Origin of the sequence: Cyanobium sp. HWJ4-Hawea, assembly GCF_024345815.1 — a bacterium.
Classification (GTDB): domain Bacteria; phylum Cyanobacteriota; class Cyanobacteriia; order PCC-6307; family Cyanobiaceae; genus Cyanobium_A.
In genome coordinates this window covers 1-46,248 of record NZ_JAGQBV010000014.1, presented here as the reverse complement: position 1 = coordinate 46,248, position 46,248 = coordinate 1, and the positions used below count along the sequence as shown (strand labels likewise).

The window sequence follows — 46,248 nt, the reverse complement described above, 5'->3', positions numbered from 1 at the left end:
CACCTCAGCTTGATTTGCTTCTCACCCACTTAATCTTGATATAATCAAAAATTGTTTATACTGGCGTATAAACAGTAGTTGGAGCCCCTTCCTCTGACAGAAGGTTTCAAAGAGTGCATTCAGAAATTTCTTTCCTCTTGACTTTCCCGAATCTCAGATCCGGTCGCGGTCCCGTTCGCATCAGCACACCATTACCCAAAACCCCGTGAAAGGCTTCAAGCAACAACTGATGCAGGGTTCCCGCTTTTTTTCTTTTTGACGGGACCTCACACCCTCACTGCATATCTGCCAAGCACCTAAGCTCCAACACCTTTAGAACCCTTTAAAAAAAGGTTCAAGCGCAGGCTCCCTAGGTACCTGACGCAGTGAAAGCGTCAGTTCCTAAACTTTTTAGTTGTCCAGGTTCAGCCTCCTCCACTTCCCCTTTCAAGAAAGCTCTCGGTGGCCGTCGCTTCTCAGCGACTTAGAAAACCTACAGCATCGGCGGCTCGCGCCTCCTCAACTGTCTGCTTCAGCCAAAAATCCGTTTTACCGGTTTCCGACCAGTCCAAAATCATAACACCACAACCTCCCCTTAAGCAAGCAGGCAGGGCTGTGGTGCCATACCTGCTGGTGCAGGGGCCCAGGGGCACAAGATCTCTGCATAAAAAAATCCCCTCACCGACCCCAGCTTGAGGGGTCAGTAAGGGGATGCAGTGAATCAGAAAAGGCCCCAACTCAGAACAGACCCAACTCAGAACAGACCCAGGGTCAGGGACTTGTCGATGGGCATGGCAGCACCGATGCCGAGGTAGATGGTGAAGAAGGTGCCAAAGAGGAAGGCAGCCATCGCCACGGGGCGGCGGAAGGGGTTTTGGAACTTGTTGAAGCTCTCAATGAAGGGAATCAACATCAGGCCCAGGGGAACCATGGTCTGCAGGGCAATTCCCAAAAGCTTGTTGGGAACTACGCGCAGGATCTGGAACACCGGGTAGAGGTACCACTCAGGGAGGATCTCCAGGGGGGTGGCGAAGGGATCTGCCTTGTCACCAAGCATGGCTGGATCAAGCACGGCCAAGCCAACTAGGCAACCGATGGTCCCGAGGATCACCACCGGGAACATGTAGAGGAGGTCGTTGGGCCAGGCGGGCTCACCGTAATAGTTGTGACCCATGCCCTTGGCCAGTTTGGCGCGCAGGGCGGGGTCGGTGAGGTCGGGCTTTTTAAGGATGTGCATGGCAGCAGGCCGAAAGCGGGGAACTCAGGGTTTAAGGGATGGAGCTGGTCTGTAGCTAAGGGTAGGCGCGAATCCTGATCAGGAAAGGCCAGAGATCACAAGGGACCGGAAATGCCCTGCTTACGGATCATCAGGAAGTGCATGAGCATGAACACCGCCAGTAGCCAGGGCATCACGAAGGTATGCAGGCTATAGAAGCGGGTCAGGGTGGACTGGCCAACGCTTTCGCCACCACGGAGCAGCTCAACCATGAAGTTGCCCACTACGGGCACAGCTGCGGGCACGCCGCTGACGATCTTCACGGCCCAGTAGCCGACCTGGTCCCAGGGGAGGGAGTAGCCGGTAACGCCGAAGGAGACCGTGATCACGGCCATGGTCACGCCGGTGATCCAGGTGAGCTCCCGGGGGCGCTTGAAGCCACCGGTGAGGTACACGCGGAAAACGTGCAGGATCAGCATCAGCACCATCATCGAGGCACTCCAGCGGTGCACCGAGCGGATCAGCCAGCCAAAGCTGACGTCGGTCATGAGGTACTGCACTGAGGTGTAGGCCTCAGCCACGGTGGGCTTGTAATAGAAGGTCATCGCAAACCCAGTGGCGAACTGGATCAGGAAGCAGACCAGGGTGATGCCACCAAGGCAATAGAAGATGTTGACGTGCGGGGGCACGTATTTGGCGGAAATATCGTCTGCGATCGCGCCGATCTCCAGACGTTCATTGAACCAGTCGTAAACAGGAGACGACTGGCCTGCCGAAGAATTTGCGGCAGGTGAGGAATTCGCCATGCAGCGGGGGGGTTTGGTTGCCAAAGTCTACTAATCATCAAGGAGCCCACGTGAGCGCAGTGCGCCTTCGTCTGCCAACCGCTCAACTGTTTGCAACACGGGGCCTGGCCCAGCTGCTGGCCCCCGCCCTGGCGGCAGTACTTGCCCTAGTGGTTTGGGCCTCACCTGCAACAGCCCTCAACGACGAACAGCAGTTGGTGGTGGAGGCCTGGCGGCTCGTAAACCAGAGCTACGTGGATCCAGACCGCTTCGAGCAGGTGAATTGGAAGCAGCTGCGTCAAAAAGCCCTGGAAAAGCAGATCACCACGGCCAACCAGGCCTACGAAGCGATTGAAGCGATGCTCGCCCCCCTGGGGGATCCCTACACCCGCTTGCTCCGGCCTGGGGAGTACGCCACCCTGCGCTCTAACACCCAGGGAACGGTCAGTGGCGTGGGCCTGCAACTGGGGCTGCGGCCCGGCGACCAACAGATCGTGGTGATCGCCCCCCTCGATGGCTCACCGGCTGCGGCCGCCGAGATCCAAAGCGGCAGTGAAGTGCTGCGGGTAAACGGGGAGGTTGTGGAGGAGCTGGGGCTGGAGAAAACGGCCGGGGCCCTGCGCGGACCCGCCGGCAGCTCGGTGCTGCTGGTGCTGCGCTCGCCCCAGGGGAAGGAAAGGGAAGTGGAGCTCACAAGAAAAGAGGTGAACCTCCAGCCGGTGCGCAGCAGGGTTCTTAAGCGAGATGGCCACAGCCTGGGCTACCTACGCATCACGCAATTCGCCGAGCTGGTGCCCAGCCAGACCGCCGAGGCCCTTGAAAGCTTGAAGGGCCAGGGCATCGAGGGGCTGATCCTTGATCTGCGCAACAACTCCGGGGGGCTGGTGAGTGCGGGGGTCGACATTGCCAATTCCTTCCTCGATGGCCAAGCCATCGTGGAAACCCAGGACAGGGGAGGGATTAGCGCCACCCAGGTCGCCCAGACGGGTCAGCTCTACGAAGGGCCGATGGTCACCCTGGTGAATGGGGGCACAGCCAGCGCCAGTGAAATCCTGGCCGGCGCCCTCCAAGACGATGGCCGCAGCGCCCTGATGGGCAGCCGCACCTTTGGTAAGGGTCTGATCCAAACCCTGATCAACCTGGGAGATCGCAGCGGCCTGGCGGTAACGGTGGCCCGCTACCTGACCCCCAGCGGCCGCGACATCCAAAACCAGGGGATCGTGCCCGACCTACCGCTCAGCCAGGCAGAGCCCCTCAACCCCGGCGGCGAAGGCGACACCTGGCTGGAGCAGGCCGGCGAATGGCTGATCGCATCGCTGCCAGAAAAGCGATGAGCCAGCGCACCTACCACGATCCCCTGCACGGGGCGATCCGGCTCGATCGCAGTGATCCGGCTGAGGCCCTGGCCATCGACCTGATCGACTCGGCGCCCTTCCAAAGGCTGCGGCGCATTCGCCAACTGGGCACGGCATTTCTGACCTTCCACGGCGCCGAAGCCAGCCGCTTCACCCATTCCCTTGGAGTGCTGCACCTGGCCCGACTGGCCCTGAACAACCTGGTGGCTCTGCATCCGGAATTGGAAGGGCACCGGGGCGTGCTGCTGGCGGCGGCCCTCCTGCACGATGTGGGCCACGGCCCCCTTAGCCACTCCGGCGAGGAGATGTATGGGATGCGCCATGAGGGCTGGTCTGGAAGGCTGGTGCGGGAACATCCAGCACTGCGCGATCGGCTCGAGGCCTATGGCAGCGGCACCGCCAACGCGGTGGCAGACCTGCTGGAGCATGGCAACTACGGCTGCAGTGCGATCAAGGCCCTGGTGAGCAGCCAGCTCGACTGCGACCGCCTCGACTACCTGCTGCGCGACAGCTACACCACGGGCACCAGCTTTGGCCAGCTGGATCTGGAGCGCATCCTGGCGGCCTTCACCCTGGCCCCAGACGGCAACTTGGCCGTGCACCCGAAGGGCTTGATGGCCGTCGAGCACTACCTGGTGGTGAGGAATTTGATGTATCGCAGCGTCTACAACCACCGCCTGAATGTGGTGTGTAACTGGCTGCTCAACCAGGCGATCGCCACGGCCCGCCGGCTGGGGCCCGGCCAGGTGTGGGCTGATGGGGTGATGGCCCGCTGGCTCTGGCAGGCCGAGCAGCTCGACCTAGAAGACTTCCTTGCCAACGACGATCTACGCACCGGCTACCACCTGCAGCGCTGGATGGAGGAGGGTCCGGAGGAACTGGCGGAGCCCTGCCGCCGCCTGCTGGAGAGGCGCTTACTTAAGGCCACCGATGTGAGCAACCAGAGCCAGGAGAGGAGGCTGGAGTTGCTGGCGGAGGCGGGTCAATTGGCCGAAGAAGCGGGAATTTCAGCCGAGCGCAGTTGCGGCCTGCAGCAGCGGGAAAGCCGGGGCTACCACCCCTACAAGGGGGGCCTAAGGCTCTGGGATGGCCAAAACCTGGCCGCCCTAGAGCAACGCTCCGCCCTGGTGCGAAGCCTCTCTGAAAACGTGCAGATGGCCTGGTTGATCCATCCGGCGGAGGTGGCACCTAGGTTGCGGCGATTGCTAAGGGATTGATGGATCGAGGGGCCATCGCCGCCAAGCTGATTCCAGCTGCAGGGCCAGGGCGCCCGGAGCAGCTGCTGCTGCCAGCGGTGCCAAGGGAGCAGGCGCTGAGGGCTGAAAAAAGTGTGGTGGAGCTGGCGGAAGCGGCCCTAAACCAAGCCAGCCTGCTGGCCCCGGCAGGGGAAACCCATTTGGCGCAAGGGCTGGAGATTCACGCCGGCGATTGGCCCCTAACCGTGCGGGAGCTGCGGGCCCTGGTGGATGGCCTCAACAACCATCAACGCCGACTTAGCGGCCTGAGCAGCAGCAATCCCCTCACCCTGGTGGCTGCAGCCAGCCTGGGCCTTAACGCCTGGCCCGCCGCCATCACCCAGGAACCAGTAGAAGGCGCCGAAAAGCAATTGACCCTGCACCAGGGCACCCTGCGGGCGGGGGATCACCTCCAGGTGGGGGGCTCCCTACTGCTGCTGGGCGATGTGAACCCGGGGGCGCGGGTGAGTGCCGGCGGCGATGTGCGGGTGTGGGGACGCCTGCGGGGCGTGGCCCATGCGGGCTGCCAGGGCGACCAAAAGGCAAGGATCGTGGCCCTACAGCTGCGGCCGTTGCAGCTGCGAATTGCGGATGCGGTGGCCCGGGGCCCGGATGGCCTGCCCCCCGATGGCCTGGCCGAGGAGGCACGGCTGGTCGATGGGGTGATCCGCATTGATCCAGCCCCACCTAGCTGGCCGCTGGAAATGGCAGAGCCCTAGCGCGATAGCAGAGCCCTAGCGCTGAATCCAGCCGAGACCACCCAGCAGGCCGGCAATTGCCATGAACCAGAGGGGGGAAATTTTTGTGCGCACCATCAAAAAGCAGACCAGGATTGACACCCCATAGGCAAGGGCTGAATGGTCGGAGATGTGGAGGATTTTGAAGCCAACTGCAAACAGGATGCCCAGGGTTATGGGACCCATGGCCCGTTCAAAGGCGATCCGCCAAGGGGAATCCTTAAAGCGCCCCCAGCCCAGGGATGCCACAACCATCAACAGGGTGGATGGCAGCAGGATTGAGATTTCTGCAACAACGCCACTGAGCAGTCCCCAGCCGGGGCCCTCCCGCCAGGCTGCGCCCATGCCAAGCAAGCCAACGATCATCGAACTCGGACCGGGGGCAGCTTCAGCGAGGGCATAAATATCGGCAAACTGCTCGGAAGTGATCCAGCAGTATTTATCAACACTGAGGTAGTGGTATTCGGTGAGGAGCGTGTTGCCACCTCCCAGGGAAAACAGGGAAAGGCTGAGAAAATCCCAGATCACCGACACTAAATTGCCGAGATCAGTGAGATGCCTGGGCTCGCAAACTGCCGCAGCAAACATTATCTGCATCAGCTTTTATGCTCCCTGGGCCAATACCAGAGCATCGCCAAGGTGCCAGAAATTAACACCACTGGAATCAGGCGAAGATGGAAAAAGTACATGGCCACAAAAACACCTACTGCAAGCACCATGGCGACCTTATCGCGCAGATAGTGGCCGGCAATTTTGAAACCCATTGACAGGGCCATCCCGGCTGCAGCTGCCACCACTCCGGCGAGCACGGCCGTAAAAGAGGCCAGCTCATGCAGATAGAAATAGGCCAGACCCAGCAACATCAAAAAACTGAAGGGCACCAGCAACATGCCGGCCAGGGCGGCCATCGCGCCCGATAGCCCCCTAAAACTGGCACCTATGTAGACGGCCATATTGATCTGGTTGGGCCCCGGGAAAAGGCGAGCCACGGTAAGGCCGGCCAAAAACTGTTCATCATTCATCCAACGCTTTTGTTCCACAACAATGCGCTGGCTCCAGGCCGAAAGACCGCCACCAAAGGCGGAAAGTGCCACCTGCAGCATGCCCCAAAAAAGCTCCCTGAGGCTGGGGGCTTTTACCAATTCATCACTCATGCACAAAATGGGGATCTGGCGTCAGCTCGCCCTCCTCATGGAGAGTGGGATCCAGGGGATCGGGCGCCTGGTATTTCTTGGACTGATCCCAATCGGCCTCAAAGATTTCCCGCAGCCGTTGCAACACTTCGGGGGCATCGGATTCAATGCCCAGCTCCCGGCGCACATCAAAGGCACTGCGATCAATGTTCATCGAACCTGTTTGGGCATAAATACCATCCACCAAAATTAATTTGGCATGGTGCTTGAGGTGCTTCATGCGCTTAATTTTCACCCCAAAACGCTCCATTATCCGGTAGGCGGAGAAGGTGTCGTAGATATCCCAATCGGAGATGCCGTGCTTGCCACCACAGAGCAGGCGCACCTTCACCCCCCTTTCCCTGGCTGAAATAATGCGCTCCAGAATCACCGCATCCACAAATTTGGGATGCTGGATCCATAGGCTTTTGTTGGCCATATCAATCACCCGGGCCATTTGACCCCGGCTATGGACGCTGCTCCACAGCAGACCCACGTTGAGATCAGGATGGAAAAACTGGCGATCCCAATCGGCCTCGAAGCCGGCGATCACCTGCTCCACCACGGCTGGTGAATGGGAGACAACGCCGTAATCACGGGTAAGGGTGAAATATTTATCGGAGAGGTTGAATGTGGCCACCAGGGCACAGCTGCGGTCTACCACCAACGATTTTTCGTGGGTTACGGGGAAGGCTTCGCTGGTCCAGCTGACCTGGATGCCCCAGCCCTGCAGCAGGGCAAAGGCCTCGTCGTTCCAGCGATCGCCGCCGGAGGTGTGGGGATTGAGCATCACCCGCACGGTCACGCCGCGCTGGTGGGCCCGCAGCAGGGCCTGCTCAATTTGCTCGGATTGCAGCTTGAACTGCTTGAGCCGCAACTCCTGCTGGGCCTGGTCGATCAGGTCAACCACCGATTGGGCGCCGTCATCGGGCATCACCAAAAGAGACTTATGCTGGTTCAAAAGGGGTTCAGCCATACCTGCTCCAGGTGGGCCTTGAGCCCGGTTAACCACCCTTTTTAGCCCCATTGGCAATTGCGGCAATGCCAACAGGAACACTGTTCCAAGCGGTTTTGGCCTTAATCTTTGCCCAGTACAGCCCGTGCCGTGTCCGCCGCGACTGCCCGCTTCATTCTGATCTGTTCCGGCAAGGGGGGCGTGGGCAAAACCACGCTGACCGCCAACCTGGGCATTGCGCTCGCCAAGCAAGGCGCCAAAACAGCGGTTCTAGACGCCGACTTTGGCCTCAGGAACCTGGATTTGCTGCTTGGCTTAGAAAATCGCATCGTCTATACGGCCCAGGAGGTGCTTTCTGGCAGCTGCCGGCTGGAGCAGGCGCTGGTGAAGCACAAACAGGAGCCAAACCTGGCCCTGCTGCCGGCGGGCAACCCGCGGATGCTCGAGTGGCTCAAGCCCGAGGACATGCAAAAGATCGCCAAATTGCTGGGCGAGCACTTTGATTACGTATTGATTGATTGCCCGGCGGGCATCGAAGACGGATTCAAGAACGCCGTGGCGGCAGCCAAGGAGGCGATCATCGTGACCACCCCTGAGGTGTCGGCGGTGCGCGATGCCGACCGGGTGATCGGCCTGCTCAACACCGAGGGGGTGAAACCGATTCAGCTGGTGCTGAACCGGGTGCGACCAAAGATGATGGCAAACCAAGAAATGCTGACGGTGAGCGATGTCACCGACATCCTGGCCCTACCCCTTTTGGGATTGGTGCTCGAGGACGAGCAGGTGATTGTGAGCACCAACCGGGGCGAACCGCTCACCCTCAACAACGGCAATTCCCCCGCCGCCCGGGCCTACGCCAATGTGGCGAGAAGGCTGTTGGGCGAGGAAGTGCCCCTGCTGGATCCAAGTAAGGAGCGCCAGGGCCTGAGGGCAAAGCTCGGCCGCCTGATGCAAACCAAGATCTTCTGAGCCGATGACCCTGCGCGACGCAATCAATAAGCTGCTGGGCCGTCAGCCGGCCAGCGCTAACACCGCCAAACAGCGGCTGCAACTGGTGCTAGCCCACGACCGCAGCGACCTAAACCCGGAGCTGCTGCAACAGATGCGGCGGGAGATCCTGGAGGTGGTGAGCCGCTACGTGGAAATCGACTTAGAGGAGGGCGATGTGACCCTGGAAACCGAGGACCGGGTGACGGCCCTGGTGGCCAACCTGCCAATCCGCAGGGCCAAGGTGATTGCCACTGCTCCAGAGGCGGAGCAGCCAATCAGTGGGGCTGAGATCAGCCCCTAGTGAGTGGGAACCCTGGGGGTGCCAATGCAGCCCATTTATGGCCTTTACGCCTGTTGTCCATACCCCATTCACCCCAGCTGAGGAAAGGGTTCTGGCGGAGCTGCGCCGGGGCTACAGCAATAAGGGGATTGCGGCCCTGCTGGTGGTGAGTCCGCGCACGGTAGAAAGCCACATCTCCCAACTGCTGGCCAAAACCAGCTGCAACAGCCGCACCCAACTGCTTTTGTGGGCCCTAGGGGAAAGGTAAGATTGGCCCTGGACATCAGTCCAGGCCGGCTTAGCTCAGTGGTAGAGCAGCGCTTTTGTAAAGCGAAGGCCATCGGTTCAAATCCGTTAGCCGGCTTTTTGATCTAGATCACTTGCAGGCAGTTGCTGCAGGGGTTTGAGGTGTTGGAGGCTCGGTTCGAGAGCGGGGCGGGTTGATTGAGGGGTTGATTGAGGAGCGGGCAAGGAGCTCCCTGCGTTATCAGCCTCCTAAAACAATCGACAGATCGGGGACAAGGAGCTGCTGCAAAACTATCCCTCCCATTGCCCCTTAAGGAGTAAGGGGCATCATGTCACGTCCGATGAAGCAACCGACATTCACCCGTGCTGCGATGCCAAACAGCAAGCCGCCGAACTGCACCGAAGGGCTGGGGTGGTTAGGAGGGCATGATTTCTCTTCCATGCCATTGGGCGATGGCCAGCAAGCTAAGGACAATCAAGAAACTCAGGCTAACCAGGCAGCAATCTGGATAGATCGCAGTAGCGGACCCGAGCACACTGCGCACCAAACAGAACTCTCACAAAACCGGGTCAACCCCACCATCAAAATGGCAGCACAGGTAGAGACTCAAATTAACAAAGAATCCATCGGCTCAGTCGCAGAGCATGCTTAGATGCAATCACTCTAAGGAATGGGTTCGCAGGGCATCCCTAATTCAATAGGGTATGGAATACCCGGTAATATTGTTGCTTTTTGCCAGTCCAGACAAGCAGCCACTACGATGAAGATCAGAAATGAATTGATTGAGATAGGGGATTGACTGTCTATGCTTATTAGGGGTAGCAATGGCTTGCTTAATTATCATGAAGTGCCCATCCAAAACGCGTAAATTTTTGTATTTTGAAGCATCACTCTCCAATTGGTTTCGGATGCCTGCCCCAATCATATATTCGTGCCTGAGAAGGTAGGGCGACACCAGCGGGGAGGTGGGAGCCTGAACGATCGAGGCGTATCGGATATGCCGATCAAGCCAGAGATTGTAAACGCTATTTTTGCCCACAACGATCACATTCCCTGGCTGATCTACCTGTGAATTTTTGGTAATGGGAGAGTTCTTCTTAACCACATACGATCCCAGAATTGAAATATATGGGTTACTAAAGCTAACGCCATCCTCGGCGCCCGCTTGTTTTGAACCGTCTGCTCTTTGTGGGGCAATGCCGAAGAAACCAATATCGGCCCTTCCGCTGGCGACGATCTGGTAGGCAAGACCTGCAGACGGAACAAGGTAGCTTTGAATGGATGCTCCAAGTTGCTTGGCAAGCAGGTTGGTGATTTGGAGTGAAATTCCTGAAATCTTGCCCTTGGATTTATTTGTTAAAACATAATTTCCAGAATTGATCACTACCCGCAGTTTTCCTGTTGGAGCCAGTTGACGTTTCGCTATAGGTCCTGCTGTTATTGTGATGAGGGATTGGCAGGAAGCGGGAAATGGAGAAGTGAACACCAACGAGTCTGATCCAGCCGGATGCTTGAGAGCAGGATGTTCAATAGCCGGTGGTAGGGGAAGCGACATGGCGAGGACTAAATTAAGGGACATAGATTAAGCTAACACAGTTCACATCTGAAGCGAACAGGCGTCACTGATTATGAATATTGCAGTGATCAGATTCTGGGGCTATCGGAGATTACCATGGCCTGGGCACCAAAGTGCCAGGACATGTAAGTTTGTAAAAGCCAAGCCGTTAGCAGTAACAGATCAAACTCGTGCTGACCCCAGTCTCTGAGTAAAGGGAGCCTGGAGCATGGCGGGATCACCAATTCGGGTGCCCCCATCGGTTGAGAGGGGTGATCCGTCTTCACCAATAACAACTCGATACAAGTACCAATCAGTGCCCAATACTGCTCGATAACGTAGCAAATGTGGTCCTCTGCACCCTGGCCCAAGAGCACGGCATCAATGAGTATTGGTGGTTGAAAGAGTCTTTGCCCCAGCCGAGGAAAAAAGATGACTTAATGCATAAACAATGGAAAACAATAAGGGTTCAGCAAAATGGCGAAACCATAGAACTATTAAAAGGTTCGCAGGGGAAAGCGATTAGAATAGGACAGCAGACAGCAGCAAACGCCTGGCAAACAATAAGAAAAGTAACACATAGTGCAGAGCAAAAGATCGAGGCGTAGAATAATACGTAACATAGATACAGATTTATGGGAATCAACTTAAAATGGAAAGTTACAAATCAAGGCATAAGCAATATTTTAGCCACAACGCTGATCGGAGTGGTGGCACCTAGCATGGCCGCAGCCAACTGCTCACCCTTAAAACCTCAGGTCTCCCAAGGAACTGGCTACAAAATTCAAGAAACCATAGCGCCAACACTAGGAGAGAAATCCCATGGAAATACATTTTTCCTTGTAGGAAGCCCAATAAAGTCAATCACAATAACGCTAACACCACTGACAACTGATAGCGCAAGCTATCCAACGCAGCTCGTCTCTCGCTATAACGACGATTCAATCTATGAAAGTGGAGCGCCAATCTTTACGCCAGATACAACGAGGCCAATTACCTGGGGCCCGCTTAAGGTGAACAACGACGGAAAAACACTGGTCGCCTTTAACGTAAAAATTCTAGAAAACTTTCATCTCTATCCAAAATCCAAGGGATTTTCGTACAGGTTAAGCGCAATTGGGTGCAACTAACGCCAACACAATCAATCGAAACAAAACAAACCTCAAATACAAAATGGACAAGAAAGCAAACGCACAAATAAAAAGTGAAGGAGGTTTGAAAGGAGGCAAAAAATTCACCTGGAAAAAATACATGATCTCTATTGGCGTTGGAGCCCTCACATGCCTTGGAAATGCGGGACAGGCTTGGGCAACACCTGTTCAGGGGAAGACATACCCAAGCATCCAACTTAATTCATCAGCAGCTATTGGTAACGATGCTGATAATTACAAAGTCAGCATATTTACGACTCCCGCAGGAATCGGAACACGAGATGTAGCACCTGATCCAGATGGTTCTGTATGGTTCAACGGGCAGTGGTCAGGAACTGTTGGCCATCTAAATCCAGTAAGCAAAACCGTAACCCTCTATCCTCTAGGCGAGGGGTCCCATCCTCACGGTATTGTTCTTGGACCGGATGGAGGGCTTTGGATTTGTGACGAGTCAAATGCAATTCGTAGATTTGATAGAAATACTCATGAAATCAAGACATACAAGCTACCAAAATTCCCTGAATCAATGGGCTATGGGAATCTAAACACACCAACTTTTGACAAGGATGGAATCCTATGGTTCACGGCCCAAAACGGGTATCATGGAAGGCTCGACCCCAAAACAGGTCAAATTAAAATATATAAATCACCAGGAGGATTTGGCCCCTACGGTATTACGACTACACCCAACGGAGAGGTCTGGTATACTAATTTAGCTGGCAACCACATTGCAAAGATTGATCTACAAAGCGGGATAGCCAAAGTGGTTCCAATCCCTGACTCGAAAGCTAATGGTTCGCGTCGAATTTGGTCAGATAGCCATGGAAATTTGTGGGTAACGACCTGGGGGGATGGTGTACTGAGGAAGTATTCACCGGGTACAAACAAATGGAGTACCTACAAACTACCAGGCCTAGGCCCAAGAGGCTACTCAACATTTGTGGACAATAAGGGAAAAGTCTGGAGCTCCGATTTTGGAACAAATTCAATCCTACAGTTTAATCCAATTACCGAATCATTTACGATATTTCCTGGCAACAAACAAAATATACAGACTCTACAAATGAATGGAATCGAAAATAAAATCTGGGCCGGCCAACAGGGAGTTGACCAAGTTGTACTGTTTGAAAGAATTGCAAACTGAGAAAGATGAATATCGGCAAAAACAAGCGAGAGAAACCGAGAAATGATACTCAACAAATCGCCTTCCTGTTGGGCTCCTGCTTCCTACTTGCAGGCCTTCCCAAAGCTGCGCAGGCGAAAATCACGCTGATCAGGGAATGGAAAGCGGCACCAGTACTGCTTCAAAATGTGGAATTTTCGCCAAATGGCGAACAACTTCTCACAGCAAGTGGTGGTGGCGTCGCCCAACTATGGTCACTAGAGGGGAAACCAGGAGCAATCATGGAAGGGGAACGCCCACCGATGTTCAACGCCCATTTCAACAAATTAGGGAGCAAGTTTATAACCACAAGCTACAACGGAACAATAAGTATATGGAACAAATACGGAATCCTAGTGAAAACACTAGCCATTCATAAAGCCGCAGTTGCAGATGCCAGGTTCGTTGGGAACGATGGCAGTTTTGTAAGCAGCTCTGATGATGGACAAATTGTCATGCGAAATGGAAATGGTTCGCCGATCTGGAGTGATATTTACCCAGGTACTGCGCGGCAACTAGCAGTTTCTGGGCAAAACAACCTGATTGCAGGAGCCTCTGATAGTGGCACGCTACACCTAGTAGCGCTAGGAAACTATGCCAGGCCAAAAATGGTCAAGACCGTTCAAACGCCGCACGGACGGATAAACCAACTATCAATAAGTGGTGATGGAGAAAAGATAGCTGCTGCTGGCATTGATGGCACGGTTACCATATGGAGCAAAGATGGAAGTCAGCTGTCACGAGTCAAGGCCTCAAGCAAAGGATGGGCTAATGGAGGAATATTTTGCAAAAATAAAAATGGACCATTGCTTACCGTCGGAGATGATGGCGTGATCAAAGAGTGGTCAGAAAAGGGAAAGGAATTGGCTGTACTGAAACTCAGTGACAGTTCGCGACTAACAAAGGTTGACTGCTCAGCATCAGGAAAATTTGCCGCCGTTGTTGGAAGTCAGGGAGAACTGTGGCTACTAGGAATAACGCCTAATCCCTAAACACCATAAAAAAATAATGAACAAATTTCCAAAGAGGTTTATGTTGCTGGTCCTATCCATAGCAACCAGCAGCGATGTTTGCCTAGCCCAGCAAAATTCCACTCTGACACAAAGGCAAAGTTTTCAAGCCCATAGCCTCAAGGGAGAGTCCCTGATTCAAGTTCAATACTCTCCAACCAGCGAAGTATTCATTACAACAGCCTCCGATGGCACTGCCAAAGTATGGGCTAAGCCTGGCCTACAAATTAAACAATTCAATCAAGATCCTCCAGCAATGCTGTTTAACGGACGACTAGAGCCTGATAAAAGCACCATACTAACGGCGGCCTACAACGGGCAAGCAACACGTTGGTCAATCAAAGGGGCAGAACCGAAGATCTATCAACCGCATTTATCGGGAGTGACCGATGTAGAGCTTCTTCCTGAAAGAGAGGGCTTGGTCACAACCTCGGATGATGGATGGATACGGTTCTGGAGCAATGGAGGCCAACTCAAAAAGCGCATTGCACAACCTGGAGTTTCACGTCACCTTGCGATAGCGAATGGTAGAAAAATCGTTGCGTCAACGCAAGATATCAGCACCGTCACTCTCATGTCGACGTCAGGTGAAGTACTACAAATATTTGAAACTAATCAAGGTCGCTTAAATGATGTCATATTTAGCCCAAATGAGCAGCTTGTCATAACAACTGGATTCGACGGAACAATTAAAGTTTGGGAACTACAGGATTCACGCAATGCACCAATTCTGAAAACAATAATCAAAGCCAGCCAAACTGGCTGGATCAATGGAATAGCACTCAATAAAGCGGGAGTTCTTGCTTCAGTTGGGGACGACGGTACTGTTCGCCTATGGTCACTAGAGGGAAAAGAACTAGCGAAAATAAAACTTACACAGAAACATATTCTGAGTTGCAGCTTCTCCCCAGACGGCAAGAAGCTACTTGTAGCGATTCAAGACGGTACGATAACAGAGTTTGAAATTTAGCAGGTAAGAAAATTAGGTCAATATCGATAGAAGCTTAATACAGAACTGGCAAAAGAAGATTAAATGCTTGTGGCGGCTAATTCATACTTGAATTTGTCAATCATAAAAAAGAAAACTAGAGCAGCAGCTAGCCACCAAAGAGAGTGAACCGAGAAACACATTCTACCCCAAAGGGGTAAATAGTATCACGCAATCAAGTATACAGGCCTGGGATCGTGGGATATACAACACCTATAGGCTCACGGATTGCATTTGGCGCTTTAAAAATATAATCAGCAATGTCGACCTTCTTCATGTAACTTACCCCTGGCTTTTTAAGCGTATAGAGAAGGAGTTCTTCGATTGTCTCTACATGCTCAGGGCGCAACAGCCGATCGTGCATTGTAATCGCTAACATACGTCGCTGGGCTGAAGACTCTTTATAAAGACGATCAAAGGAACGCTTCATCACATCGAGAAAATCAGCATCGGCAAAGCTTCGGGCCTCATAAGCTCTGATGTCGTTAAGATAAACAGCATAAGGGACGACTGCTATCTCTCGCCTAGCGTCTATATCAACAATAAACGGCTCGTCACGACTGACGTCATCAATATAGTATTTAAAGCCTAAAGAATGAAGGTTTTGAAGAATATTCTTAGAGCCTCTTAACCCAGGTGCATTATAACCAACAGCCCTTTGTCCAGTAACCTTTTGAATGATATCAACATTCTTCTGAATAAATGCCCTTTCCTGCTCATCATTCATTGTTGATTCAGTTGACCAATCCCAGCCATGGGCAGCGGCTTCATGGCCTCTCTGGACGATCTCCTTTGCAGTAGCTGGATACAGCTCAACGGATAAACCAGACATGTGTGAGGTCATCTTGAGACCAAGACGATCAAACATGTCAAGAGCTCTAGGAATTCCTTCCGTTACGCCATAGCGATACCAAGAAATTGTGGGCATATCATAAATACCCTCTGGAGGAACAAAATTATTAAAGGGTGTTGGAGGATTGAAACGCGGCTGGCTGCCAGATTCAAACATCACTGATAAGGATACAGGCATACGTATGCCATCTGGCCAAAAAGAACCCTTACCACCGATGAAGGACGGCTTGGCCTTCTGAGAAACTGGTGCTTGCGCGTTGGCCTGTTGTCCAGTGACACCAACAGCTAAACCAGCTGCCAAACCAGCTCTCAGCAAATCGCGACGTTGCATTTTGAAAGAATGGTGAGGAGTGATTAAAAAAAGGTAGAGCCCAATCAAATCAACAATTTAAAAGGGCAAGAAACCTGGTTGTTAAAATCTAAGAACCAACAAAGAGCCTAAAGTTGGCCGCTCATGGCATCACGAGCCTTCAATGCGCAACCTTCATCAAGCTTTCCATTGGGAGTGCCTGAAACACCAAGAGCACCGACAATTTCGCCATTGGATCTCAGATTTACGCCACCAGCAAAAAGGGTAATATTGGTACTTGGAGCGGGTGGCATGGGCCAAGCCCCAACACCAACAGCGCCCTTGGCCTGCATCGATGCAAGAATACCTGATGTGAGATCAAGGTTATGATTAGCAGCTAATGTCACGGCTGAGTAAGCTTTATTGCGAGCAGTCTCCACAGTCTGAACGCGCGCTCCATCGCCCCGAATTTGAACGATCACATTACCTTCGGTATTCACCACAACGGCAGTGACACCGTAGCCTTCAGCTCGGCATGCCTGAATAGCCGCCTCAGCAAATTTAACCGCAATAGCCGATGGAATGTATTTCTGAGCCGGAAGGTCAGCCGCAGGAGCAGGGGATACAGATGCTGCTGAAGCCATCAAGACTCCAAAAACTCCACCCATCGCAATGCGATGAAAAGCTAAAGGAAAGCGGCTCATGATTCTACAAAAAAACTGACTCAGTTAAAATTTAACGAAAAAAAATCTCTGGCACACACGCTTCACACATTGACACCAGATTGGTCAGGGCCTGATGACATTTGCATCTCGGCGGCGAGCAGAACCCAGCACCAAAGGGATTTCATAGCCAAAGGTCTTCCCACCTTGCAAAGATCAAACATGGTCACCGCCATGAAAATGGAACGTCGCAGAAATCACACTCGACAAGTGCGCAAGGGGAGGTCCATCAATGCCCCAATAATCAGGCAATCGGGCAGATCGGCAGAAAGCTGATGGCAGGCTAGTCTTAAGAGATTGATTGCTAATGAGATAGTGACAGATCACTTCAAAAATGTAGCTCAATACTATGGCGAATTTCGCCCCAAATACCCTCAGCGACTTTTTGAACTGATCACCGAGGCAACCTCGGAACACCAGCATGCTTGGGATTGCGCGACCGGGAGTGGTCAGGCGGCCGTTGCACTCGCTGGGTTCTTTGAAAGGGTGACCGCAACTGATGCCAGTGCCGCCCAACTCGAACAGAGTGAACCACATTGGAAGGTTGCCTATCGTGTGGCTCCTGCAGAAGCCAGTGGTCTAGCCAGTCGTAGCGTGGATGCTATCACAGTGGCCCAAGCCCTTCACTGGTTTCCGTTAGATGCTTTTTTTCAGGAATGTGAACGGGTTTTAAAGCCTGGTGGCATCCTGGCAATATGGACATACAGCCTGCTAATGAGCCAAAAAAACTCCATCAACCAAATAATTCAACACTATTATCGCAATATCGTCGGTCCATACTGGCCACCACAACGGGCCCTTGTGGACGACTGCTATCGCTCGATACAGCTACCATTTAAGGAGCTTAATCTAGCCGAATTGAGAGCAACACCTCTCGCCATTCAAGAGAATTGGACACTGGCTCACCTGAAAGGCTACCTTCGCAGCTGGTCGGCCAGTGGCTATTTGCAGCAGGCTCAATATCAGGATCCCCTGGAAAGTATTCGTGAGGAGCTTGACACAGCCTGGGGAGAGGCAAGCCAAGAGAAAACAATCACCTGGCCTCTCACCTTACGCATCACCAAAAAGCCATAGTGCAGACAACCTTCTGCCTAATAAAAACCTTGCGGGTCATTTTCGAATAAAAGTTGCAAAATCCATTGTTTTCGGCGAGAATTAATTCATGAGATTTGAACCCGCATGAGACACGGCATGGTCCGATCGAGCTTAGCAGCCATACTTCTAGGGTTGGGCAGCTTTGTGGGATTAAGCATGAGCCCTCTCCAGGCAGCGGCGCCCATTCCAGCCAGCCTGTCAGCACGCGCGGCCTTACGCGCCGTGGATGTCGCCGTCGAAACCTGTAGACAAAAGGGGTACGGCGTTACCGCCACAGTCGTCAATCAAGAGGGTTCCATTGTCGCCGTACTCCGCGGGGATCGTGCAACACCGCACACAGTTGAACACAGCTTTAACAAAGCCTACACAACAATTACACTTGGTCCCATCTTAAAAACGTATTCGACAGCCGATATAATTGAGGTTTTTGAAAAGCAACACCGTCAGGGAATTGGAGACTGGGCACTTCCGCCAATACCCATTAAGGGGATCACTTTCAACATCGGTGGAGTCGGTCTTTTTGCCAACACACTCTTAATTGGAAGTATTGGTGTTTCCGGTGCTCCCGATGGACATATTGATCAAGAATGTGCTTTTAAAGGCCGTGATGCCGCAAATGCTGTGCGAGAATGATGCTAGCAATTGCTAAACCATGAATTGGATTTTCGCCGTTTGCGTTAGCGTCTTGGTTGCCGCTCTGACATGGATGCCGAGCGAGGCCCATGCCGAGACACTTCATTACAAACTTCCAGCGTTTCAGCAACTTTCCGATCCGCCAAAAATATTAGGCCCAGCAGGTGAGCACTTTACCTTTTTGAGGACTGGGAAAGATACTAACGGGCGCTTTACCGTCTCCAAAGCAATTATCCCACCTGGAGCGGGCCCCATTCCTCACATTCACACACTCACTGATGAATGGTTCTATTTTCCTAAAGGCGGAATTACTATCTTCTGCGATCCCAACAAGGCTTATTCAACAATCAAAGAAATCCCCAATTCTTCATCCTTCCCCGGAGCCAAAGCGCAGACCATAAACAGCAAGGATAACAGCCTCTATTATGGCCCCCATTATTACTTGCATGGTTTCTACAACAACACGAATAAGAATCTTGAGCTTTACTTTATCTGGGCAGCCAAGCCAGGAGAGCAGCGCAACCCAGCCGCAGATATCAGCGGCTATTTTCTGAGCGTAGGCAGACGCGTGGGAAACTTTACCCCAGGCATGCATCCCACTGATCAGGAGAAAAATGCTTTTGTTGTGGATGCTCCAAAATGGGGAATCAACCAAAGCTCATCTTTTATGCAGTACCTTACTTCCATAGGTCCAGCCCCGGCACACTCGCACTTCCTTCATGAAAATGATCAAGTCAAACGGCTAGAAACACTGCTTCGCACCCCTTTACCCAAGGTCCAGAAAGCATAGCTTGCTATGATATCAGCACAACCATCAGTTACTTAACATAGCGAGAATTGATTTCTCGCCTTAGATGTTAATTGATAGAGACAACTCAGGCTAAAATAAATTTCAGAAACTCCAGATTAATTATTCGTTAGCCTTTCAGTGATGTGGGCAGACCTATCCTTAAACCACCAATTTTCTGGGAGGGGCATTCTCCTTCCTCAACCGGGATTTTGTGCTTGACCTTGACTGATCGACTACCGAACAGTGGAAATCCCGATAAAATGCTCTATGGTAATTATCGAATCCTAAACATGGTGGGTCATGCGGCGCGTTTGATTAGAGGTCATCGCAGCTGCAGGCGCATGCGATGACTTAACGCTGTGATCCATCCAAGTCAACCAATCAACGTGAAAGCCCTGTTCCGACTGCTCGTGCTGCCTGCAGTGCTAGCCATTCCACCCCTTTCAGCCCAAGGGCAAAGCAGTTTTACGCAGCCATCGCGCTCTATCCCGATGGTCCCGATCAGCGATCAGCTCCAAGCATTGGAGAAGCGCTGGCGAAGTGTTTGCAGCGATCTAGATGGAAAACAAAAAATTTCGCTGCAGGAAGCCCTTCGCCTTGGCCTAACAAATAACCCTATTTTATCCCAGAACTACGCCGAGATAGCCGCCTCCCAATCGAGCACCACAGCAATTCGGCGCGAGTGGTATCCATCGTTATTTTTTACACAGCCGAATAATGCACCCTGGGATTTAGCAATCGGCACACAAACCAACAATCAATCTGGGTCGAATTCTGCCACCACCCATCAAACACTGCAGCAGCTATATTCCAGCCCGCGCTTAACCATGCAGTGGAGCTTTCTCGACCCCACCCGCACTCCCCGGTTAAAATCACAACTCTTAGAATACCGCTCTAAACAATTGCTATTTGACATCAGCACCCGGAATCTAGTCCTTGATATTCAGCAATCATATTATGCACTGCAAGAGGCAAGTGAGCTCCACAATCTTTACGGTGAAATTTATCAGCTCACCAAAGATCAACTAACACGTGCTGAGCGCATGCGACCTGAGGTTATCGATACATCAGGGGAGATTAGTCAGCTGAAAACACAATTACTGCAGCAGCTCATTGAAGTAATCCAGATTTTCCAACAAGAGCTTATCGCAGCCAATTCTCTGGCGCGGGTGCTCAGCCTGGCCCCCGGTGAATTGCGCCTCCCATCCGATCCACTCAAGCCAGTTGACCCATGGACTCCCTCTCTTCAAAGCACAATCAGTAACGCATTGCTAACCAGGGAAGAAATTCAGAACAACCTCGCTAATTCCAGCAGCCTTTCATGGTCTTCCAAGGCTCTCGCTCAAAGCTACTTACCCTCCATGGCATTGATGGGTCAGAGCCAACTCACCACCAACAATCAATCTCAAACCTCAAGTGGTTCTGAGAGCAGCTCCGGTAGTAGCAACAACCAGACGTTCTCCAACAGTGTGGGTCTGAAATTTAACTGGTTAATCGTAGATGGTGGTGTTGTGGCATCCCAAGCTACATCCCTAAGCCAGCGCGCCCAGGCTGCTGATTATCAAGCAGCTGATACCCGCTATCTGGTAACCCAGCAGGTGCAGGACAGCTATGCCAATTTCATCACAACTCGCATGGTGATTGACACGGCACTTCAACAATTACGTACCGCCAAGCAAGCAGTGCTTCTCACGTCCCGTAATTACAATGGTACGTCAGTGAATGCAACAACCTTTAACCAGACCATTCGTAATTTCCTTTCGGCAGCTAAAAGCTTCAAAGCTTCTGTGCGCGGCTTTAACATCGCGGTTGCCTCGCTCTATCGCTATTCATCGAGCCTGCCTCCTTCTGTACAGGACTCTTTGGATAAAGCCAAGATGAACCTCATCAGTCCCTGAGATGCCATTCAAGTGGAGGTTTCCCAGCCGACATCCACCCCAACTGCACTCATCATGGCGTACGCCGCCCCTATCCGGTAGGCTCACCCTAAGCGGGGAATTGCGCGCAAGATTGAAGATCTCAATCCCAATAATCCTTAAACCTCAGTTGCCTATTCTCGCCTGCAGTTTGCTGGCCTTGCAACTCAAAGGGATTGCTTTTGCATCTGATCTAGACAACTCCGACCAAACTGGAGAACATCCAGCAGTCAACTGCGGCAAGAATCTCCCACAAAATAGCCCCAGGATCAGCCGCTTGAACTCAGCCGATGTAACCTATCTCGGTCTGAAGAAAACTCATCTGTTTATTGCAAATTCACAGAAAAATCTCCTTAAGCAGAGCACTCAAGACACGCAATTTGATGTGCGAACCCAGGCGCTTGCCAATAGGCTATTAAGCCTCGAATACCAAAACTTTAGCGGATCAACCACGCTCACAGGTGAAGCCAACATGGTAATAGGCGGTGCCCCTAACTACCACCAAACCAATGGGACATCCAACAACGCCACCACCTTTAATTACGACCTTCGCCTTTTCCTCGACAGCAGCTACACAGGCCAGGACCTTCTGAGGATAAGGCTAAGAAGCGACAATTTCAACAAGTTTCCCTTCGGCTCTAGCAACAGCAACATCTTCAAATTAGTGAAGGCAAGCAACAATGATACCGGCCTTCGGGCTGATCGTATCTATTATAGATTTCCTCTCGGCGAGCAGTGGAAGCTCACCATCGCCGCCAAAATCCAGATCAGTGATGCGTACGATTTCAAGCCCACTGTCTATGATTCGCAGATCCTAGATTTATTTAATTTAGCTGGCGCCGCCGGTCTATACAACAAAACCATAGGCCCTGGGATTGCTGCCTCCTGGAAGCAGCATGTCACACAAGGGAGACCCTATTGGACAGCATCTGCCAGCTTCATTGCCGGCGATAACGCCACCGACTCTGACTACGGCCTGTTCAATCAACAAAGTGCCCTCAATGGCAATCTTCAAGTTGGGTTGCAATCGGAAAACTGGGGCCTTGCTGTGGGCTATCGCAGGGGCACCGATGGCACGCGGGTAGCCGATGGCAATGGTACAGCCGGAGCTACCCTGGGCTATGGCGAGTATGCCAACAACCTCGGCATCAGTGGCTACTGGCAGCCCCTCAAATCGAATTGGACGCCCTCCATCAGCCTTGGGTACGGCTACACACAAATAGACAGTAATGATGGCTCTCCACCCGACTCTCAGTCGTGGGCACTTGGCGTCCAGTGGAATGACGTATTCGCATCAGGCAATGCAGCAGGATTTGGGATTGGTCAACCTCCGAATGCCACTGGTGAAGGCAAAAAAGCCTGGCTCTTTGAACTCTTCTACCGCCAACGCCTCAGCGACAACATCTCCACCACAGCCGCCCTCTTTATGGGCACCAACGCTGCCCAAACAGCTGAAAGCTCTAACTGGGGGGGTGTTATCCAAACCCAATTTCGCTTCTAGGATGGCTCAATAGTAAATACCATAGTTGCGAACAAGCCACCAAATATTTAACTAGGGATCAGATGGTGTAGGAAGATTCACAAAAAGGTGATAACGATTGCGATTGGCAATCCAGGCGTAATCTACATGGTCTACAGATTGCTGTACAAGGAACAACCCCAGTCCACCAATCTGACGTTCATCTATGGGGAGATGGCTTTCGATCTGGCGGGGTTGGTCGATACCTGGATCGAAATAGGGACCGTTATCCTCAATCTCGAGGACAAACTGAGGCTGGGAACCAGGGGAACGGAAGGACCGAATCCAAACATGAGCCTGATCTGCTGCTGAATCAGCAGAAGGCCCAGCATCAAGCTCGCCGGAATAGCGAATAATGTTTGACAGCAGCTCCTCAAAGGCAAGTCTGAGCCGATAATTGGCGGAGCCCTCCCCCAACAGGAGAGCCGCCTGGGTCTCTACGAACGAGATGAACTGATCCCAGCTCTCCATTGAGGCGGGACCATCACAACTGGCGATGGGTTCTAGGGGGAGCTCGGGGGCCATGGCTGGGGCTGCTAGTTAGGCCTAGACCTCATCGTGGCTGGCCACCAAGCTCATGGCCTGGGAAAGCCCAGTTTTATTAATCACATCGGCAATTTCGTCGCTTGTGCCCACCAGGATCAAACGGGATGCATGGGGCATTTTCTGTTTGGCGAAGAGCAGGGCCCTCAGGCCAGCACTACTCAGGAAACCAACAGAGGCCATCTCGATACGCAATTCTGAGAGACCTGCCAACTCAAGACCAGTGAGGGCCTCCATTAAGGAAGGGGCTGTTTTGGTGTCGACATCACCAGTCAGGCTGATCAGGTGATAGTCGTCCTTGCTGATCGATTCAATGGTTAACTGCATGGCTGAAAATTTTAATAAGGATAGGAATGGCTTGATCGGATCAGACGGGCTTGGCCGTCAACACCAAAACGGAGCGGTCCCCCACGAGGATGCCCCCATCTCCCTGGGCTGGCTGGGAGAGATCAAAGGGTTGGTCTCCGTTACCGGTGTTGAAGCAGAGGTGCCAACGCAAACCAGCCGGCAAATCTGGGAAGCTAAACCAACTGGCGTAATGGGCCATATTACTGGCCACATAGACCGTATCCACATCATCAGTGTCCACATCGACAGTGTCCCCGCTAGCTGGCTGGGAATCGCTGTTGGTGGAAAACATCCAAGCCAGTTGGCGTGAATCAGCAGACCAATCTGGCTGCCAAGCATTGACGCCGTGGAAGCTGCAATCGGGGAAAAGATTAGATGGGGGTGCATCGAACCGATTAACACGCAGGGCCTGATGGGCATGGCGGAAGTGGATTAGGCCCCGCACAAAGTCATGCAGTTGTGCATTTTCCTGCAATAGCGTCCAATCAACCCAGGATATAGCCGAATCGAGGCAATAGGCATTGTTATTGCCATGCTGGGAGCGGCCAAATTCGTCACCCATCAACAACATCGGCGTTCCACGACTGGTGAGCAGCATCACCATCGCATTCATCGATTGCCGCAGCCTTAGGGCCTGGATGCCGGGGTTATCAGTCCAACCCTCTGCACCACAATTCCAGCTGTAGTTGTCATCACCGCCATCGCGGTTTCCCTCACCGTTGGCCTCGTTGTGCTTGTCGTTGTAAGAGACAAGATCGGCAAGGGTGAAACCGTCATGACAGGTGATGAAATTGACTGACGTAGCCGGCGAACGACCGCTTGGTTGATAAAGATCGGGAGATCCCTGCACCCGTTGGGCCAGCTGGCCAACTTGAGCCCCATCGCCCTTGAGATAACGCCTTAGGCAGTCTCGGTACTTGCCGTTCCACTCTCCCCAACGGCCGAAGGCAGGAAAGGTACCCACCTGATAAAGACCACCTGCATCCCAGGCCTCAGCAATCAATTTGCAAGAAGAAAGGATTGGATCAAAGGCCAGGGATTCCAGCAACGGTGGATTGGCCAGGGGAGCTCCCCAGGGATCACGGCCAAGAATCGTGGCAAGATCAAAACGGAAGCCATCGATGTGATACTCGGCAGCCCAATAACGCAGACAATCAAGCACCAGGTTGCGAACAATCGGATTGTTGCAGTTCAGGGTGTTGCCGGTTCCGCTGAAGTTGAAGTAATAGCCCTCAGGGGTGAGCATGTAATAGGTCTTGTTATCTAGCCCCTTGAAGGAAAGGGTAGGACCATGCTCATTACCTTCCGCGGTGTGGTTGAAAACCACATCAAGAATTACCTCAATTCCAGCACGGTGAAAACTCTTGACAAGCTGCTTAAATTCATCTACCTGCATGCCAAAGCGGCCAGTGGCGGCAAAATTGGCCTTAGGGGCAAAGAAACCAACGGTGCTATAGCCCCAGAAGTTATAGAGCCGCTCCCCGGTATCGGGATGGAGCCGAGAATTTTCAAATTCATCAAACTCATAGATCGGCATCAGCTCGATCGCGTTGACACCAAGATCCTTGAGGTAGGGAATCTTCTCTACAAGGCCGGCATAGGTGCCGGGATGCTTAACTCCAGAACTGACGGATTGGGTATAGGCGCGCACATGGGCCTCATAGACAACCAGATCCTGGCTGGGGATTTCCAGGGGCCGCTCTGCCTCCCAATCAAAATCATCCAGACTTACGCAAGCTCGATAGGGATAAAGGGCCTGCCAATTTGGTGCCTCTCCCCACTGATCCCGGCCAGAAATGGATCGGGCATAGGGATCCATCAACACCTTACTGGCATCAAAGCGATGGCCAGCTACTGGATCCTGGGGACCATCGATACGAAAACCGTATTCGATTCCTTCGTAATCGAGGTCGAACACCACCATGCAAAACACATCACCAATCCGGTAATAGGCAGGGAAAGGAAGTTCGGCAAAGGGTTGTTCCTCTCCGCGACGAAACAGCACCAGGGTGCAGGCGGTGCCAGCTGAGGTGTAAATCGAGAAATTAAGACCATTGGGTGCATGGGAAACACCGAACGGCAGGGGCTTACCAGGGCGCACTCTGAGACCAGAGATCTCATCGGTGGGCAAACTGTCGATCCTTTCAAGCTGCATGTCAGGAGCGCCCGGGAAGTGCGGCAAGATCTGGGTAGATCACAAAATAGTCGTAGAAACCAGTGACACGCATGGTTTCGGCAATGCCCTCAACCAAACCCACTAGGGCAAGATCGGTGGAGAGTTGTTGGGTGCGGCGATGCAGGGTCAGGAGGGTACGCAAGCCAGCACTCGACATGAAAGGCACCTTGGTTAGGTCTAAGACAACGGGCTGTTGTTCGGTGATCTGCTCATCAATGAAGTCACGCAGGCTTGTTACGGTTTTGGAATCCACCTGCCCATCAACATGGATGGCAAACCAACCATTCACCGTACTAGAAGTGAGATTCATGGTGCTCAATTAGGGGTAAGGGTGACCTTCACCTGAAGACGGGTCTCTGAATCGGGTAGCTGAACGGTGAGCCGTTCAGCATCAAAGTTGGAGTAGGACTGACCATCAATCAGACAGGAAGTAATCCTTACACTACCTGCGGGCAGCATGTCGGGAGAAACGCGCAAGATCCTGTCAGCGAAACCATTGGGCAGGGGCTTGAAGAAAAGGTCCAAGGGCCTCTTCTCAATCATCAGATCTAGATACACCGTAGAAAGGAAGCAAAGTTCGGTGGAGTGATAAGCACTCATCGAATGGCTGCCTTTGAAGCGCTCCGTACCCATCAAATAGGGAATACCACTGGCCAGCACGTTGAAGTAAACGCCGCCGTCGTTATTATCGAGGAAAAAAGCATTGTAGAAGGCTGCCGACTCGTCGGCATACTTCTTGTAGCTGCTGGTTTCAGGTAGGTGCCCCTGCAAGATTAGGTAGGCAAGGATGCCCTGCTCCTGTTGCCACCAGGCCTTGCGATCGTGCCAGGCATAGCGATGAAAACGCTGGCCAGGTTGTAGCACCCGATCCACCACGTCGTACCAACCGAAACGCTGCTTGTCGTAACCCACATCGGGCATTAATTGGGCAATCTTTTCAGCCAAGGCCACATAGGAGTCCTTGGGTTGCACTGCCTGGAAACGCATGAGGTTCCAAGCAATCTTGAGGTTATGGCCCACCACGGCACGGTTCTGCTGCCAACCCCAGGTCTGATCCTTCGACCAATCATCGAAGAACTTCTCCTGCACAAAGGGGCTTTCATCGTAGTCGGGGAAGTGGGCACAGATGGTGTCGAAGGTGTCTTCAAGCATCACCTTGTAGCGATCCTGTTCGGTGGCCAGCCAAAGGTTAATTAGGTAGGCGGGAGCATGATCACCCACGGAGTTCCAGTTTTTCTTAGCCCTATTGCGGCCAAGGGATTCCTCATGGGCGCTAAGGGTTACCGCATGGATATGGGAGTAGTAGCCGCCCTTCTCATCGTCACGGAAATATTGATCAAACAGATCTATGGTTTTTTCGGCGTCGTCAAGGATGCGGGGATCACCACTGAGGCGATAGGTCTGAATGGGTCCTGCCAAGGCGTAGATCTGCTCATAGGCAGGAATTGAGTCGTAGTCGTCTCCAAACTCAGAAACAAGCAACTTCTGCTCCTGGCCGCCGGAACTCACCTTTTGGCCGTGGTACCAATAGATCAAGCCAGTATCGGTATCAACAAAACGCATCTTGTCGCGCAGATATTCGGTACCCTTCTCAGCAGCCTCAAGAAATTCGTCTTTGCCAGTGAGCATGTAGGCCGAGGCCATGCCGTACACCATACGCGAAATGGTGTCGGTCTCCTGCAGATAATCCTTCTCCTTCTTGCCTCCGGTGAGGCTGATCAGAGTACGGTAGTTGCTGTAATCAATCGGATCGGTAGGGGCATTGAATTGCCACTTGATGTAGGAGGTGGCAATTGAATCAATTTGGCGAATCCACCAACCGGGCTCGGCATAGCGATGATCATCTTTGCTGTCGCCAGCAAAAACGATGAAATTCACCTCAAAACTGGTCTGCTGCTCAGGGAAGAAGGTGCCATAGAGAAACAGCATTTGACCAGGCACCAGCAACTGCTCCAGCTGGCCACCTCGATCTTGCCAACCCTCCTCCAAATTTTGGGTCTGCTTTGCATAGGTGTTGGCGGTAAGAATGGCGCTATATAAGCGGCCATCGGATGTTTCCAGCTCGATCACACGAGCGGCGGAATCGTAAGAGCAGACGTATCCGGAGATGAGATCTGAAAAGCTAAAATTGAGGCTGTTCATTGTGCTGGGGAAACTGGAAAATCCGGTTAAAAAATCGAGACGCTCTAGAGGGAAGACAACAAACCATTGCTGGCTAGAGAGCCTGGATTGTGCTCAAGAACAATTCGTCAAAGGCATCCACACTGCCCGGGTGGCGGCCGGTAATCAACAGGCCATCAGAATGGGTATCTACAGTTTCACCATTGGCCACCACCAGCTCACCACCAGCGTTCTCCACATCACAGGCAATGTTGTGGGCACAGGTGACCTTGCGGCCCTTAATTAAGGACGGATCAGCACAGAACAACCAGAGCGAGTGGCAGATTGTGCCAATCGCCAGCTGACCCGCATCCATGCGCTGTACAGCAGTGCGCAACAACTCCACCGCCGGTGCAGTGTTGCGGGAGCCACTAAGGGTGGGCTGGTAACGCAGGCGATCCATGGCATAGCCACCAATCAGGATCAAACCCTTGTAATCAGAAAGGTTCACCTCACTCACACAGAGATCAACCTTTACCTTGCTGGTTTTGTCGTTGCCCTCAAATTCCAGACTTTCATTGCCCCACAGGTAGGAGGCGTAATCCACTGCAACCCCATGGGTCGGGAAGAAGCTGTTGAACACATTAAATTCAGTTTCGTCGTAATGCTCTTCAACCAGGACGAGAATTTTAGAAGATGCCATAACAGAGGGGAATCAAAAATGTTGGCTAAGTGTTGAAGTCAGAAAAGATCAACCGTTTGAGTTTGAGCGCAAAAGCAAGCCGTGGATTGATTGATAGGCCGCAGATCCACCTAGGCAGGCACCCGCCGCAATCAGGCCCGCCAAGGGAGGTACTGGCAGGGGCAATTTAAAGATCGAGAAAACAAAACCGACCAGGAAACCTCCAATCAGGGTGGTAGCAAGAACGGAAAAGGTCATGGGTTGCTTTTATCGGGGAGTAGGCAGATGCAGGCGGGCAACTGAGGTGTCAAACCGCAGTGATTAGCTCAGGGGAGCAGCCAGTAGCTCCTTGAGATCATCAAGGTGATCGTCGGCGGCCAGGGTGGCCTTGCTAGCGGGGCTAATCGAATGGAGATACTGCATAAAATATTGGCTCTGGTTAATGCCGTATTTAGGGGCATCCTTCACGAAGGGCTCAAGCCGAGTGGCATCCACCTTGAAATCTGAGGGAAAGCTCGTAACGCTCTCACCGGTGTCGCGGAAGTACTGGGTGATTCGTTCCGGTGCCCATACAAAGGTCATTTCCACCGGATGGTCGGTGCTGTTGTAAAAGCCATGGACGTGACCACGGGGCACGTAGTAAAGACTTTGGGGCTTGGTCTCGATCAACTGAATATCCGCCCCGGGGGCATTGCCGTTGGGCACCTTGCTCAGATCGCTATAGGTGTGGTCTGGGTCAAGGAAGAGGGTGATGCCACCGTTGGGAAAGTAGAACCACTCGTCGTAGTTGTCGTGGAAGTGGGGCAGCGGTCCCGATCCGGGAGGCACCAGTGCCTCCGCCATCGTGTAGGTGTTGCCAGTGTTGCGGCCGGTGCGGGTAAAGGTGAATTGCTCCCCGGGGGGGCCGATGATCAATTCGGGCTCGGGGCTGGGGGTGTATTCGGGAAAAGGAAGACCCACCGTCTGGGCCTGGCTCAGGGAAGGCAGCCCAAACAGGCTGGCCATAAAGAGGGCTGTGCAGGCCAGGTTTAGTAACAGGCGGCGCAGGTCTGCAGAGAAGTTGGAAAGCATGGTGGATTAGGCCTCCGCCTCGATACGGGCACGGATATCGCCTAGCCGCGCAAATGCTGGGGCAGCCTTGTTGAAGCCTGCGTAGACGCAGGTGAAGAGCAACAACTCCTCAAGCTGCTCAAAGCTGGCCCCCTGCTTCAGGGCCATGCGCACATGGGCTTCGAAGGGGGATTCCGGCACCATTCCCTGGTTAGACACATCGATGGCGATGGTGATCAGGGCCTTGGTGAGTTGATCAATCGAGGGCTTACCCCAAACCTCACCCGCCACGCGGGTACAGAGATCGCCAAAGGCAGGGTGAATGCCCTTCAGGGCAGCCTGAAGAGCTGGATCGTCGAGTACGGCGTTGGCGGGAGCATCCGCCGGAAGGTGCGGGGACATATCTGGTACTAAACCGCTTCCAGTTTGTCCGGCATGGGCCTATTTGTCTGCGTTTTAGCAGACACCAAAACGCATAGCCAAACATTTTGAATCAATCAATCTGCCGCGAAGGCCTGCTCCAGCCAGACGGCGGCGGCCAAGCCACACTCCTCATCAAGCTGCCCCTGGCGGGCTCCCGACACACCCAGCCCCCCCAGGAGCCTGCCCTCCGAGCGCAGCACCACCCCACCTGGCAATGGAGTGATCTGATCCACACTGGCCGCTGGCAGGGGCAACGCCCCGATCGGTGCTTTCCCTTGGCGTAGGGAATTGGCCAACTCACCGGTGGTAGTAAATCCCTGCAGTGCCGCCAGGGAAGCGGCCGTGTAGGCCTTATGGCGACTCAGCTGCGCAGTATGGGGAGAGGCGCCATCACCATGCAGAAATACCTGCAAGGTACCTTCCCCATCCACCACGCTCACACTCACCTGCTCCCCCCTCTGCTGGCAGCTCTCCACCGCCACGGCAGCGGTGCGGTTAGCCAGCTCCAGCGGTAGGCGCTGCAATTGCACCAGGTTCGCGGCCGCGCTGAACTGGGGGATGCCCAGCAGCAACATGGCCGCCAACACAATGGAGAGGATCAGGGAGTGCATCAGGGCCGAGCTGGCGCTCAGGGGTTTTTGAGCAGGGCTAGCAGCTGGGGCGAGGCGAAGACATCCCGGTAGAAGGTGAGCTGCTCGCTCTTGAAGTAGCAGCCTCCTGCATGGCCACGGCGCACCCAGCAGACCGTGCCCTTGGCAATCGCTTCACCACTGGCGTCGTCGAGGCAGTGCCATTCGAAGTGCACAAACTCGCCCCAAAACATCACGATCGGCCAACACATCGTCACGCCGGGCTGGGCAATTAGGGCCCACCAGTGCTGTTCACGCTCGGTTTGCTGGTCTAGACCATAAAAAGGGCCGTCCTGGCAGAAATAGACCAGATCCTGGCGGTATTCACCACGCAGCAAATCACCACGGGCCCGGCGCAGGGCTTCGCAGTGGGTGGGCCACCAGGCCTTATTTTCCGCCTCGATCTGCTCGCGGCTAAAGCTGCCATCGATCTCGGGCAGGCTGGGCTGCTTGAGGGCGATGAAATCCTCTGCCTGCTTGATCAGGCTCTCACCCTGCTGGGTGCTAACTAGGCCGGGCCTGGAGAAGTCTGCGGACAACTCCTGGTAGTAGTTCTTAGCCATTGATAAAGGGATCGGAATGGTCGTCAGGGGGGCAGAAGCCCCAGTCGATGCTTGAGGAAGCGTGCACCCTCGAGCACGATCGTTTCCGAATCAGCACCGAAGGAGCGCCAACTGCGCGTGCGCCGTGCAATCACAGGGTGGCTGGGATCGAAGGTTTCAATGCTTACCAGCATGGTGGCCGGAAAGGTGGCTAACCAGCTCAGCAACTCGGGCCAATCAAGGTGGCATTGGCCTAGGGGTCCACGGTTGGCACCACAGAGATGCACGTGGGTGGTGCCGGCTCGATGGCTGGCCAGATCTTGATAAAGGTGGCCCTGCTCCATGTTGGCGTGAAAAATGTCGACCAGGATCCCAACGTGGGCAAGATCGACGGCGCGGCAAACCTCTGACACCTGCTCGAAGGTGTTAAGCAAGCTGCTCTGATAGCGATTGAGGGGCTCAATACTGAAGGGAATCCCGGCCTGGGCCAGGTCGTGGCGCAGCTCCAGATAGCTATCAATTAACCGATGGCGATCATCGGCGGAGGAGGGCTCCGCCGCGGGGCTGGAAAGATCCCCGTGGATCGGGCCGGAGAGCTTCAAAGCTCCGCAGGCCTGGGCAAACTCCAAAAGACGCCGCACGTGGTCCTGGGCGCCACGGCGAATGGCCCCATCGGCACTGGCCAGACTGAGACCCCTGGGTAAACCTGAACAGAGCGTCACCGGCAGACCGTGCTCAGCGGAAAGGCGACTAACCAGCGCAGGCGTCAGACCGGCCAGGTCGTAACTGGCAAGTTCCACAAAGTCGACAGAGGAACCCGCCAACCTGGGCATCAGCGATTGGAGCTCGCCATCGGTAATACCTGGCGACCAGGCAAAGGTGTGGGCTCCGATCAGCACCATGGGATCGAGGTGGAGGGTTAGCCCTTGCGGGACACGGTTTTAATCAATTCAGCAACGGCCTCGGGCGCCTCCTCTGGCAGATAGTGGCCGCAACCGGGCAACACACCGCCGCTAACGGCGGGATCGCAGGCCTGCAGAGAACGGAGAAAATTATCTGCGGTGGCCTTTTCACCCCCGTAAACCACCAGCGGACGTTCGAATCGATGCTCACGGTGGGCCTCGGCGAAGGCCCGATTAGCTTCAACGGCGCGGTAAAAGTTGAAGCCGGCGGTCATCGCTCCGGGGCGGCTGTAGGCCTGCACATAGTGGGAAACTGCCTCAACTGTCATGGCACCGGCCACCGCTGATTTGGTGCGGAAATACCAACCCAAATATTCGGCCTCGCGGCCAGCGGTAAGCAGCTCGGGCATCTCGGCCATGGCGTGGAAGTGGAACTGCCAGGTGCGCGAGCCAGGCCTGGGCATGTAGGCCTCCGTTGGGGCCAGGCCAATCAGGGCCGCATCCAACAACAAGCTGCTGGTGAGCCGATGGGGATGGAGCACCGACAGGGCATAGGCCACCCAGGCCCCCACATCGTGGCCAACCAGAGTTAAAGAATCGATCTGCCTGTAGCTAAGGTAGGCCTCGACCTCAGCGGCCACCGCCTCAATGCTGAAGTTGCTCTCCAGGGCAAGGCTCGTCTCACCCTGGCCCTTCAGATCAAGGGCAATCACGCGATAGTCAGCACTGAGCAGGGGCATGACCCGGCGCCAAGCGAAGCAGGTCTGGGGCCAGCCGGCCAGTAGCAACAGCACGGGGCCTTCGCCGTCCTCCACGGAATGGAAGCGCAGCTCTCCCACCTGGTCGTAGCGATGCTGGGCTGTGGCAGGAAAACTCTCAGCAGCCATCGTTGCGGGCCCTCAGCGAAATCATTCGCATTGTGATGGCAAGTTGCACTTCCTGCAGCAGAGCCCTACAAAAGAATGAAATTCTCCAATGGGTATTCGTGCAAAAGCAACCGAGCCAAAGGTTCCATTGGAGGGCCTTGGCAACCAGACTGCTGGCACTGGCAGTGGTGCTGGTAATGGGCCTGTGGGGGGTGCAGCCAAGCCTGGCCGCCAGCAACGAACAGGTAAGGGTGGTCGGCAGGCTGCCAATGCAGCTGAGCACCACTGAAAGGCAGGAATTTGAACACCAAACCATGGACCTGGCCAAAATCACCCGGGCCGAGGATGGGGTAATCCAGTACTCCTGTAATGCCGACATTGAGAAGCCCGGCACCTACGTGTTCGATGAAATCTGGCCGAGCGAACAGGCCCTTAACGACCATCTCAACACAGACCATTTCAAACAGTGGTGGGCCTGGGTTGAACCCCACCTAAATGGAGATCTGGTAATCAACATCGCCGATACAAGACAATTCCATAGCGTCTCCTAAAGATTGCTAACTCCATGAATGATCCGCAGACCTTCCTGGCCACCAAGGAGGTGGATTTTAGGCAAGAATTCATCTACTTCATTATCGTTGATCGCTTCTTCGATGGCAGCGCCGACAATGAGGAACGCCAGGGGGTTTGGGATCGGGGGGAACGGGCAGGGCTACTCGACAAAACCTGGATGGAATGGGGTAAGTACTGGGGCGGCAATCTACAGGGAATCATCGACAAAGTTGAATACCTCAAGGCCCTAGGAGTAACCGCCGTATGGCTTTCACCGCTATTTGAGCAGGTGGATGACATGCAGTTCAACCGAGCACCAATGCACGGCTATTGGACACGCGACTTCAAACGGATCAACCCGCGCTTCCTTCCCCAGGGGGAGTCGGCCAGCCTGGGAAGCTCAGAGACCCTGAAAAGACTGGTGGAAACCCTCCATGACTCAGGCATCAAATTGATATTAGACGTGGTTTGCAACCACAGCTCACCAGACATAAATGGGAGCAAGGGAATTGTGCTTGATGATGGAAAACCATTTGCCAACTTCCACAGCGACGAGGCAAACCTATATCACCACAACCCAGAAATCACAGACTGGGAAGATGAATACCAACTGATCAACCAAGAAATGTGTGGCCTAGCCACATTCAACGAAAATAATATCAACTTCAGAAATTACATCAAAGATGCCATCAAAGCCTGGATAGACATTGGGGTTGATGCCCTTCGGGTGGACACCCTCAAGCATATGCCCCTATGGTTTTGGCAGGAATTCACAACAGACATCAAACGCCACAAACCTGAAATATTCCTATTTGGAGAATACGGGTTTAGCAAACCCTGGGATCGGCGATCAGTTGCATACGCCAATCACAGCGGCATGTCAATCTTGGACTTTGGCCTCTGTGAGGCCATTCGATTTGCCTTTTCAAACCAGCAACCGGGAGGGTTTAAACTGATAGAGAAGGTATTGGCCATGGATGAGGTCTACAAACGTGCCAACGAATTGGTGACGTTCATAGACAACCACGACATGCCTCGATTTCTATCCATTGTAAGCGACTCCAAAAAACTTGACCTGGCATTGGTGTTACTAATGACACTACGCGGAGTGCCATGCCTTTTCTATGGAACAGAACAATACCTCCACAACAACACTGACGGAGGGGAGGATCCCTACAACCGACCGATGATGGAATGCTGGGATCAGAACAGCCGTCCATACCAATTAATCAGCAGGCTTGTTCAGCTACGCCGTACAAACCAGTCCCTAACAATGGGAAACCACCAGCAGCGATATGTGGACCAAAGTCTCTATGCCTTCAGCCGCCACTATCGCGACAGCCATGTGCTCGTAATATTAAACCAAGGATCAGCCACCCAAATTAGCCTGAACGAAACTGGCCTGCCAAATGGTTTACATACCTGCAAGCTCACTGGAGAGGTGCTAGAGCAAAAAAATGGCCTCATCAACAACGTGGCCATGCCAGAGTATTCCGCAAGGGTGTTCAGTGTGGAGGGCCTAAGGGTGCAGGGCCAGGTGGTAGGGGTATTTCAGTTAAACGGATACCACAGCCAGCCTGGTCAACGGATCGCAATCACAGGCAGTTGTCCCGAGCTGGGCGAATGGGACCACAGCCTGAGTTACGGCATGGAGTATGTAAACAGCAACACATGGATTGCGGAAGTTGCCTTCAACGCCTCTGCCGGGGTCTCGATCGCGTTTAAATTTGTGGTAATGAATCAAAACAGAGCTGAAGTTATAGAAAATATTGTGAGCCGAAATCAATTATTACCCAACCAAGGCCGAATAAAGCTGGATTGCATCTGGAACGACGATTAAACCAAGCGCAAACCCTCAATAGGCCTAAAACAATACGAACCCTTACAGAATTGGGCAGCGTTGCGCTGTCTAAATATCATGGAAAAATATCGATCATCACAAACTTGAAATCCATTTCTCAGAAATTAAGGAAGCTGCCTGGGCCAAGGCAAGTTGCAATGGTGGCAATTGCATTAGTAGCAGCCACGGTCTTATTTGGTCAGGCACCCGTGCTAGCGCAATTCAGGGAACTATTCACGCCAATTCCTCAAACGGCGGTACTCAAACGGGGTGCCACTGAAAGAGTCGACCACGACTTTACCAGTTCGGGCGGAGTGAAAATAAAGATGCCGCGATTTCTCAAGAATCCCAGGCAATTCACCACAGCTGGAGGTGATGTCTTGGTGATGCTTAGAACGCCTGGGGATACCTGCGGCCTATACGAACTCAGCGAAACCATTGCACCCAATGATGCGGGGCCACCGCCCCACTTCCATTTCGCATCCTCCGAGTGGTTCCTTCCTACAGAGCCATCCACATTTCGAATCTACGGCACCCAGGAGGCAAACCCCCTCACTCCCGGTCAACTCCCCGGTGTCAACGCCCCAGCGCCCAAGATGGGTTCCCTGGTGATCGGCAAGGGCGAACTGGTGTATTCACCGAAAGGAACAGTGCATTTCTGGCACAACGAAAGCCCCAATAAGGAAGACATACGCGGCTTTTACAACATCTGGAACCCAGCAAATGGCGTAAACGACTGGTTCGCGGGGGTAAGTGATGTGAACGGCAGCACCGCCGTTCTTCCCCTGCCGGGCCCCCAGGCCACCACACTCCAAACAGCCCTCTGGGGTGTACCCCACGACCCAACCGGTACCTTTGTGGGCCGAAGCGACTACCGCAACATTCGTGGCCCTGTAGCCAGCGATGGGAACCATCTTCAAGAGCTGCAGGAGCTGTTTGATCGTGGAGAAGCCTGCTACCCGAAGAGCGGTCCTACAAACACTAAGAAGGTCTAAAGATGGCCAAACACAATGATCTACTGGTACTAGCAGCGAGCTGCGAAAAAATCTAGAGCTGGCCCATCACTTTTCAGACGCTGCCACCGGGCAAGGTAAGCACGTAAGAGTGACTGATCTCACCCTAGATCCGCCACCACTTTTCACGCCAAGAAGCCAGCAGCAGGGTTTACCAGCGGGTGTCATTACACTGCAGGAGCAAATGCTGGCGTCATCCCACTGGCTAATTTGCTCGTCAGAGTATAACGGTTCGATCCCACCGGTGTTCACCAGTGCCATCGCCTGGCTTCCGACCCAGGGAGAGGATTTTCGTGCCTTATTCAATGGCCAACCAGTTGCAATTACCAGCCATTCCGGTAGCGGCGGCATTGAATGCCTTTCAGCCCTGCGCATTCAATTGGCCCATCTAGGTGCCCATGTGGCAGGCCGCCAAATGGTATTGCGTGGCGATCAAACTACGAAGCGGGAAAGCATCGAAGCCCTACTAAATACCCTATTTCAAATGCAGCCTGCCTCGCGAAGTGGTAATTATCCAGACCATGCTGCAAATTCAGACTGTTATTGGCTTCCGAACCTATTTAATTTTCATTACCAGCATTGTGAGATCATCGAACTGCTCAGCGTCAGCACGATGCTGGCTAACTGTCTCTGTCATTTGATCCAACAAAGATTTGGCTGTCGTTTCTTTTGGATCAACATTGGCTAGCACGCCCTTAACGCCTTCTAGGCCAAATGATTTATCAGAGGGTGATCTTGAATCCACAAGTCCATCGGTATAGGTAAAGAGAAGCTGGCCGGGCTGCAAATCCGTTGTATTCACTTCGTATTTTGCTCCATCAAAAATACCAATGGCTGGCCCCGTGGTTTTCAATTCATCCAATACGCCTAGTTCTCTGACAATAATTGGCGACTCGTGCCCGGCGCAAACATAGCTCAATTGATTTTTGCTCTTCTCAAAGGCTCCCAAAAAGAGTGTGGCAAACATAGATGATCCAGCATGATTAGTGGCCATATAATTATTAACTTGGGTAATCGCATCATCTAAGGATCTTTCCAATCCCTGATAAGCCAACTCCTTATCTTCATCTAACAATGAATACCTGATCAGGCTTCGAAAAACCGACATGAACAAGGCTGAGGCAATGCCTTTGTCACAGACATCAGCGATTACTACGTATGTAATGTCTCCTGAATCAACAGCATCGTACCAATCGGCACCAATATCGTAGGCAGGATCAAAATCAGCGGCTAGCTCAACATGCTCGGAGCTCGGGAGATCTTCGATAACAAAACTCTTTTGAATATTAGTTGCCGTTTGTATTTGCTGATCAGTAACAGCATGTTCTAGCTGACTAGTCAACAATCTCCTAAGATTATAGCCTGTCTGATTAATATCTTCAAATAGCTTTCCTATTTCATCCTTTCGAATTGTGGCAATTCTAGCCTCAAAATTTCCAGAGCTAAATTCTTTTATTGTTGATGCGGCCAGCTGGATCGGTTCTGCGGCTTTTCTGCAAACCAAGGCAATTACTATTGTTGCTCCTAGGAGGGTAATTAATTGATAGGCTAGCTGCTCCATAATCTGATGCCTAACCGTTGCATAGCTAGATTCCTTATCAGTGATTGCAACCATACTCCACTGACTATCAATTTTCTTTGAATACACAAAGTAATCTCTACCTTCAGATTCCGTCTCCCCGAAATTGCCCCTGACACCTGCATGCAATGCGACTTTCACAAAAGGACCCCATGGGCCTTTCGAGATTTCCGCAGGAGTCTGTAGCGATACTTTGTCATTAACTGATGATTCAGGGAAAATAACATATCCGTCCCGACTAACCATCATGACCTCTAATCCCGTAAAGTCATTATTTTGCAAAGATATAGGTGTATTCCAATGCGCATCTAGTGCACCACTATCTTTGCCATCAGAATCCATAATTTTTACGATTTGATTAAAAACAAGTCCAAGACCGGAATCCTTAGGGGTATCGCTGAGGCCTATGGCAATACTCAAAACTCCGGAGGGAATAGACGAACTTGTGGAGACAGAACTAACCCCTGGTGCATAAACTGGAACACTTTCCACATAACAAGGCTGTCCAATAATGCAGTTCTGGTAGATTCCATAAGCAGGCTCCCCCTGCCTTGATTTAAGGAAATATGACCTGGAAAATGCGTACTTTCTCGTGACAGGTTTTGTTACATTAGTGCCAACAAGCAGGTCGCCATCTCTGCTCCAGAGCCGCCAAGATCTATAGGGAAAAAGAATATTTAATCGGTCAAAAATTTGCTCGGTTTCATCCTGATCAAGCTTTCTAATTGGCGGCGCAAATGAAAGTATCTCAAGTAGCTGCTTTGTGCTTTCCCTCCACTTTGTGATCCCAAAATATACGAAAGAGCCTTGCTCAACAAGCAGTTTCTGGGTTTCTAGTGTCGCCTTTTTTGTATAGTGAATATCTGTGGCAATATTGATCGGAATTAAAATTACTGCCAAGCCCGCCCAGATGCTTACTATCAGCTGGCTACGCAGAGATTTTGGACCGGCAAGGGTTCTAGCCCTAATTTTATTAAGATCTAAATTCTTAATGATTGGCTTATCGGTTACCCAGCTTGTATCTGATCGCTGGGGGCGTTGATTGATAGGGGCCATGGGGGTAAGCGCTTTGGCGAGTGGGCAATCTGAATTTCGCTTGCTCCTCAATTTGCATCATAATCGGGTTCGCTTATTTTTGCAATAATCATTCTCAACCGTTGCGGGGAGGCGCGGCAAAGGTCTTGGGGAACCGGGGCCAGGAGGTGAGAATGCTGAAGGTTGAATCTGGAATTGACAAACGAAATAGGATATTGGTATACTGGCATTAGAATTAGGCTAAATATGAATTTCACTTTCTGCACTTTGGAGTATGAACAAGAAGTAGACGGTCGCTGGATCGCCGAGGCACCGAAACTACCTGGAGTTCTTGCGTACGAGAGTACCTCTGGTGATGCAATTTCAAAAGCGGAAGTCTTAGCCCTTAGTGTTATCGCTGATCGGCTCGAGTATGGCGAATCCAAGCAAGTCAGTATCCAGTTTTAACTACCACTCTCCGCATGAGTAATTGGATGGAAAGTTTAACGCCCGCCAAGCTCACACAAGACCCTAGAACATGCAGAGTATTCAGACTACGTTTTTGCATTCCACGTCGGAGACGAACAGACACTCGACGTAGGCCAGGCCAGAACCGGTCTGCAGGGATGGCATGAATGGACGGATGTAAAAACAGGCCTACGGCCCGAAGCCATTATCAGCGAAACAGGGGGCTAAAGGCGCCTTAGGAGGAATAAGCCCACCTCCAGCTAGAGACAGCTAGAGACAGCTAGAAACTTTCCCTTGAGAGAAAAATTCAGCCGAACTAAGTTGACCATGGGGTTGATTAATCGGTTGACTTAAAGGCCCAAACAACCTCCCAAATCAATTGCAGCGCAGTCGTTCTCATTATGAGAGTAATTGTAAAGCGAAGGCCATCGGTCCAAATCCGTTAACAGGCTTTTTACCCAGATCTGTTGCAGCCCTGTGATGGCAGGGGTTTGGGGGATTCTGGGCAGGGCGCAAGGGCGCTGAGGGTTGATTTTGGGGTTGATTAATTGGGGGGGCGATTGGCTGGAAGGCTGAGTGTTCATGCCTGAGACTTAGTGACCTGTCCAACTTTTGGGGACAATCCCCCTCTGACGGCGTTCAACGCAGATCAAAAAGCAGCAGATCGGCTCCGCCAGTCCCTGCAGTGAAGGTCTGAAATTGACCAGCGTTAAAGCCCAGACCATCCCCCTGCTGCAGAGCATGGTGATCGGTCGTGCCAGCACCATCAATCAGCTGGATCCAGCCCTGATTGCCGCTCTCGATCGCCAGACTGAGCGTCTCGCCTGCATCGGGTTGGGCCCGCCAGAGCCGCACGGGGCGGTTGATGGCCATGGCGCCCTTGGCCTGGCCGGGATCCAGCAGGGGCGTCCAGCCGTTGCCAATGACGAAGAGCTTCTGCCCATAGGCCGGGGCGATACCGGCGCTGCTGGGCTCGATCCAGATCTGCAGCAGCCGGCAGGGCTGGTCACCCTCGTTTACCTCGCTATGCACCACGCCAGTACCGGCACTCATCCGCTGCACTTCCCCGGCCCGCAGCACCTCGGCATGGCCCATCGAATCGCGGTGGTTTAGCTGGCCCTCCACCATCACCGTGACGATCTCCATGTCGCGGTGGGGATGCATGCCGAAGCCTCTGCCGGCGGCGATGGTGTCGTCGTTGATCACCCGCAGGGGGCCATAGCCAATCCAGGCCGGGTCGTAGTGGGAGGAGAATGAAAAGCTGTGCCAGCTGTCGAGCCAATCGAGCTGGCTGTGGAAGCGCTCGGCGGCCGGGCGGAACACCAGATCGGATGCGGTGGTGGTCATGGCTGGGGGGTGCACGCACAGGAGATCTTCACCCTTTGGGAGAGAGCGTGTCTAAGCACTAAATGAAGTTGGTCAATTGACCAACTAGCTGGAGACGCTGCGCGCCTCGTAATTCAATCCAACAATGTCCACCAAAACCAAACCGGGGAATCGGCTACATATTTAATTAATCACCTTGAGCACGTTGATTCGCTTGGTGGAAATCCAACGCGCCACTGCGTCGGTATCGGCCTTGCTGGGCAGGCAGATGCAGCCCGTGCCCGGTAGGCATGTATGGATGCCAAGGGCAGAGCGGCTGGTCGCGAATCGGGGCTTAAGGGCAATCCACCAGCTACCGCCCCAGGCCTCAGGCCTGTCGATGCCGTAAACACCCATGGGCAGAGGTGCACCATTCCCAGGGCTCCAGCGTCGATCAACACGTTGTGCTGTCACCGTTCCACTGGCTGCGGGCCAGCTGGCAACCGTTAGCGGCCCCTGGCGCACCTGCAGCCGCCAGCGTTGATCGCCGCTGGCCAATTTGCCGTTCACCCTTTCAAACACCAGTTCATGGGCTGGTGTACCCCATCCGGCCGGGCTAGCCAACAACAGGGCGGCTGCGACCCAAAGGGATTGCATCGAAGCCTTCCTCAGCGTTCTGCACACCAATCTTGCCGGCAGGCGCTGGCGTGAGTCCAGACCCCTCTGAGCCAGAGCCCTTAAAAACCGATCGATTGCCCTCGGGTTGATTAACGCGGGGGGAGAAGCGTGCGTTACCCCCCCCTGCTGCTATCCCTGGCTGAATCTCCAGGAGCTGCTGCAAGCCACTCACTCTCTTCACGTAGTAATGAATCCCCCAAATCCCATATATCCCATAGACAAAAACCACCCGGGCAACTCAAACAGGGTTTCTTTGCTGGCAGAGGGGGATAACAACGGCAGATCAGCGCTGGCAGAACGCTGCTGGCCCACGTCGACATGAAGGCGCGCGTAAACCGTCACCCGGACGCGGCCTCCACCAGATCCGCCGCCGCCACTACGCCCCCAGCTGCCTGATTCTCCGCCTGCAGCCGCCGGGCCTGCTCCCGATAACTTGGATTGCCGAGCATCTCCGCCACCTTCGCCCGCAGGGCCTCCACACCAAGCTTCTGCACTGGCAACACTTGGCCTGCCCCACTGGCGGCCAGGCGGGCGGCAATGCCGGGCTGCTCGTTGGTGATGGGGATCGCCAGCACCGGAACGCCAGAGCCAAGGGCCGTCAGGGTGGTGTTGAGGCCCGCGTGGGTGATTACGAGGTTGGCCCGTTCGATCAGCCGTTGATGGGGCGCATAGGCCACCACCAGAGGGTTGCCGGGGAGCTGCAACGGTTGGCTCCTGGGATTGCCCAGGGAGATCACCAGCTGGGCCTCCAGGGGGGCGCAGGCTGCCGCGATCTGCGCAAAGATCTCCGGCAGTCCATTTTGCAGCGTCCCCAGGGAGGCATAGATCAGGGAGCGTCCGTCCAGCCGCTCCCAGGGGAAGGGCACGGCATCCCGCAACAGGGGTTCGCGGCCGGAGGGATCCGCCAACCGTCCCACGTAGTGAAAGTGGGGAGCCAGTTTCTCCCTCGGGAAATCAAAGGCCTGGGGCAACTGGGCCAGCTGCAGCAGAGGGGAAGCCGCCTCTTCTCGTCGCCGGTGCGGCACCAGCCCCAGCGCCTTGCGCTGTTCCTGCAGATCACGCCACAGGGGCTCCGTGAGTCGATCCAGCAGCGCGTTACCCAGTTGGTTGCGCCAGCGCGCCCAGGGCCGACGGCTTGGCCGCCAGTCCGTGAAGTAAGGCGGCACTGCGGCCTCACGGTTTACCGGCAGGGCATTGCAGATGGTGAAAAACCGCAGGCCCAGCATCTCGGCCACCGTGCCGGCCGCCGGACTCAGCTGATCCACCAGCAGCAAATCGATGCCCGCCGTCGTGAGCGCCTGGGGCAGCTCGTTCAGGAGCATGACCTGCTCCCTGCCGAAGAAATCAACGGAGAAGTTCAGCCCCTCCAGCCCATTCAGCTTCCCCAGGGTGGCGAAGGCCTTCTCCACGGCCCCCGGCGGAAAGGGGGTCGACCCGATCGTCATCACCTCCAGCGGAATGTCCGCCAGCTGGCGGGCACCATCCGCCACAGTGAACACCACCACATCGTGGCCCCGCCGCTGCAGCTCCATCCCCAGCGCCACCATCGGGTTGAAATGGCCGATGGCCGGGGGCGACACGAGGCCGTAGCGGTGGGTCATGGGCTGGGTGTAACGGGGCTCTCCTGCGCATCATCCTCTCTGAAATGGCGCTGGCATCAGCCCAAACTGCCAAGACCGCAACCTGTTAGCAGTTGACATCGACATGAACCCCAAAAACTGAACCGGCCCTTATGGGAGATTGCTTACTGGTCAGATTTGGCCAGGGTAAGCCTCATAATATGAAAGCCCCCAACCACTAGGGTTAGTCATCTGGCAGATTAATAAGTTGATTAACAGGCTCAAAAAATTGCCAAGATCACCTGAAATGCAGTCAATGTCATCATCAAAATCATTGTAAAGCGAAGGCCATCGGTTCAAATCCGTTAGCCGGCTTTTTTACACAGATTGGTTGCAGAGCTCTGCTGCAGGGGCTTTGAGATGTTGGAGGCTAGGGACGAGAGCGTGGCGGGTTGATTAAGGGGTTGATTGAGGGGTTGATTAAGGAGTGAGGGCCTTCCTGCGCAATCGGAATTCGGCGGCACACCGCAACTGAAGCTCAACCAGCTGCTGCATAGGCACCCCTCCCATTCCGAATGGACCAATGAAGGGGGTCACGTCAAGTTTGCGGGCGCTGCAGCACTGTTGCTGATACTCAATCTGCCTGAGGTGCCAGCCCCCTAAAATTGGACTGGATAATGCTTGGAGGCTCTTGCTATGAATGTGGATCTTCCCCTAGCCAAGATGAGCTTGGACGACAAACTCCAGGCCATGGAAGTGCTTTGGGCCGATCTCTCCAAGGCCCCTGAACAGGTGATGTCCCCCGCCTGGCATGCAGAAGTTCTGCGCAACCGGCGTGAGGAGGTCCAGCAGGGAAAGACCAGCTTCCAGAGCTGGGAGGCTGCAATCGGTGAACTGAGAAATGAGCTGCGTGGAAATCAGGCTCCTTGATGGAAGAAAATATCCACCTACGCCGGAATCCACCTGCAGGTGAATGGATTTTACCGGATATTGATAAAGCGCTTTCCGTTTGCCCTTTACTACCTGATCGAAGAAAGTTCAATCGACATCTACGCAATCTTCGATTGCCGACGTGATCCGAACTGGATACGGCGAAGGCTTGGTTCCCCTGGAGAGTAGGGAAGATAGCCCCGAATAACTTAACCAGCCCTTATTGGAGTTTGCTTATCAGCCAATCTGGGCCCAAGACCCCACATTCCTTAAGGCCACAGCAAAAAGAGGTTGGCCATCGGTCCAAATCCGTTAACAGGCTTTTTACCCAGATCTGTTGACCCTCCTATCCACTTGTCGTCAGGCGGTTCGGGCTAAGGAAGATCTGCGCCGCCGCCCCAGCGGTTCGATCCACTCGTTCAGCACGTGGAGATGCTGTTGGTAACGCGGTGCGACCCGGCAGCCCAGCTGGATTTGCCCTTGATCGAGCAGGCGTCCCAGCCGTTGCATCGCTGCCTGTTCAGCCCTAGTGAGGCGATCTTGCTGGATCAGCAGCCAGTCGATCTCAGCCTGGGTGATCACCCCAGAGCTCAGGCTTTCAAGAAACAGCTCTCCGGTGGTCATCACTCTGTAACGAAGTCGTTACATTGTGGCGACTGGCCAGGGATTCTGTGAAGCCTGGTGCCCCGAGCAGCCGCCAGGATCATTCCCAAAATTTTGCCCTGATTCACGGCTATCGCCATGAACCCACCCCTGATCTTTGTGTTAGCACCTGCACTACAGCTGCCTGATGCCAACACGTCTCTTGAGGTTCTGCAGCAAGCGCAGGCGGCAGGGCCCTCCGCTGGTTTTGTTCTGCGGATTTTCAGCCGGGGCGCTGAGCATCCCGATCTGGAACAGCTTCCCTTCGATGGTCGTCTTACCGGAGAGCAACGCAGTAGCAGTGATGGCACTCAGTTGCTCTGCGACGCCCTAGTGGTTCGAATAGAACCCCGGCACCACTGGCTAGGTGTTTATCAGGGCGATCCGGAGAACCCGACCTGCCTGCGGTGCATCGATCGCATGGCGCTCAGCGAGCTGAGCAATGCCACCTGCTGGTTCTACCCCACCCATGAAGGCAGCTTTCTGAGCTGGGAACGGGGCCTGCGCCTCACCTTGGAGCCGGGCTCGATCGTCGATTCTCCTGAGGAGCTGAGTTCGGCGCCTTACGAGCGCAACCAAATCTCAGTGCTCTGGAGCCTGCTGGGTAACGACGCCAACCTCACCTGTGTGGGGCTCACCTACGGCGGCCAGCGCCTCGTATGGCCGTCGCAAGCGCTTAGCTCAGACTCGATGGCGACCTGGGGTCTGTTCAGGGTCGACAACCAGGCCGAACCCAGCCTTGTGGTGGAAGACTCTAAGAAGGTTTTTCCCGCTCCAGCTCCGTGACGTTAGAGATGGGGTTGCCCCAAAGGGGCTGTCGGAGCTAGAGATCCGGCTCCTGACGGTCGGGCTCCTGACGGTTGGGGTGGTGGTTCTATTTCGCTCCACAGCCAGCCAAGCCTTGGGACTCTCCAAAACAGGGCCCCATGAAAAGGAACCATGGCCTCCAATTAACAATTCTTTGCATTAAGGTTTTGCAAATGGTTTTCTCCCCTTGAACGACCTTCTTGCTGCTGTCTACCTGATCTTCTTTGCGCTCATAGCCGGGGGTGCTTTTGCACTAATGAATCAAAACCTGCGCAATTCAGCCGAGCTGAGCTCCCAGAGAAGTGGCGCCAAGCCAAGGCGCCATCCCGAAGCTCCCGAACCAGGTGAAGAAGTTCTTTATGCCGACTTCAGCCGGGAGCGCCTAGAGCAGCTCTATCAACAGGCGCAGTAAGGCAAAAGCGCTTTGCAACGAGTGCCGCAGCCAAGCCGAGCTGGCCGATCACGAAGCCGAGCATGGCCAGCACCGCCATTAGCTGGGCTTATCGATGCCATCAGAACTACTGAGGCCAAAAGCTGGACGCAAGCCGCCTTGCGAATGTGAATAGGTGTTAACTTTTGATGAGCGAGCGGTTTTCCGCCCCGCACCTACCTGCTGCTCCCTAATCAGTTCCTTTGGAAATTGGTCAAGCGAGCGCACTCTCTCCCGTTCTTATGACAACCACAATTCAGCAGCGCCAAGGCGCTTCTGCGTGGAACCAGTTCTGCGACTGGGTTACCTCCACCAACAACCGCCTCTACGTGGGCTGGTTCGGCGTGCTGATGATCCCCACCCTGCTGGCGGCCACCATCTGCTTCATCGTTGCTTTCATCGCAGCACCACCCGTCGACATCGACGGCATCCGTGAGCCCGTTGCCGGTTCACTGATGTACGGCAACAACATCATCTCCGGTGCTGTTGTTCCTTCCAGCAATGCCATTGGCTTGCACTTCTATCCCATCTGGGAAG

At 53.7% G+C, this 46,248-nt stretch carries 47 protein-coding genes, 1 tRNA gene and 2 pseudogenes; 25 read left to right on the top strand and 25 right to left on the bottom strand.

From position 1 onward, the window contains the following. Positions 1 to 733: 733 nt before the first annotated feature. Both petD and petB read right to left on the bottom strand, forming a co-directional pair. Positions 734 to 1,216 (bottom strand): cytochrome b6-f complex subunit IV, encoded by a 483-nt coding sequence (gene petD, locus KBY58_RS05020; protein WP_254934671.1) that lies wholly within the window; start codon positions 1,214 to 1,216, stop codon positions 734 to 736. 95 nt (positions 1,217 to 1,311) lie between these two features. Beyond that, positions 1,312 to 2,001, bottom strand: coding sequence for a cytochrome b6 (gene petB / locus KBY58_RS05015; RefSeq protein WP_254934672.1), 690 nt, complete (start codon positions 1,999 to 2,001; stop codon positions 1,312 to 1,314). A gap of 59 nt (positions 2,002 to 2,060) precedes the next feature. On the opposite strand from petB, the gene ctpZ reads away from it, so the two are divergent. The 3 genes from ctpZ to minC are packed head-to-tail and all read left to right on the top strand — an operon-like array spanning position 2,061 to position 5,289. After that, complete coding sequence (ctpZ, locus tag KBY58_RS05010; RefSeq protein ID WP_409995717.1) at positions 2,061 to 3,314, top strand: carboxyl-terminal processing protease CtpZ; 1,254 nt, start codon at positions 2,061 to 2,063, stop codon at positions 3,312 to 3,314. Then, positions 3,311 to 4,552, top strand: a complete 1,242-nt coding sequence (locus tag KBY58_RS05005; protein WP_255003252.1) for an HD domain-containing protein — start codon at positions 3,311 to 3,313, stop codon at positions 4,550 to 4,552. Before ctpZ ends, KBY58_RS05005 begins: the two co-directional genes overlap by 4 nt. Then, positions 4,552 to 5,289, top strand: a complete 738-nt coding sequence (gene minC, locus KBY58_RS05000) for a septum site-determining protein MinC (RefSeq protein WP_255003251.1) — start codon at positions 4,552 to 4,554, stop codon at positions 5,287 to 5,289. Before KBY58_RS05005 ends, minC begins: the two co-directional genes overlap by 1 nt. Positions 5,290 to 5,304: 15 nt before the next feature. On the opposite strand, the gene KBY58_RS04995 is transcribed toward minC, so the two are convergent. Genes KBY58_RS04995 through KBY58_RS04985 form a run of 3 tightly spaced genes read right to left on the bottom strand, consistent with a single transcriptional unit; the run spans position 5,305 to position 7,455 of the window. Continuing rightward, positions 5,305 to 5,904 (bottom strand): chromate transporter, encoded by a 600-nt coding sequence (locus tag KBY58_RS04995; RefSeq protein WP_255003250.1) that lies wholly within the window; start codon positions 5,902 to 5,904, stop codon positions 5,305 to 5,307. Beyond that, on the bottom strand, positions 5,904 to 6,461 hold the full coding sequence (locus tag KBY58_RS04990) for a chromate transporter (protein ID WP_255003249.1): 558 nt from the start codon (positions 6,459 to 6,461) through the stop codon (positions 5,904 to 5,906). The genes KBY58_RS04995 and KBY58_RS04990 overlap by 1 nt, the downstream gene beginning before the upstream one ends. Beyond that, positions 6,454 to 7,455, bottom strand: a complete 1,002-nt coding sequence (locus KBY58_RS04985) for a phospholipase D-like domain-containing protein (protein WP_255003248.1) — start codon at positions 7,453 to 7,455, stop codon at positions 6,454 to 6,456. The genes KBY58_RS04990 and KBY58_RS04985 overlap by 8 nt, the downstream gene beginning before the upstream one ends. 129 nt (positions 7,456 to 7,584) lie before the next feature. Between KBY58_RS04985 and minD the strand changes: the two genes are divergently transcribed. From minD to KBY58_RS04960, 5 genes are all read left to right on the top strand, one after another. After that, positions 7,585 to 8,403 carry a septum site-determining protein MinD gene (gene minD / locus KBY58_RS04980; protein WP_255003246.1) on the top strand — a complete coding sequence of 273 codons (819 nt, stop codon included), beginning with the start codon at positions 7,585 to 7,587 and terminating at the stop codon, positions 8,401 to 8,403. Between the two features lie 4 nt (positions 8,404 to 8,407). Then, on the top strand, positions 8,408 to 8,725 hold the full coding sequence (gene minE / locus KBY58_RS04975; RefSeq protein ID WP_254934678.1) for a cell division topological specificity factor MinE: 318 nt from the start codon (positions 8,408 to 8,410) through the stop codon (positions 8,723 to 8,725). A gap of 37 nt (positions 8,726 to 8,762) precedes the next feature. Further along, positions 8,763 to 8,972, top strand: coding sequence for a response regulator transcription factor (locus KBY58_RS04970; RefSeq protein WP_255003245.1), 210 nt, complete (start codon positions 8,763 to 8,765; stop codon positions 8,970 to 8,972). Positions 8,973 to 8,996: 24 nt separating this feature from the next. Then, positions 8,997 to 9,068 (top strand) — tRNA-Thr (locus KBY58_RS04965). A 211-nt stretch (positions 9,069 to 9,279) separates the two neighbouring features. Beyond that, positions 9,280 to 9,603 (top strand): hypothetical protein, encoded by a 324-nt coding sequence (locus KBY58_RS04960; RefSeq protein ID WP_254934680.1) that lies wholly within the window; start codon positions 9,280 to 9,282, stop codon positions 9,601 to 9,603. Between the two features lie 42 nt (positions 9,604 to 9,645). Here KBY58_RS04960 and KBY58_RS04955 read toward each other — a convergent pair whose 3' ends face one another. Further along, a complete protein-coding gene (locus tag KBY58_RS04955) occupies positions 9,646 to 10,506 on the bottom strand; it encodes a transporter substrate-binding domain-containing protein (protein ID WP_254934681.1) in 861 nt (286 codons plus the stop codon). Positions 10,507 to 10,853: 347 nt separating this feature from the next. Here KBY58_RS04955 and KBY58_RS04950 point away from each other — a divergent pair, with 347 nt between their 5' ends. The 4 genes from KBY58_RS04950 (at position 10,854) to KBY58_RS04935 (ending at position 14,799) form a co-directional block, all read left to right on the top strand. Beyond that, entirely contained in the window at positions 10,854 to 11,114 is a 261-nt protein-coding gene (locus KBY58_RS04950) for a hypothetical protein (protein WP_254934682.1), read from the top strand. Positions 11,115 to 11,622: 508 nt separating this feature from the next. After that, complete coding sequence (locus KBY58_RS04945; protein ID WP_255003244.1) at positions 11,623 to 12,801, top strand: hydrolase; 1,179 nt, start codon at positions 11,623 to 11,625, stop codon at positions 12,799 to 12,801. A gap of 5 nt (positions 12,802 to 12,806) precedes the next feature. After that, a complete protein-coding gene (locus KBY58_RS04940) occupies positions 12,807 to 13,811 on the top strand; it encodes a WD40 repeat domain-containing protein (RefSeq protein ID WP_255003243.1) in 1,005 nt (334 codons plus the stop codon). Between the two features lie 16 nt (positions 13,812 to 13,827). Further along, positions 13,828 to 14,799, top strand: coding sequence for a WD40 repeat domain-containing protein (locus KBY58_RS04935; protein WP_254934685.1), 972 nt, complete (start codon positions 13,828 to 13,830; stop codon positions 14,797 to 14,799). A gap of 193 nt (positions 14,800 to 14,992) precedes the next feature. Here the strand turns inward: KBY58_RS04935 and KBY58_RS04930 are convergent, their stop codons facing one another. Next, complete coding sequence (locus KBY58_RS04930) at positions 14,993 to 16,000, bottom strand: polysaccharide deacetylase family protein (protein ID WP_255003241.1); 1,008 nt, start codon at positions 15,998 to 16,000, stop codon at positions 14,993 to 14,995. A 107-nt stretch (positions 16,001 to 16,107) separates the two neighbouring features. Next, positions 16,108 to 16,662, bottom strand: coding sequence for a GlcG/HbpS family heme-binding protein (locus KBY58_RS04925; protein ID WP_255003240.1), 555 nt, complete (start codon positions 16,660 to 16,662; stop codon positions 16,108 to 16,110). A gap of 333 nt (positions 16,663 to 16,995) precedes the next feature. On the opposite strand from KBY58_RS04925, the gene KBY58_RS04920 reads away from it, so the two are divergent. From KBY58_RS04920 to KBY58_RS04900, 5 genes are all read left to right on the top strand, one after another. After that, on the top strand, positions 16,996 to 17,754 hold the full coding sequence (locus tag KBY58_RS04920; RefSeq protein WP_255003239.1) for a class I SAM-dependent methyltransferase: 759 nt from the start codon (positions 16,996 to 16,998) through the stop codon (positions 17,752 to 17,754). Positions 17,755 to 17,931: 177 nt separating this feature from the next. After that, positions 17,932 to 18,408, top strand: coding sequence for a GlcG/HbpS family heme-binding protein (locus KBY58_RS04915; protein WP_254934863.1), 477 nt, complete (start codon positions 17,932 to 17,934; stop codon positions 18,406 to 18,408). A gap of 19 nt (positions 18,409 to 18,427) precedes the next feature. Beyond that, complete coding sequence (locus KBY58_RS04910; protein ID WP_254934689.1) at positions 18,428 to 19,198, top strand: hypothetical protein; 771 nt, start codon at positions 18,428 to 18,430, stop codon at positions 19,196 to 19,198. A 386-nt stretch (positions 19,199 to 19,584) separates the two neighbouring features. After that, positions 19,585 to 21,096: a TolC family protein gene (locus KBY58_RS04905; RefSeq protein WP_255003238.1), complete on the top strand. Its 1,512-nt coding sequence runs from the start codon at positions 19,585 to 19,587 to the stop codon at positions 21,094 to 21,096. A 112-nt stretch (positions 21,097 to 21,208) separates the two neighbouring features. Continuing rightward, positions 21,209 to 22,615, top strand: coding sequence for an iron uptake porin (locus tag KBY58_RS04900; RefSeq protein WP_255003237.1), 1,407 nt, complete (start codon positions 21,209 to 21,211; stop codon positions 22,613 to 22,615). Between the two features lie 51 nt (positions 22,616 to 22,666). Here the strand turns inward: KBY58_RS04900 and KBY58_RS04895 are convergent, their stop codons facing one another. The 12 genes from KBY58_RS04895 to KBY58_RS04840 form a co-directional block, all read right to left on the bottom strand. Next, positions 22,667 to 23,158 (bottom strand): ATP-binding protein, encoded by a 492-nt coding sequence (locus KBY58_RS04895; RefSeq protein ID WP_255003236.1) that lies wholly within the window; start codon positions 23,156 to 23,158, stop codon positions 22,667 to 22,669. A gap of 21 nt (positions 23,159 to 23,179) precedes the next feature. Beyond that, positions 23,180 to 23,503 carry an STAS domain-containing protein gene (locus KBY58_RS04890; protein ID WP_255003235.1) on the bottom strand — a complete coding sequence of 108 codons (324 nt, stop codon included), beginning with the start codon at positions 23,501 to 23,503 and terminating at the stop codon, positions 23,180 to 23,182. 40 nt (positions 23,504 to 23,543) lie between these two features. Next, on the bottom strand, positions 23,544 to 25,679 hold the full coding sequence (gene glgX, locus KBY58_RS04885; protein ID WP_255003233.1) for a glycogen debranching protein GlgX: 2,136 nt from the start codon (positions 25,677 to 25,679) through the stop codon (positions 23,544 to 23,546). 1 nt (position 25,680) lies between these two features. After that, positions 25,681 to 26,010 carry an STAS domain-containing protein gene (locus KBY58_RS04880; RefSeq protein WP_254934695.1) on the bottom strand — a complete coding sequence of 110 codons (330 nt, stop codon included), beginning with the start codon at positions 26,008 to 26,010 and terminating at the stop codon, positions 25,681 to 25,683. A gap of 5 nt (positions 26,011 to 26,015) precedes the next feature. After that, the gene (locus KBY58_RS04875; protein WP_255003231.1) at positions 26,016 to 27,770 is read right to left on the bottom strand and encodes an AGE family epimerase/isomerase; all 1,755 of its coding nucleotides are present in this window, start codon (positions 27,768 to 27,770) and stop codon (positions 26,016 to 26,018) included. Positions 27,771 to 27,915: 145 nt separating this feature from the next. Continuing rightward, positions 27,916 to 28,503: a DJ-1/PfpI family protein gene (locus KBY58_RS04870; RefSeq protein WP_255003229.1), complete on the bottom strand. Its 588-nt coding sequence runs from the start codon at positions 28,501 to 28,503 to the stop codon at positions 27,916 to 27,918. Positions 28,504 to 28,803: 300 nt separating this feature from the next. After that, positions 28,804 to 29,553: a cupin domain-containing protein gene (locus KBY58_RS04865; RefSeq protein ID WP_255003228.1), complete on the bottom strand. Its 750-nt coding sequence runs from the start codon at positions 29,551 to 29,553 to the stop codon at positions 28,804 to 28,806. A gap of 6 nt (positions 29,554 to 29,559) precedes the next feature. Beyond that, complete coding sequence (locus KBY58_RS04860; RefSeq protein WP_254934700.1) at positions 29,560 to 29,934, bottom strand: carboxymuconolactone decarboxylase family protein; 375 nt, start codon at positions 29,932 to 29,934, stop codon at positions 29,560 to 29,562. Between the two features lie 95 nt (positions 29,935 to 30,029). Further along, on the bottom strand, positions 30,030 to 30,566 hold the full coding sequence (locus tag KBY58_RS04855) for a GlcG/HbpS family heme-binding protein (RefSeq protein WP_254934701.1): 537 nt from the start codon (positions 30,564 to 30,566) through the stop codon (positions 30,030 to 30,032). 17 nt (positions 30,567 to 30,583) lie between these two features. After that, the gene (locus tag KBY58_RS04850; RefSeq protein WP_254934702.1) at positions 30,584 to 31,147 is read right to left on the bottom strand and encodes a hypothetical protein; all 564 of its coding nucleotides are present in this window, start codon (positions 31,145 to 31,147) and stop codon (positions 30,584 to 30,586) included. Positions 31,148 to 31,170: 23 nt separating this feature from the next. Then, entirely contained in the window at positions 31,171 to 32,028 is an 858-nt protein-coding gene (locus tag KBY58_RS04845) for a sugar phosphate isomerase/epimerase family protein (RefSeq protein ID WP_254934703.1), read from the bottom strand. Between the two features lie 17 nt (positions 32,029 to 32,045). Continuing rightward, a complete protein-coding gene (locus KBY58_RS04840) occupies positions 32,046 to 32,915 on the bottom strand; it encodes an alpha/beta fold hydrolase (protein ID WP_254934704.1) in 870 nt (289 codons plus the stop codon). A gap of 137 nt (positions 32,916 to 33,052) precedes the next feature. Between KBY58_RS04840 and KBY58_RS04835 the strand changes: the two genes are divergently transcribed. From KBY58_RS04835 to KBY58_RS04820, 4 genes and pseudogenes are all read left to right on the top strand, one after another. Next, complete coding sequence (locus tag KBY58_RS04835) at positions 33,053 to 33,445, top strand: putative quinol monooxygenase (protein ID WP_254934705.1); 393 nt, start codon at positions 33,053 to 33,055, stop codon at positions 33,443 to 33,445. Positions 33,446 to 33,459: 14 nt separating this feature from the next. Further along, the gene (locus tag KBY58_RS04830) at positions 33,460 to 35,286 is read left to right on the top strand and encodes an alpha-amylase family glycosyl hydrolase (protein ID WP_255003227.1); all 1,827 of its coding nucleotides are present in this window, start codon (positions 33,460 to 33,462) and stop codon (positions 35,284 to 35,286) included. A 326-nt stretch (positions 35,287 to 35,612) separates the two neighbouring features. Then, entirely contained in the window at positions 35,613 to 36,281 is a 669-nt protein-coding gene (locus KBY58_RS04825) for a hypothetical protein (protein ID WP_255003226.1), read from the top strand. Between the two features lie 40 nt (positions 36,282 to 36,321). After that, positions 36,322 to 36,663 (top strand): annotated as a pseudogene (locus KBY58_RS04820) (NADPH-dependent FMN reductase); the annotation flags it as partial. A 192-nt stretch (positions 36,664 to 36,855) separates the two neighbouring features. On the opposite strand, the gene KBY58_RS04815 reads toward KBY58_RS04820, so the two are convergent. From KBY58_RS04815 to KBY58_RS04800, 4 genes are all read right to left on the bottom strand, one after another. Beyond that, entirely contained in the window at positions 36,856 to 38,934 is a 2,079-nt protein-coding gene (locus tag KBY58_RS04815; protein ID WP_254934708.1) for a PP2C family protein-serine/threonine phosphatase, read from the bottom strand. A 1,065-nt stretch (positions 38,935 to 39,999) separates the two neighbouring features. Then, complete coding sequence (locus KBY58_RS04810) at positions 40,000 to 40,707, bottom strand: pirin family protein (protein ID WP_255003225.1); 708 nt, start codon at positions 40,705 to 40,707, stop codon at positions 40,000 to 40,002. A 162-nt stretch (positions 40,708 to 40,869) separates the two neighbouring features. Beyond that, a complete protein-coding gene (locus tag KBY58_RS04805; protein ID WP_255003224.1) occupies positions 40,870 to 41,322 on the bottom strand; it encodes a hypothetical protein in 453 nt (150 codons plus the stop codon). Between the two features lie 359 nt (positions 41,323 to 41,681). Beyond that, a complete protein-coding gene (locus KBY58_RS04800) occupies positions 41,682 to 42,944 on the bottom strand; it encodes a glycosyltransferase (protein WP_255003223.1) in 1,263 nt (420 codons plus the stop codon). A gap of 654 nt (positions 42,945 to 43,598) precedes the next feature. Here KBY58_RS04800 and KBY58_RS04795 point away from each other — a divergent pair. Then, complete coding sequence (locus KBY58_RS04795) at positions 43,599 to 43,832, top strand: addiction module protein (protein WP_255003222.1); 234 nt, start codon at positions 43,599 to 43,601, stop codon at positions 43,830 to 43,832. 360 nt (positions 43,833 to 44,192) lie between these two features. On the opposite strand, the gene KBY58_RS04790 is transcribed toward KBY58_RS04795, so the two are convergent. Beyond that, a complete protein-coding gene (locus tag KBY58_RS04790; RefSeq protein ID WP_255003221.1) occupies positions 44,193 to 44,456 on the bottom strand; it encodes a hypothetical protein in 264 nt (87 codons plus the stop codon). 117 nt (positions 44,457 to 44,573) lie between these two features. On the opposite strand from KBY58_RS04790, the gene KBY58_RS04785 reads away from it, so the two are divergent. The 3 genes and pseudogenes from KBY58_RS04785 to KBY58_RS04775 form a co-directional block, all read left to right on the top strand. Continuing rightward, positions 44,574 to 45,260, top strand: coding sequence for a hypothetical protein (locus KBY58_RS04785; protein WP_255003220.1), 687 nt, complete (start codon positions 44,574 to 44,576; stop codon positions 45,258 to 45,260). A gap of 208 nt (positions 45,261 to 45,468) precedes the next feature. Continuing rightward, positions 45,469 to 45,693, top strand: coding sequence for a hypothetical protein (locus KBY58_RS04780; RefSeq protein WP_255003219.1), 225 nt, complete (start codon positions 45,469 to 45,471; stop codon positions 45,691 to 45,693). A gap of 260 nt (positions 45,694 to 45,953) precedes the next feature. Then, positions 45,954 to 46,248 (top strand): annotated as a pseudogene (locus KBY58_RS04775) (photosystem II q(b) protein); the annotation flags it as partial.

Bases quoted from the DNA above. Each gene is read 5' to 3' on its own strand.
- petD (WP_254934671.1), bottom strand. From the start codon at position 1,216: ATGCACATCCTTAAAAAGCCCGACCTCACCGACCCCGCCCTGCGCGCC.
- petB (WP_254934672.1), bottom strand. From the start codon at position 2,001: ATGGCGAATTCCTCACCTGCCGCAAATTCTTCGGCAGGCCAGTCGTCT.
- KBY58_RS05005 (WP_255003252.1), top strand. From the start codon at position 3,311: ATGAGCCAGCGCACCTACCACGATCCCCTGCACGGGGCGATCCGGCTC.
- minC (WP_255003251.1), top strand. From the start codon at position 4,552: ATGGATCGAGGGGCCATCGCCGCCAAGCTGATTCCAGCTGCAGGGCCA.
- KBY58_RS04995 (WP_255003250.1), bottom strand. From the start codon at position 5,904: ATGCAGATAATGTTTGCTGCGGCAGTTTGCGAGCCCAGGCATCTCACT.
- KBY58_RS04990 (WP_255003249.1), bottom strand. From the start codon at position 6,461: ATGAGTGATGAATTGGTAAAAGCCCCCAGCCTCAGGGAGCTTTTTTGG.
- KBY58_RS04985 (WP_255003248.1), bottom strand. From the start codon at position 7,455: ATGGCTGAACCCCTTTTGAACCAGCATAAGTCTCTTTTGGTGATGCCC.
- minE (WP_254934678.1), top strand. From the start codon at position 8,408: ATGACCCTGCGCGACGCAATCAATAAGCTGCTGGGCCGTCAGCCGGCC.
- KBY58_RS04970 (WP_255003245.1), top strand. From the start codon at position 8,763: ATGGCCTTTACGCCTGTTGTCCATACCCCATTCACCCCAGCTGAGGAA.
- KBY58_RS04960 (WP_254934680.1), top strand. From the start codon at position 9,280: ATGTCACGTCCGATGAAGCAACCGACATTCACCCGTGCTGCGATGCCA.
- KBY58_RS04955 (WP_254934681.1), bottom strand. From the start codon at position 10,506: ATGTCGCTTCCCCTACCACCGGCTATTGAACATCCTGCTCTCAAGCAT.
- KBY58_RS04940 (WP_255003243.1), top strand. From the start codon at position 12,807: ATGAATATCGGCAAAAACAAGCGAGAGAAACCGAGAAATGATACTCAA.
- KBY58_RS04935 (WP_254934685.1), top strand. From the start codon at position 13,828: ATGAACAAATTTCCAAAGAGGTTTATGTTGCTGGTCCTATCCATAGCA.
- KBY58_RS04930 (WP_255003241.1), bottom strand. From the start codon at position 16,000: ATGCAACGTCGCGATTTGCTGAGAGCTGGTTTGGCAGCTGGTTTAGCT.
- KBY58_RS04925 (WP_255003240.1), bottom strand. From the start codon at position 16,662: ATGAGCCGCTTTCCTTTAGCTTTTCATCGCATTGCGATGGGTGGAGTT.
- KBY58_RS04915 (WP_254934863.1), top strand. From the start codon at position 17,932: ATGAGCCCTCTCCAGGCAGCGGCGCCCATTCCAGCCAGCCTGTCAGCA.
- KBY58_RS04910 (WP_254934689.1), top strand. From the start codon at position 18,428: ATGAATTGGATTTTCGCCGTTTGCGTTAGCGTCTTGGTTGCCGCTCTG.
- KBY58_RS04895 (WP_255003236.1), bottom strand. From the start codon at position 23,158: ATGGCCCCCGAGCTCCCCCTAGAACCCATCGCCAGTTGTGATGGTCCC.
- KBY58_RS04890 (WP_255003235.1), bottom strand. From the start codon at position 23,503: ATGCAGTTAACCATTGAATCGATCAGCAAGGACGACTATCACCTGATC.
- glgX (WP_255003233.1), bottom strand. From the start codon at position 25,679: ATGCAGCTTGAAAGGATCGACAGTTTGCCCACCGATGAGATCTCTGGT.
- KBY58_RS04880 (WP_254934695.1), bottom strand. From the start codon at position 26,010: ATGAATCTCACTTCTAGTACGGTGAATGGTTGGTTTGCCATCCATGTT.
- KBY58_RS04870 (WP_255003229.1), bottom strand. From the start codon at position 28,503: ATGGCATCTTCTAAAATTCTCGTCCTGGTTGAAGAGCATTACGACGAA.
- KBY58_RS04865 (WP_255003228.1), bottom strand. From the start codon at position 29,553: ATGCTTTCCAACTTCTCTGCAGACCTGCGCCGCCTGTTACTAAACCTG.
- KBY58_RS04860 (WP_254934700.1), bottom strand. From the start codon at position 29,934: ATGTCCCCGCACCTTCCGGCGGATGCTCCCGCCAACGCCGTACTCGAC.
- KBY58_RS04855 (WP_254934701.1), bottom strand. From the start codon at position 30,566: ATGCACTCCCTGATCCTCTCCATTGTGTTGGCGGCCATGTTGCTGCTG.
- KBY58_RS04850 (WP_254934702.1), bottom strand. From the start codon at position 31,147: ATGGCTAAGAACTACTACCAGGAGTTGTCCGCAGACTTCTCCAGGCCC.
- KBY58_RS04845 (WP_254934703.1), bottom strand. From the start codon at position 32,028: ATGGTGCTGATCGGAGCCCACACCTTTGCCTGGTCGCCAGGTATTACC.
- KBY58_RS04840 (WP_254934704.1), bottom strand. From the start codon at position 32,915: ATGGCTGCTGAGAGTTTTCCTGCCACAGCCCAGCATCGCTACGACCAG.
- KBY58_RS04830 (WP_255003227.1), top strand. From the start codon at position 33,460: ATGAATGATCCGCAGACCTTCCTGGCCACCAAGGAGGTGGATTTTAGG.
- KBY58_RS04825 (WP_255003226.1), top strand. From the start codon at position 35,613: ATGCCGCGATTTCTCAAGAATCCCAGGCAATTCACCACAGCTGGAGGT.
- KBY58_RS04815 (WP_254934708.1), bottom strand. From the start codon at position 38,934: ATGGCCCCTATCAATCAACGCCCCCAGCGATCAGATACAAGCTGGGTA.
- KBY58_RS04810 (WP_255003225.1), bottom strand. From the start codon at position 40,707: ATGACCACCACCGCATCCGATCTGGTGTTCCGCCCGGCCGCCGAGCGC.
- KBY58_RS04805 (WP_255003224.1), bottom strand. From the start codon at position 41,322: ATGCAATCCCTTTGGGTCGCAGCCGCCCTGTTGTTGGCTAGCCCGGCC.
- KBY58_RS04800 (WP_255003223.1), bottom strand. From the start codon at position 42,944: ATGACCCACCGCTACGGCCTCGTGTCGCCCCCGGCCATCGGCCATTTC.
- KBY58_RS04795 (WP_255003222.1), top strand. From the start codon at position 43,599: ATGAATGTGGATCTTCCCCTAGCCAAGATGAGCTTGGACGACAAACTC.
- KBY58_RS04790 (WP_255003221.1), bottom strand. From the start codon at position 44,456: ATGACCACCGGAGAGCTGTTTCTTGAAAGCCTGAGCTCTGGGGTGATC.
- KBY58_RS04785 (WP_255003220.1), top strand. From the start codon at position 44,574: ATGAACCCACCCCTGATCTTTGTGTTAGCACCTGCACTACAGCTGCCT.